Here is a 57671-nt window from a genome sequence, read left to right as displayed (position 1 = left end):
AATGTGGCTAATGACGGCAATGGAGGTGTACTGGCCCCTGCAGAAGTTATTGCAGACAGTGAAACCACAAATGACAACACCCCAAGTGTTGAAATTGCACCTAACATTATTTCTGACGGACAAACGCCGCAGTTGGTAGTGGATGGCGTTGTGGTTGATGCAATCGTCGTGAAAAACCCAAATGGCAGCTATACGTTGACGCCACAAACGGCATTAGAAGATGGAGAATATGCACTAAGTTATAATATAAAAGACTCGCTAAATAATGTCAGTGGTAATGCTCCTGCAATCAATGTAAAAGTGGATACGACGATGCCAGATGCCTTTGATGATCAGGCATCTGCTGGATTAGACATAACACCAGTGGTAATAAGCTCTACAGGCAGCGAGACTGGCACTGTTAGTAGCTTGATCAGCCTTGGCACCGTCGGTGACTTAATTGATGTGAGTTTATTAGGATCGAGTACTGCGTTTTCAGTAGGTGTCGCGACTAATACCACGCAAGACCTGACGATATCTGGTAGTGGAAGTCAAGCATTAGGGCTAGCACTTGGTGACGATAAAGATTTTGATGTTCTTGTGTATCGACAAGAGGTAGGCAGTACTCAAGCTGAACTGGTTCAATCTGTACCAAATTGGCTTGCTTATGATCTAGTTGGTGGTACTTGGAACGGCGCTCCTCTAAATCTTGATACTTTCACAGGTGGTGCAAAATACTATATTGTTGTTGCCAATGGCAGCGGAATATTAAATCTTGGCGTAGGAACATCGGTCACTGTCAAAACTGACTCCATTATAGTCACAGATCTTAATATCAATTTAGTACCAGCCACTGGTAATGTGCTTGATAATGATGTTGATACAGCGTTATCGACAATAGTGACTAATGTCAATGGTGGTATGATCAGCGGACTCACCACCATCGTAGGTAACTATGGTAGTTTGGCTATTGACACTAACGGTGAATATACTTATACGCCAAACGAAAATGTCAATGTGATTGGTCAAACAGATCAGTTTGAATATACGATCGATAACGGTAATGGCAATATTGATACGGCCACGCTGAGCATCACTATCAATGGTGATGGACAAGCTACTACTTCAGTTCCTGATACATCATTGACTGTCTCAAGCGAAGGACTCTATATCCTAAGCTTTGAAGGCTCAGACCAAGTCGTTAGCCTGTCTGATACCATTGATATCATTGATATCATTGATATCAATGGTATTGGTGCCAACACACTGACAGCCCAAGCAGTAGATATTGCCAACTCAGGAATATCTAGCCCTATTTATGTCAAAGGTGGTAGTGATGATACGCTAGATTTAGGGGGTGTTGGCACTGATCTTAGTGACACGGATAACTCTGGTAATCCTTCGATTTGGATCGATACAGGAACCGATGTCACAGATACTGGTGGACAAGTATATAACGTATGGCAATTAGATAGTGATATAGCTACACAGATTTATATTGATACTAATATCAATATTATCTAATCTTGTTTGACTCTTTAAAACGCTTTCGAAATGGAGGCGTTTTTTATACTATCTACCTAATTATTCTAAGATCTAGTTAATAAGCTTTATATAGTCGGTGAAAAGTAATATCGATACAACACGTATTGCTGGTGCAAATTTTTCTTGCTTGCTGTGCCTACGCAGACAGAGGCTGCAAAAAATTTACACCAGCAATACGGTAGCGACTTTAAAGTATTTCAACTATAGGTCTTGTTTTTACCTCGCATTTGGTATTGCACTTCATGTGTTAATCTGTAAACTAATATTTTTATAATGAGATTAATGAGTAATGTTTAGCACACAAAAATCAAGAAATTAATATAACTATATTTATAGGTCTAATTACTGAAGTTTAATATGAAAAAACTATCACACCAAAAAACTCTATCTTATAGCTATATACCATACAGTCACATAACAATCTTAGTTGCGACGATGTGTTTTGCTATAAATACGCAAGCTGCAGTAAAAGATATGCAAATCAATACCTTGATTACATATGCAGTTCAAACTCATCCTTTAGTTGGATCAGCTCGTGCCAGTCAACAGGCAACTACTGAAGGTATCAATGCGGCAAAATTGAATCTGCTACCAACCCCAAGCGTAAGCTCGGGCTATGATAGAGACAATGATTTTGTCTCACAAGTCACCATTCGCCAGCCATTATGGACAGGCGGTAAGCTCACTGCTGATGTCAATCAAGCCATATTTGATGACAAAGCTGCAGTCGAGTATATTTATGAGCAGCAAAATCTTGTCGCAAAGACCGCTATTGATGCTTGGCAGGCTTATATCCAAGCCATTGCCAAACAAAGCGTTCATATCGATGGTTTAAAAGAGCTCAATGAATTTGAAGCCATGATGCAGCGCCGTGTCAATCAAGGTGTCTCTGCTCGTATCGAGCTTGATTTAGTGACCAACCGTATTTTGCAAGAGCAAAATGCCTATCAAGCGGCAGTGGAGCAGCAACGCATCGCGGCTGCGCGCCTTGAGCAAATTGTTGGCGAGCCTCTGTCACGTAATAGTGTGATGAGCTTACCTAATATCAAAGCACTCGTAAATCAAGCCAAACAACAATCTACCAATTTTGAGCGCATGGCATTTGAGCAAGCCGGTTTTTATAATCCCACCGTGGTAAAAGAGCATTTTCAAATTGAGTCGGCAAAACAAGGTGTTGAAGCCCAACAAGCCTCTAAATATCCTACCGTTTATGCTCAATACGAGCACGCTTACTATCACGAAGACAACGAAAATAAAGGCAAGTTCTCATTAGGATTAAGTTACGCGCCTGGCGCAGGGTTTTCTAACCTAGCGTTGGCACGTGCCTCGCAGGCGCAAGTGAGTAGCTTGGTACAGACCCAAGAAGCGGCACGTCGACGCGTCATAGAGAATGTTCAGGTGCAGTATCAGCAGTTTGTTAGTGCTAGAGATCGCGAAACCTCGTTAGTGGCAGCGGTAGCGGGGGCGCAGATTGTCGTCAGCTCTTATCGTCGTCAGTTTATTGCTGGACGTAAATCATGGTTAGAGGTGCTAAATGCCGTTCGTGAGCACAATGAATATCAAGTACAGCTAGTGCAGACGCGAGCAGATATGTTAGGGGCGTTTTATCGTCTCCAAGTAGATTTTGGCAGTATGCCGTGGCAACAGTATGGACACAATCGTGAGCCAGTGACATTATTTAAGCCATTGGATCCAGTAAAAAAGTGGATCAATAATCAAGAAGTAAAAAAATCCGCCAAGAGCATGGGTTATGTACCGGTGGTAGAAGAGGATTATTTGGAAATAAGATTACCTGACAATGTAGAAGACAGTCTTAATAATGGTAATTTTATTATGCTAAACGAAGATTATAGTGTCACGCCCATCGTTGATCAGAATACTATGATAGAACTGAAGAAGTGACTGATATGAGTGAAGAATTTAAGCTGACAACCGCAGATTTAGAGAGTAACCAGATGAGCAATATGGCGGATCAAGTGTTGACGTCATCTGAGTTGATACAGACTTTGGCTGATGCCATTAGGCACTTATTGAGCCAGCAAGGCTATCCGATAGACAATGTGCGTTTGCAGGAAGTGGTCACCCGCTATGATGGCAGGTCAGCCAATGATACAGGTCAAGTCATTAATGAGCTTGGTAGCGTCGTTGCTGTATTAAAAGATATGGGAATAGATAAGACGCCAGAAATACTAGAGCAGCCAGACGCGGCCTTTTTACCTTTATTGGCCTATCGCTCAGATATGGGCTGGGGTGTGATCGACAGTCAAACGCCGCAAAAAAGCTGGAATTTCAGACAAGAGAAAAACCATATTTATACGCGTACTGATGAGCTGACATTGGTTCTAAGGATTCACCTTAGTGATGAACATATTCAAAAACGTAAATCCTCTTTTACGGACTTATTGAGGTCTGATTTAGGCAACTATAAAGGCGTTCTTTTCGAAGCTGTTCTGGCCACCTTCTTGATTAATATGTTGGCATTGGCAGTGTCGTTGTTCTCTATGCAGGTTTATGATCGAGTCATACCTACTCGCAGTGAATATACGCTCATTATTTTGGCCAGTGGTGTCTTTCTCGTTATCCTTTTTGAAGCGTTTATGAAGTTCTCACGGTCGAGAATTATGGACAAAGTCGTTGTGGGATTGGATCAATACTTGTCCCGTGAGGTGTTTCAACGTCTGCTGAAAGTCCGTATAGATCAGATGCCAGGCTCAGTAGGCTCTATGGCTGCGCAATTGCGTGGTTACGAGCAAGTACGTAGCTTTTTTACGGCCAGTACCTTGTTTGGATTGGTCGATTTACCCATGACCATTATTTTTATCTCTTTAGTTGCTTTTATTGGGTCACCATTAGTGGCGGTCGTTCCTGTCATTGCAGCTGTGATTGCTATCGCTATGGGATTGTTCGCTCGTAAGCGTATTGATGCGATTGCTGCTGAAGGTGCTACTGCCTCTTACTATAAGACGGGTCTGTTGGTCGAAGCTGTTGAGGGCGTTGAAACCATCAAAGCGGGAGCAGGAAGTTGGAAATTCTTATCACGTTGGCTGGATGTGATGAAGGTCACTATCAAAAACGATTTAGACATGAAGCACACCAACGATAATTTGACCTATTTTACACAGATGCTGCAACAGATTAGCTATGTTGGGATTGTGATTGTAGGGTCATTTGTGGTGATCAGCGGTGATATGACAATGGGTGGACTGATTGCCTGCTCGATATTGGGTGGTAGGGTGTTAGCCCCCGTTATGATGCTGCCTAATCTGTTGGTCCAATATTCACATGCCAAGGCCGCTAAGCTCAATATTGAAACTTTGTTTTCATTAGAGCAGGACAATCATGGCGTTGCTTACCCACTGTCACCCAGTCGTATTAATGGTTTTTATCAATGTGAAAACTTAGTATTTAATTATCAAGGTAATGATAGAGCTGCTATAGATATTAAAAAATTAACGATTCGTCCAGGGGAGCGTATTGCCATTCTAGGACCTATCGGCTCAGGCAAGTCTACATTACTTAAGATACTCGCTGGATTATATGCACCTACTAAAGGACGGGTCTTGTTAGATGGTCTTGATATTCATCAGATCAGTCGCGAGACATTAAGTGAGCGTTTGGGTTATCTACAACAAGATCATCGTTTATTTCAAGGAACGCTGAGAGAGAACTTACTGATAGGAATGGCAGCGCCTAATGATGATGTGATGCAAGAGGTGCTGATCAAGACTGGACTGATAAATTTGGTCTCTAGCCATTCTAGTGGTCTTGATCTGCCTATTAGCGAAGGTGGACGCGGACTGTCCGGAGGGCAGAAACAACTTGTTGCTTTCACGCGTTTATTATTGACTAAGCCAAATGTATTTTTACTCGATGAGCCCACTGCCTCTATGGACAATAGGCAAGAACAGCGCTGTCTTCAAATACTCAAGCAGGAACTGACAGAAGGTCAAACTTTTATCGTCTCAACTCATAAAACTGCATTATTAGAGTTGGCTGATAGACTTATTATTATGGACAATCAACGCATCATTATCGATGGTCCAAAGCAAGCAGTACTTGATGAATTAATGAAAAATGAGCAAGCTAAAAATCCGCCTGCACAATCGCAAAATTCTAAAAGTATAGCGAAGCCTATCATCACTAAAACGCTCACAGACGCTTAAGGTAAGTAGGTATGTCAGACTATAAATATACGCCCACCACCATTAAAGTGGGTCGCTCAAGATTGAGTATTTGGATCGGATTAATCGGCATCGTGGTCTTGCTCGTATGGGCTTCTTTTGCCAAAATCGATCAGGTTACTCGTGCAAAAGCCACTGTGATTGCCAGTGCTCGAACTCAAGAGATTCAAGCCCCAGAAGGCGGTGTCCTGACAGAGCTTGCAGTTACTGAAGGACAGGAAGTGAAGGCCGGACAGCTGCTTGTGGTCTTAGAAGAAGAGCGAGCCAAAGCAGCTTTAGATAACTCTGCCTCTAACACAGCGGCACTAAAGGCCAAGCTGGCTCGACTAAATGCGGAAATTTTTGAGAAGCCTTTGGTTTTCACTAAAGATGTTAAAAATTATCCTGAATACGTCCAAAACCAAACCGCACTTTATAATCGCCGCCGGCAAGCCATCAATGAGGAAGTGTCTTCTCTTGAAGTCATGCTGGTGCTGGCAGAAAAAGAGTTGAGCATGAATGAGCCGTTATTAGAATATGGCGATGTCAGTCAAGCAGATGTGATTAAATTGCACCGTCAAGTGGCTGATATTGAAGCGCAAATTAATAATAAGCGAAATAAATATTTTGAAGAAGCGCAAGCAGAAATGACCAAGGCGCAAGAAGAGCTAGACACTGAGCTTGAGCAACTTCGAGATCGTGTACACGTCTTAGAAGAAAAACGATTGATGTCGCCGACAGATGGCAAAATTAAAAATATCAACGTGACCACTATCGGCGGTGTCGTTAAGCCTGGCGAAGTTATATTGCAAATACTACCGACGAGTAGCGATTTGATCATTGATGCAAAGGTAAGTCCTGCGGATATTGCTTATGTCAAAGAAGGTCAGAAAGCCACCGTGAAGCTTGATGCTTACGACTATTCAATCTTTGGCGCAATGAATGGCACAGTGAGCTATATCAGCCCAGATACCTTGATGGAGCAAACACCGAAAGGAGAGGAGCCTTATTATCGAGTGTTAATTATTATTACCGGTGCTGAGTTTAAGGGTAGAGAGGATAGCATAGTCATCAAACCTGGTATGACTGCTTCTGTCGACATTAAAGCCATGGAGCGGACAGTATTGTCTTACCTAACCAAGCCTATTACGAAGACTTTATCAGAAGGAATGGGTGAGCGTTAAAAACAAGTATTGATTAATGATGTGGATTTAGTTGGGGGCAAGCGCATTGCTTTTTATCCTTGTATTCCGTCTATTTTTAATGGATCTATAGTTGAAATACTTTACAGTCGCTACCGTATTGCTGGTGTAAATTTTTTGCAGCCTCTGTCTGCGTAGGCACAGCAAGCAAGAAAAATTTGCACCAGTAGTACGTGTTGTATCGATATTACTTTTCACCGACTATAGCTCACATACTTTATGACTATTAGAGATTGTATAGGTAGTTCAAATAGAGATTGTATAGGCAGTTCAAAATAAAATCGATACGTTATTAAAGAGGTGCGACTGGTATAAAATCCTCTTGCTTACTGCTATCACAGAGTTAGAGTTTGACATCTTTATCAGGATTTTCTAAACGTTAGATAGGGGAGGGAGTTATCTAGCCATCATCAGCTCGACACTGACTTGAAAGCAATACTCATCTTTGATAGTAATGCTCACCTTGCCATTATGGGCATTGGTGATAGCTTGCACGATGGATAAGCCTAAGCCTGTTCCCGAATACATCGTATTCGTTCTATCATGACGATAAAAACGCTCAAACAGTTTATCGGCCTCTACTTGAGTCAATGGCTGATCCAAGCGATTAGTGATCACTACCTTAAAAGAGGCAGGCTTTAACACAGATGATCTTATATCTTGCTTACCACTCGTGACCGTATGATTGACAGTGGCTATCTCAATATTAGAGGCTTCAATAGCGATCACACTATCACTAGCGGTATAATAAACGGCATTTGACATGAGATTAGCGAACAGTCTTTGCAACAAGCCTTCATCTCCTAGCACGGCCTGGAAGTTGCCCGTCTTTTCAAAAGATATATTCCGATCTTCTGCTATTAGCTCATAGTAATCAATGAGCTTAGTGAACATTGACTCAGTATCAATCCGATTGAGCTGTGAGGCAGACAGCCCCTTTTGTGTCTTTGCCAGCAGCAACATGTTATTAATCAGAGTAGATAACTGCTCAAGGGTGTCATGCTGATGGTGCAGCTGTTCAACATATTCATTGCTTGCTCTAGGCGTACTTAACATCACTTGGGTTTGAGTGCCAAGCGTCGCTAGCGGAGTACGTAGCTCATGGGCAATATTGTCTGAAAAGCGCGATAACGATTCAAAATTACTTTCCAGCTTCTCCATCATTAAGTTATAAGACTCAGCCAATGGTCGTAGCTCTAAGGGCATATTCCCGACCACCACTCTTTCATGTAGCTGTTCAGGATTAATACTCTTCATTTTTTGGACAATAGTAGCTAGTGGCGCAAACCCCCAATAGACACTTAATGCCGCGATTGACACCAGTAATAGTGTGATCGCAATCAGTATCATACTCAGTTGACGGTTAAACTGCATGAGATACTGATGATGAACATCGATAGGCAGCGCAATAAGTGCCAAAGCCTCGTGGTTTGCAATGACCATCGCTCGATAATGTCTACTATTGATTTTGATCATAAACTGCTGATCGCGATAGTCCTGCCGTAGTTGTAACAAGCTAAAATCGGTCGGTAGATCATCGATGGAATTACTGAGGTCGCTAGACAATAAATTTCCGTTTTTGTCTGATATTAGCGTTTTTAAATCATAATCTAACCAGGAAGAATGCAGGTGATTGGCATCAATTAGTGATTGGGACTTTGAAGCTGTTAGTGGCTCTATTTGTTCGTCCAAGGCAATCATACGTTTGCGCAGATTAAACGCGGCATGAGTGATAATTTCTGAGTCCATTTGCTCAAAGTGGCCATTAACAGAGCGCTGAACCCATATATAAATAATGACTTGAGAGATGACAACAAATATTGTCAGTAAAAAAACAGTGCGCCATAAAAGGGACCAGCGTCGATTCTTGAATTTATATCTCATTTTATATCAGATCGTCTTTGTTAATGCCATCGTCGCCCATGCTACTGTTCTCTAACCTGTAGCCCATCCCGCGTACCGTGTGAATCAGCTTTATATCAAAGCCGTCGTCGATTTTGATCCGTAAACGTCTTATAGCAACGTCAATGATATTCGTATCACTGTCAAAGTTTATATCCCATACTTGCGAGGCAATCACAGTTCGTGGCAGTACCTCACCTTGACGTTCTAAGAAAAGCTGTAATAAAGTAAACTCTTTGGCAGTCAATTTGATGGGGGTTTCACCTCTATAGACGGTGCGTTTGGCAATATCCATTTTTAGATCAGCTATATGTATGACCGTGCTTTTATAGTCCGATTGATTGGCACGGCGTAACAGGTTTTTTATTCTGACAATCAGCTCAGCAAAAGCAAAAGGCTTGGTTAGATAATCATCGCCACCAATTTCAATACCTTTAATCCGATCGCTTAAATCATCTTTAGCTGTTAAAAACAAAACAGGCGTATGCTTCCCAGCGGCACGGTAGCGCTGTACCAGCTCAAAGCCACTGACGTCAGGTAGCATCACATCCATCAGCACCACACTAAATTCTTCAGTCATTAATGCATGATAACCATCTAAACCAGTCATGTGATGATCCACGATAAAGCCGGTCTCAGTTAAGCCTTTTTTTATATATTCTCCAAGTTTTTGTTCGTCTTCTACTAACAGCACCTTCATAGTCACTCCACTTCATATCATTATAGTTGTCGATAGCATATCACTAACGTTGTTAGCTTATCGTCCTTAAGTTTATCAAGAACCTCTGTTATAACGGCGCTCTCTGGATAGAGGTAGATGCTGGTATTTGGTTTTAATGACAAGGAGATGACAATATTATTTTGTTTCTAACAAACATGTCATGTCCATGTCATCTAGCTGTCAGCCACCATTTAGTATTCTGAATCAACGCCACATAGAGGCTTGTCTCTGATACAGACCGCTTCTATGAGTTAAGCGATTGTCTTACTTACATGGTTTATTATTTGTCTTTAAAAGGTCTTATATGAAAAATTATAGTTCATTAAAAAAAGCAGCTTTACTTTCAGTATCGATGTTAGTTGGTATGTCAGCGGCCAATGCTCACACCACAAACTTAGATGCTTCTATTCTTAGTAGTTGTGATGCTGTCACCAGTTTTGCAAAGAGCGCTGATCATAACGATGCACAGATTTCTAGCGCGCAAATGAAAGGTTATGTCGATGCTAGAGTCGCTTGTCTGGTTCAGCACCAGGATCAACATTTGCAATCTGAAAAGTATTTTGTAAAAAAATATGGTAGTGATAAGTAATACTAAATGAATACGTTGCGCATTAAAATCCAAAGATGTGAAGATGACAATATTGTCATCTTGATGTCATCTGCCAGTCAGAATGAATAATGTATTATTAATGAATAATGTATTATTAAAGTTGCTCTAATCACTTTATATTCAATAATCTTTAATCCAATCAAATCTTTAATCCAATCAATAGGAATTAATCATGTCGCAATTTAAATCACTGTCTAAATCAATCGCCATTACTGCCATCGCTCTTGTTGTATCAACCTCAGCTATGGCTCATGACCCAAAAATGCATGCTGAAAAAGATAAAATGAACTGTGAAAAAATGCAAAAGCATATGCAGATGATGGGGGAAATGGATCATAGTAAGATGGACATGAATGACACTGCCATGAAAGCCATGATGGCGAATATGAGTAAAATGAAGCAAATGCACCAAAAACATTGTGTGACTAGTGACAGTAAATCTAGTGATATTAAATCTAGTGACAGTAAATCTTAAAGATTTTAGCTCTGTTAAATCATAGCTCCTCTCTAACAACAGAGAGAAACTAACGGAAATAAGTTTTTAGGAAAATATATGAAATTTTTATTGGGTATGCTCTTTACTGTATTTTTGGCAATCGTTGGCGTATTTGCGGTTGCCAGCAGTGGTGTTGTCAATGTGGGTGCATACCAAGAGCATAGCCCAATGATGTATAGCTTTTTAGAGACCGTGCGCAATCGATCTATAGAAAATGCCAGTAAAGATATTGTGGTACCAGACTTAGAAAAGGTTGACATGATCAGCTCTGGTGGCGCGGACTATAATGATATGTGTGCAGGCTGTCACTTGTCTCCGGGAGTGGACAACACTGATTTTAGCGAAAGCTTATATCCAAAGCCGCCTAACTTTACCAAGGCTGATATCGTCAAACGTTATCAAACTGAGGCTGGTGCAAAGCAAAGCTTTTGGGTGATTAAACACGGGATTATGGCATCGGGAATGCCTGCATGGGGCGCCTCTCATGATGACGATAGAATGTGGGCAATGGTCGCTTTTATCAGATCGTTACCTGAATTAGATGAAGCTCAGTACACGATACTAACCACTAGGATAGATGACGATATGATGGACATGTCATTTGATGGTGATATGAATATGTCGGATGGTGGTATGGGTATGGGTATGGGTATGGGTATGGATATGTCGGATGATGGCTCTGGAATGCAGCATTAACCCTTTTTATGTATAAAAGCACCATAACGCGTATTTCTGTTAACAATGCAGTACTAAACAGTGCTGCATTTAACGTTTATAGTTACATATCATATACCCCACTCTCAACTATCATAATTTTTGGCGTAGGCTGTGGCTTTAGCCCAGCGTTTTTGGCAAATTATTACGATTGACTGGGCTAAAAGCGCCAGCCTACGATAGCCCATATTAAGTTGAGAGTCGCGTATCATATGTCGCGTATCATATATAGTTACATACATAATAATTCAAATATAGAGTCTAGTTTTTAGGGTATCTAGCATAACAATAGGCGTTTAGGAGCGATTTGATGAGACGTTACGCACACGTGTTTTCTAATGGACATCACTGGTTATCCGGTCGTGTCCTTTTATTGATGGTGATATCAGCACTACCCCTTACACTAGCCGCTTGTAGCCAATCTAATACCAGTGTCTCTGATTCACAACCAGTAAAGGCTGAGCTTGCTGCTGTCCAGAATATACAAGTACAAAACGAAAAATCAGCTCCGGACAGTGCCCCTGTAATCAACCAGTCAACATCACTTAAATCAGAGTTACTCAAAAACGTCTCAGCGACGGTCTATAAAGATGCCAACTGTGGCTGCTGCAAAGAGTGGGTAGGCTATGCAGAAGATAATGGATTAAGCGCAACCGCACACGATGTTGCAGATTTATCCTTATTCAAGGAGCGTTACGGCGTACCACAGCAAATGCGCTCTTGTCATACTACCGTGACTACTGACGGTTTTGTTTTTGAAGGACATGTCCCCGCTAAGCACATGGCACAGTTCTTAGCAACGCCTCCTGCACAAGCTATTGGACTTGCCGTACCGAGCATGCCTGTTGGCAGCCCCGGTATGGAGTATCAAGGTAAATTCATGCCTTATAAGGTAATGCAGCTTAACAAAGACGGTACCACAGAAGTTTATGCCGCTATTGATTCCCCTCAGCAGCAACTATAATTTTGATGGTTGTTTTGGCTGGGATGTGAATAGATTCTGTTAAATATTGAAAATATTATAACTATAAGCTTAACTACCATCTCGCAAATTAAATTAGGTCATCATTATGCATAAACAGAACATACTGAACCGCCGACGTTTTTTAACCGGATCCTCTGCTGTTCTTGGCGCCTCCTTGCTGCCGACCATTGCCAGCAGCGCGTTGGGACATTCGAGTCGCTCGGGCAATCAGGGCGCTACTATCAATAGTGATCAAAACACTCATAAAGTGCCTGTATTGACCGGTAAAGAGTTTGATTTATACGTCAGGAAACAGTCCGCTATTGTTAACGGTAAAAAGAGCATGGCGACGCTCATCAATGATTCACTGCCAGCACCGACGCTAAAGATGCGTGAAGGCGATACGGTGGTGATACGTGTTCATAATCAGATGGATGAATCAACCTCCATTCATTGGCATGGATTGCTGGTACCGTTTGAGATGGATGGGGTGCCGGGCATTAGCTTTGATGGTATTCCTGCGAACAGCACCTTTACTTATAAATTTGAGCTCAAACAATCAGGCACCTATTGGTATCACTCACACAGTGGGTTCCAAGAACAAACCGGTATGCTGGGTGCTATTGTGATTGAACCTAAAGGGCGTGAGCGTCATCCTATCGACGAAGACCACGTGATCGTGCTTAGTGATTGGACCAGCCGCAACCCGCATAATCTTTTGAAGCTGCTCAAACAGCGCTCCGACTTTGATAATTATCATCTGCCAGACTTCAAGAAGCTACTGTCTGATATTGCCGAAACAGATATGAAAACCGCGTTTGATAAGCGCAAAATGTGGAATCAGATGCGCATGATGCCCACTGATTTTACTGACTTGTCGGGCGAAAAAACCTTTACCTACCTTATCAATGGCAAAACAACCGCGGCTAATTGGGCACAAATAGTCAAAGCAGGACAGCGCGTTAAGCTACGCTTTATCAATGCCTCAGCGCAAACCATCTTTGATGTGCGCATACCTGGTCTCAAAATGACTGTGGTGGCAACCGATGGCATTGATGTCGCACCAGTTTCGATTGATGATTTTCGCATTGGCGTGGCTGAGATTTATGATGTCATTGTCACCCCGACTAAAGATGCGCATACCATATTCGCCCAAAACATAGACCGTTCAGGTTATGTCGCAGCAACGCTTGCCACCAAAGAAGGCGCTCGTGCGGCAACGCCTGCCATGGACAAGATTGAATGGCTCACAATGGCAGATATGATGGGCGCTATGGGTGCTGATGGTTATAAAGCCAAGCATGCCAAAACAGAGTATGATTTTAAGAGCGATATGCGTGTGGACAGTCCACGTATGAACCTTGATGATCCCGGTATCAACCTGCGCAAGATTAATAGAGAGGTGCTGAATTATAGCCAGCTGCGCTCTGTCGATGAGGCAATATTTGCGGAGCAGCGCCCGCCTACCCGAGAGATCGAGCTACATTTAACCGGTAACATGGAACGCTATATTTGGGCATTTGATGGGGTTAAGTTCAGTGAGGCGACACCGGTCAATATTAAGCCGGGTGAGCGCGTGCGTATTACCTTAGTCAATGACACGATGATGAATCATCCGATGCATTTACATGGCATGTGGAGCGATTTGCGCATGCCTAACGGCGAGTTTCAAGTACGCAAGCATACCATTATGGTGCAACCAGCACAAAAAATCAGCTTTGATGTCACAGGGGAAGCTGGTCGATGGGCATGGCATTGTCATCTGCTCTATCACATGGAAGCCGGTATGTTTAGAGAAGTGGCGGTCATTTAAGCAAGTCTTTGATTGATAGGTGAGAGATGAGATGAAAATACATAAAGTAGGTTTACGGTTCGCTGGGGCATCATCATTGGTATTACTAGCATCATCATTTGCTAACGCTGCTGACCCTGCCACTGCTAAAAAAGACATGATGATGCCAGGTATGGACCATAGCAGTATGGACATGTCGGATATGGATATGTCGGGCATGGACCACAGTAGTATGGATATGTCGGATATGGATATGTCGGATATGGACCACAGTAGTATAGACATGTCGGATATGGATATGTCGGATATGGATATGTCAGGTATGGATATGTCGGGCATGGACATGTCAGGTATGCAAGGTGGTAAAGCTCCAGCTGATGCTCGCAGTCCTGACTATTCAAACGGTGTTCCCTATGGACGTTATGGTAAGCCTATGATGATGGGTGATATGCCATTATGGGGTGTTTCTGTAGACGATTTAGGCTATCAGTTTGATGATGATCAGATTAATTATGAGGTTGGTGCTTGGTATGGCGTAGATGAGCGGCGCCTATCTTTGAGCAGTGAAGGTAGTGTTCAGACCAAAGGTGATAAAGAAATTGATAGTCTGACCTCACTATCTTACTGGAAGCCGCTAAGTATCTTCTGGAATGGTTTGGCAGGGGTAGCCTACGATACCAAGAATGATAAGCCTGCAATTATGGCGGGTATTGAGGGCACGGCACCTTATTTTATTGAAACCGATGCAATGGCTTATCTGTATTCTGATGGACAAGTTCGATTGGACCTTGGCACAGAATACGAGTGGCGTTTGAGTCAGCACTGGGTCGTGATACCGAAAGTAGGACTAACGGCATTTAGTAAAAAGGATATTGACAATCATATCACTAAGGGTTTCAATGAATTAGAGGCGGAAGTTAGGCTAACTTACGAAACTCTAAGTCGCCAACTGGCGCCTTACGTCGGTGTGAGTTATGAGACGGCTCTTGGCAGCGCTCGTGGTCAGCGCCGTCAAGAAAATGAATCGATTGATAGTAGTAGTTTGACTGCGGGAGTTAAATTCTGGTTCTAACATTATCGAAATTATAGGGGATATATATATGAATACTTCAGATAAAAACAACATGAATCATCAATCGGGCATGAACCCTTATATAAAGTTCACCCTGATGATTGTGACGTCTACGATTGTGATGTACATCATGATGTATTTCAATACCTATCAATTGGATCATGTCTATTTTAGTGAAACTCGAGCTTATATGGCACTGTATATGGGTGCCGGTATGGCCGTCATTATGCTCGCCTTTATGGGTAATATGTACAAAAAAACCAAAGTTAATTTGCTGGTTTATGGGCTAAGTGTGGTGATGTTTGCTGTGGGTATTTGGGGTGTGCGCTCTCAAGCAACTGTGAATCAAGTCGATTGGATGCAAGCCATGATACCGCATCACTCGATTGCTATTTTGACCAGCTCAAGAGCAGATATCGAAGATCCACGAGTACAACAGCTCGCTGACGATATTATTAAAGCGCAAAAGCGTGAAATCGCTGAGATGCAAGCGCTCATTGAAGAGCTGGAATAGATAATAATGTTTGTAAGCATCATAAAGCTATGAAGTGTTAATTAGCTAACACCACATCAGATAAGGAATAATTATGATATTTCGTCAATTGTACGAACCCCTTTCTAGCACCTATACCTATCTGCTGGGGGACGAGGACACAGGTCAGGCTATCCTGATTGATCCGGTCATCGCGACCATGGATCGTGACTTGGCTGAAGTACATAGATTGGGGCTGGATTTGGTCTACACAGTTGATACGCATATCCATGCAGACCACATTACTGCAGCATTAGAAATGAAGCGAGCTGTCGGCAGTAAGATTGCAGCGCCTGCCTTTGACCGTCTGCCGTGTGTGGATGTCGGCTTAGAAGAAGGCACACCTTTACAGGTTGCTGGTATTACTTTGCACCCATTGCATACGCCCGGACACACCGATGGTCATTTTGCGTATCTCTTTAATGAGCAGGTGTTCACTGGTGACGCTTTACTTATCGACGGATGTGGCCGGACTGACTTTCAGAACGGTGATGCCGATGCGCTGTATAAATCTGTGCGGCAGAAGCTGTTTTCTTTGCCAGACGACACGCTGGTCTATCCTGCGCACGACTATAAGGAGTGCTTTGTATCTTCAATCGCTCAGGAAAAAAAGCGCAATCCACGGCTTGGCGAGGACATAACACTCGAAGAATTCAAGGTCATCATGAGCAACCTAAACCTACCGTATCCAAAATTCATTGACTATGCTGTCCCTGGCAACCGGCAGTGTGGCGTATGTCCAGATGATTTACCAGACAACTTAGCCTCTTACTGTCGGCAGATGACGCAGAGCCCTCAGGGCTAATGTTACTGATTTTAAGGGATTCGTCGTTTAACTGTTGTTAATTTATCGGCTTTTATCTTGAAGTGTTGTACTGAATCAGTATTTGATATTCCTATGCTTAGCGCGCACACTACTATTAATGCTAATACTATAATCTACGGAGAAATACTATTATGAACGGCATAATGATGAACGGCATAATAAATGGAGAAATGATGCAGGGAACGATGATGCAAGGGATAGGCTGGGGTTGGATGATTCTCTGTCTACTATTTGCGCTACTGTTTTTTGCTGTACTTGTGTTGATATTGATGGCAATTCTCAAATATCTGCGTAAGCCAGATTAAAGCTTGTGATAAAGCGCTGAGTTTGGTCGTCGAAAAATGGCGTTCGGGTACCAATTTCGTAAAGTCTGAATCTATATTTAGATAAAACTATCCAATAGAGAGTTATTGCTCTTTGACGTTCGGTTCAAATATATTATTGGATAGCTGAGACCTTCGCTATTCGCCTTTTAGCCGCCCGCTTTTAAGTACTATCAGTACACATTACCTTTTCTCTAGCATCCGTCTCTAACATCAAAATTAAGATTTTATCAAATAGTAATCATGATAACAGGCATCTCTTAACCACTGAGTTAGAGCGCAATCTTTACTCAATATAAGTGAAGGAGTTATCTGATGAACCCTAATAATAGCGATAAAAAGAATGGCCATAGTGGCCAAGAGTCAATGAATACTAATCAAACCCGTACTACCTTCAAAGAGTATAACCAAGTGCCATCTGATTATAATGGCACAGTTTATACCTGTCCGATGCATCCAGAGGTGAGAGATGTTGAAAAAAGCGATTGCCCAATATGCGGTATGTTTCTCAAACCTGAGGGCGAGGTTGCTGATGAAGACAGTCATTCACACTGTCATGGAAAGGATACTGACCGTACTAAGGTAAAATCTGTCAAAGGCGGCAAGTACGATAAGGTGCCAGTTGGCTACAGCGGAACCGTTTATACCTGTCCTATGCATCCCGAAGTCAGAGATGTTGAGAATAGTGGCTGTCCGATATGCGGAATGGCACTTGAATCAGAGACAGCTACCATTGGTGAAGAAGACACCTCAGAGCTCGACGATATGACACGCCGTTTCTGGATATGCACGGTGCTCACCATACCGCTATTTCTCTATGCAATGAGCGATATGGTAGGTATAAATTTAGACAATCTTGGTCAGGGCAGTATCTCTGGGCAGATTGCGCAGTGGATTCAGTTGGCGCTTGCGACACCAGTAGTGCTATGGGGAGCAGCGCCTTTCTTCGTCCGTGGCTGGCAATCCATAAAAAGTCGCAACCTGAACATGTTTACTCTGATTGCAGTTGGCGTAGGCGCAGCTTTTGGTTTCAGTCTAGTAGCAACCTTCCTTCCGGATATTTTCCCAGACAGCTTCAGGGACGCCACTGGCCAAGTTGGGGTGTACTATGAAGCAGCAGCTGTCATCGTGACCTTGGTGTTATTGGGTCAGGTGTTAGAACTAAAAGCCAGAAGTCAGACCTCAGGAGCAATTCGTGCTCTACTCGAGCTGGCACCACCAACGGCAAGACGTGTGGATGAAAACGATGTCGAGACCGAAGTATCACTTGACGAAGTTATCAGCGGCGACAGATTGCGAGTCAAGCCAGGAGAGAAGCTTCCGGTAGACGGCACGGTACTTGATGGTAGTAGTAGTATCGATGAATCGATGGTGACTGGCGAACCAATTCCGGTCTTAAAGGCACAAGGGGATACGGTCACTGGCGGCACGGTGAACGGTACGGGGACCCTATTGATTGAAGCGGTTGATGTCGGTGAAGATACGGTATTGTCCAAGATCGTCAAGATGGTTGCCGAAGCTCAGCGCAGTCGAGCGCCGATACAGCGACTGGCAGATAAGGTGGCTGGGTGGTTCGTTCCAATCGTTATGCTCTGTTCTGTTGTGACTTTTATTGTCTGGGCTATGTTCGGGCCTGTGCCTGCGATGGCCTATGCACTGGTCAATGCTATCGCTGTATTAATCATAGCTTGCCCGTGTGCGTTAGGATTGGCTACGCCAATGTCGATTATGGTTGGTACCGGAAAGGGTGCACAGCATGGGGTACTCATCAAGAATGCTGAAGCGTTAGAGAGCATGGAAAAAGTTGATACCATCGTTGTAGATAAGACAGGAACGCTGACAGCAGGCAAACCGGAACTCACTGCTATCGAAGCGCTTGGCAGTATAGATGAGGATGAACTCTTTGTGCTTGTCGCAGCGGTAGAGAGTGCCAGCGAGCATCCTTTGGCAGAAGCTATTGTCAAGGCTGCGAAGGAAAAATCTCTCGATATTGCTAAAGCCAGCGATTTCAGTTCAACCACTGGTGAAGGCGCTCAGGCACTGGTTAATGGCAAGCAGGTCGCCGTCGGCAACTCAAAATTCATGCAGCGACTTGACAGTTTTGATAGCTCGCTTTCAGAACGCGCCGACAAACGCAGGAAGGACGGTGAAACCGTCATGTTCGTCGCAGTAGATGGGCGAGCCGCTGGTCTAATCTCAGTTGCTGATCCAATCAAGCCGAGTACAAGTGAAGCCATATCACTACTGCACAAAGCTGGTCTGCGGGTGGTCATGCTGACAGGTGACAACGAAATAACGGCCAGAGCCGTTGCTAGTAAGCTGAATATTGACGAAGTGCATGCAGATGTCTCTCCAGAAGACAAGAACCGTATTATTAAAGAATTACAAAGTAGCGGTCAGATCGTAGCCATGGCGGGTGACGGTATCAACGATGCGCCCGCTCTTGCACAGGCCAATGTCGGCATCGCCATGGGAACTGGCACAGATGTAGCCATGGAGAGTGCTGGCATCACGCTATTGAAGGGTGATTTGATGGGCATTGTCAGAGCCCATAAACTGAGCCGTTCCACGATGCGTAACATCAAGCAGAATCTGTTTTTTGCTTTTATATATAACGCACTCGGCATACCGCTGGCTGCTGGTGTCCTGTATCCAGTTTTTGGGCTTTTACTCAGTCCAATGATAGCGGCAGCTGCGATGAGCTTTTCTTCGGTATCGGTTATTGGTAATGCGCTGAGACTGCGCCGTTTGAAACTGTAATTCTGGTACGGTGAAGAGGGTTCTAAAGCACACTTACAAATACTGCTCTAAACAAGATCTCAAAATATAAGGATACCGTTATGGGCAGTTTTTCTATGACACATTGGCTGATTTTATTGGTGGTCGTCGTCGTATTTGGCACTGCTAAGCTTAAAAATGCTGGCAAAGATTTAGGCGGTGCAGTAAAGGGTTTTAAAGAAGCGGTCAAAGATGAGGAAACCGAGCATGCTCGCAAGAATCATGTGCTTAGCCATGGAAATAGTACGCCAGCTGCAAGTAATGATTTAAATACTCAGGTTGATGATATGGAAATCAGCCTTGTTACCACTGATGATCAGCACAAAGTATGAAGCGCCCCGCTTATAAATAGCAGCACTAAGTAGTCTATTAATATATGTGGCTATTGTTTGAGTTGGGTTTATTCTTAGCAAAGATATTAATTAAAAATGAACGAAATAACGATTTAGCCTCAGGAAATAAAACATCAAACAGTAGCTAGCACTACTTTAAACCTGCCAAGCACTTTTTTTACTGTTTACTAGGGTATGTCAGCGTGAGTACTCTATTTAGCGACTAATGCTAACCGCTATTACTTGGATATCTGCCAACCTAGGAACATCCATTTGACAGCGTAGATTAACATTATCGGAATGACCACCCACTGAGCGAGCGGCAACGCACCTATGCTTAGTAACGGAACATCAGGCATAAGACCACTGTAATTCCACCTTTGGCCAGCTCCAGTTGCCCAGTACTCAAAGATTATTGTCACAATCAGGCCGACGCCAAGGTATACCGATAAAGTCGACAGACGCCACTGCTTTGCAATCCAGAACCAGTCTTTTACAAACACTGCCCCGAGCGCGTAGGCGCCAAAAGCAATATTGGCATCACCGAAGGTTGCGCGCGTACAAAGCCAGACCACCTCCCAGTGGCTCGCTTCGGCCATACCGGAGAAGAAAGGTACCTGTGCCATCTCCCAAAAAAAATGGAGAAAGAAACTCACGCTCCATACCATCAGAGCCAGCACAGCTGACACCGCTGCTCGGCGTGATTGGCTTACAAAAATCATAATTTCTCCAAAAATGGACGTAGTAATAAATACAGTTGCCTGTTTATTCGTTTGTCTTTCAGGTGTGAGGGTATGCCTCTGATGCTATGCTACTCTTAGTACACTTTTTAAATACCCTCTTAATTCGGAAAAAGCGATGATTCAAACCGTTATCCATTATTTTCTACATTTTGGCATGCCTTTGATTATCGCCTATCTATTTTTTCGTGACAATCATAAACGGGTATATTTGATCCTATTAGCAACGATGCTAGTAGATTTAGATCATCTGCTAGCGACGCCTATTTTTTCGCCCAATCGCTGTAGTATTAACTTTCATCCGCTCCATACTTACTATGCAATGGCAGTATATGCGGCTATGCTATTTCTACCAAAGCCCTATAAAATAATTGGTTTGGGATTGTTACTACATATGCTGACTGATTTAAATGACTGCGTGATGACCTATCTTAATTGTCCGCAGTGTTTGAGTCAGGCTCCTGCCCGTGAGTTGTTAGCGTGGCTTGTAAAAACTAATATAGTCGGTGAAAAGTAATATCGATACAACAGGTACTACTGGTGCAAATTTTTCTTGCTTGCTGTGCCTACGCAGACAGAGGCTGCAAAAAATTTACACCAGCAATACGGTAGCGACTTTAAGGTATTTCAACTATATAATAATGCTCCCTAGAGGAAGGATATTGCCATTATGAAAAAACCGCACATACATGCTTCTCATCTGCCGTTATTAAACGCCTTAAAAAAGCGAATGGTCATCTGAGTAGTACGATAGAGATGTTGGTTGCGGGTCGAACTTGCCTTGATATAGCGCAGCAGTTGCAGGCTGTAGAAAATGCTATCCAACAAGCGAAGAAGGTTTTAATTCAAGACCATTTGGATCATTGCCTTGAAGACTTATTAGGATCTGTTGATAAAGATCAGCAAGATTCTATCGAGGAGTTCAAGGAAATAACTCGCTACCTATAAAGTGAATCAATTAACTTAAAGAGACACAGCATGCTCAGTATCTTTGCAAACCGGACCTATCGTCATTTATTTGCCGCGCAAGTGATTGCCTTGATTGGCACCGGTTTAGCTACTGTGGCGCTGGGACTACTTGCTTTTGATTTGGCAGGCAATAATGCTGGGGTCGTCATGGGAACCGCATTGGCCATCAAAATGATTGCCTATGTTGGCGTCGCACCAATTGCAGCTGCCTTCGCCGAACGGCTGCCCAAACGCACGATGCTGGTAACGCTGGATGTGATACGAGCGGGTGTGGCATTACTTTTGCCGTTTGTTTCTCAAATTTGGGAAGTTTACGTACTGATCTTTGTGTTGCAAGCCGCCTCAGCTGCCTTTACGCCTACTTTTCAAGCCACTATTCCTGATGTTCTGCCTGACGAGGCGGATTACACCAAAGCTTTATCGTTCTCACGCCTTGCGTACGATATGGAAAGTCTAGTCAGTCCTATGTTAGCGGCAGCATTGCTGACAGTAATGAGCTTTCACAATCTGTTTACGGGGACGGTGCTGGGATTTTTAGCGTCTGCCATATTGGTCGTATCAGTCACGCTACCAGCGCATGATATGCCAGAGCGCCGTAGCATTTACGATCGAACCACACGCGGCATTCGAATCTATTTGGCCACCCCTCGACTGCGTGGATTACTCGCTGTCAATGTTGCCGTTTCTGCCGCAGCGTCTATGGTTTTTGTGAATACAGTGGTGATCATTCAGGGTGGCATGGGACTGACTCAGAGCGCAGTCGCATTAGCATTGGCTAGTTTTGGCGCAGGATCTATGATTGCTGCATTGGCTTTACCAAGCTTATTGGATAAGCTGACAGACCGTACGGTCATGTTAAGTGGTGTTGGGTTGCTGGTGATAGGTATGTTCGCTGGTACATTGATGATGGGACAAAATTCGCTCATGGCCTTATGGTTCGTACTAGGTTTGGGTTATTCTGCTGCTCAAACACCTTCTGGACGTTTGCTGTGGCGATCCTCACATCAGGAAGATCGTCCTGCATTGTTTGCCGCTCAGTTTGCTTTGTCCCATGTCAGTTGGTTGGTATTTTATCCCTTGGCTGGTTGGTTAGGTGCTCGCTACAGTATGACTCTAGCTTTTGCGGTATTAGGCTGTGCTGCTGCACTAGCGGTGTGGGCGGCTTTTAGAGTCTGGCCGTCTATCGACTTAAAAGAGATTGAACACGAGCATGTCAATTTGCCAGAGGGTCATATCCATGCTACTGGATCTCCTACACCCAACGGGATACGCCATACACACCCTTTTGTAGTCGATGACTATCATCCTCGTTGGCCAAAATCAGGTCGTTGATGTCGATTGTATATAGGAAGAGGTTGCCATTGCGTAAGCATTACTTAAAGATGATGGTGAGGAAACTGAAAGAATGGCGGCTTGGTGTGCCGTCTTTCTAAGTCACCTGAGCGGTGATGAAGTAGGTATAAAAAAAGCCCACACGTTAATGCAAGGCTTGATAATTTTAATAAGGTTATTTGTCAGTCATTCAAACTTAGAACTTAGTAGTTGTCCATTCTCATCAAACTCACACATTCCGGTATGCTTTGATTCAGCATTAAGCTGATTTTTTGCGTAAAACTGAAACCATAACTCATGATTGGATTCTTTTTTATATTTTAGGTTGCTGTGCATGATATCCATTGATCGAGGATTATTTAACTTACCCTGTATATCAAGTTGACAGTCAGTAAGTAGACCAGCTTCGGACTTGCCGCCTAAATGTGGTATTCCGCTACGGGTCTTAACAACTTCCTTTTCTTTTTGCTCAGTGGTATCTACCTCACTTGAGCCACAAGCTGTTAGCAATAAAGCTAATGATAGCACTGTGATAATTTTTTTCATGTTATTACTCGCTTAGTAATCGCTAGTGTAGGTGTCAGCAGTGCGATAGCGTAACGCACTTTCAGTAATAAGAGCTACTTATTAGCCTAGCTGACTCAATCACCATACAACTAAATAATCTGATACTCAATACTAATCGGTTGCATATACCACTTACCGTCACTGTCAGGCATCGCAGGTTCTTTGTGACTGCTCCTTATCAATACATTGTGACCGTCGACCGTGTGAGATTGCTCGGTACCAAATTTAGCACGGATAGCGTCAGCTTTAGCATCGATTACACTTATGTTAGTACCAATCGGAACAAATAGCGTTATCTGTAATATACATGCTTGCTCAATGTCTCTCAGATGGCCTCTGTTTTCTAAGTCACCTGAGCGGTGATGAAGCAACTTGAGCTGGAACAACGGGAGGAACAAAATTTCTAAGTCACTTTTTGCATCACGCGGCAATGAGATAGGTAGTAGATATTGGCACGTTTGGAGTGGAGAATGGTTTTAAGATCGGACGAGGCAAAACTGTTGTCGGTATAGGCATTGGTAGGTTTTGCCATAATAATTCCATTTATCAAAAAGATTGTCATAATTAGGTCATGGGTTTACTGTAACGGAACTATGTTGACAAAACAATGTATATGAAAACTTTCGCGACACCTGTTGTCGTTAGAAGTTTGGAGATAAAAAAACCAGACAACTTAAGTCATCTGGTAATTATTAGTCATCTGGTAATTATTCGAAAATTTTATAAAGTCAGTTATTTACGAGACCATATTTTACGGACAAAAAAAAGCCCCAGTCGTTAAACTGGGGCTTTCTAAATATTTGGTAGGCATAAGCAGACTCGAACTGCTGACCTCTACCATGTCAAGGTAGCGCTCTAACCAACTGAGCTATACGCCTATTTAGGTTGAGTATTCTATCAAGTTTCCACTATTTTGCAAGCATTTTTTCTAATAAAACTGCCTTATTATTACGATCTCACGATTCAACTTCATATTGACGGTCAAATAATAATTTTTATGTAGTTTTAGTTTTTATAATAGAGTTATAATTTAGTTTTTATTATCAATAGTGGGATGTAGCTTGATACTCGGCAATTTAGTAATCCTGTTGCAGATATAAAAAAATGATTCTTATGATAATCGAATAGTATCTAATAAAATTAAGTTAACAGTAAAATGGTTAGGAGAATCAAATGGGCTTATTGGTTGATGGGCAGTGGCAGGATAAATGGTATGACACAGAAGCTAGCGGTGGACGCTTTGAGCGTGAAGATGCAGGCTTTAGAAATTGGGTAACCGTAGATGGTAGTGCTGGTCCATCGGGTCAGGGTGGCTTTCAAGCCGAAGCCAATCGTTATCATTTATATGTCTCTTTGGCGTGTCCATGGGCAAACCGCACGACAATTTTTCGTCAGCTAAAAGGCTTGGAAGATATTATTTCGATGTCTGTGGTTCACCCTTTTATGGGTGATAAAGGTTGGACGTTTGCAGAGGGTACAGGTGTTGTCGCTGACCCTATTATCAATGCAAGTTATCTATATGAGGTTTATACTGCGGCAGAGCCAAACTATACGGGGCGGGTGACAGTACCGATATTATGGGATAAAAAAACCAACACTATCGTCAGCAATGAATCCGCTGAGATTATTCGTATGTTTAACTCAGCTTTTGATGACGTTGGGGCAGTAGTTGGTGATTTTCTACCATCCGATGCGATAGTAGAAATTGATGAGATCAATGCGTTTATTTATGATGCTATCAATAATGGTGTTTATAAAACAGGTTTTGCAACCACGCAAGAAGCTTATGAAGACGCAGTCATCACATTATTTGATGCGTTAGATACGTTAGAGGCACGTTTGGCAGTGCAGCGTTATTTGTTGGGTGATAGGATAACAGAGGCAGACTGGCGTTTATTTACGACATTGGTACGTTTTGATGCTGTTTATGTCGGACACTTTAAATGTAATATTCGCCGCATCGTTGACTATCCCAATCTTTGGGGCTATCTGCGTGATTTGTATCAAGTACCGGGTATTAAAGACACGGTAAATATGGATCATATTAAAGCGCATTATTACACTAGCCACACAACGATTAATCCCACTGGTGTTATACCGGCTGGCCCTGTTATTGAGTTTGATAAGCCGCATTAGCGGGCGCATTTATGGAGTGCTATAGTTGAAATACTTTAAATTCGCTACCGTATTGCTGGTGTAAATTTTTTGCAGCCTCTGTCTGCGTAGGCGCAGCAAGCAAGAAAAATTTGCACCAGCAATACGTGTTGTATCGATATTACTTTTAACCGACTATATTTGATAAAATGCTGTCTGAGTTTTTAGCGTAACGAAATACAAAAAACCGTATCCGCGGCTTTATAGCAGCGGATACGGTTTTTTGTATAATAAGCAAAAATACGCTGAAATTAAGCGTTATTCAGTTGTCTTGCTGCTTCTAATGCAAAATAGGTCAAGATACCATCGGCACCTGCACGGCGAAAGCCAATTAACGACTCTAAAATAACGGCATCAGTGAGCCAACCGTTTTGAATCGCTGCCATATGCATGGCATATTCACCAGAGACTTGGTATGCAAACGTTGGTACGCCAAAGGTGTTTTTAACTTCACGGATTAAATCCAAATACGGCTGACCCGGTTTAATCATGACCATGTCAGCGCCTTCATTGATATCCATCGCCACTTCATGCAAGGCTTCAGCACGATTGCCAAAGTCCATCTGATATTGCTTTTTATGCCCACCTTTTAAATTGCCTGCACTACCGACCGCATCACGGAACGGACCGTAATAAGCGGAGGCATATTTTGCTGAATACGCCATAATAGCAGTATTCACAAAACCTTCAGCTTCAAAGGCATCACGCATGGCTTTGATACGACCATCCATCATGTCACTAGGTGAGATGATATCAGCGCCGGCACGCGCATGGACGAGCGCTTGTTTGACCAATACTTCAACCGTTTCATCATTAATCACATAGCCTGTGTCATCCAGCAAGCCATCTTGACCATGTGAAGTATAAGGGTCCAACGCCACATCGGTCATCACAACCATTTCTGGTACGGCATCTTTGACCGCTTTTACCGCACGCGCAGTGAGAGCATTTTCATCATAAGCAGACCTACCATCTGGTGTTTTTAGTGAATTATCAATCACTGGGAATATATCGATGGTTGTAACGCCTTCACTTAACAAGTCTTTGGCGTGCTTAATGAGCAGGTCAATTGATAAGCGCTCAACGCCTGGCATACTAGCGATTTGTTGACGCTCGTTAGTGCCTTCTAATACAAAAACCGGCGCGATAAAATGCTTAGGATGTAGCTCAACTTCCCGAATCATTGAGCGTATATTGTCGTTATAACGCAAGCGACGTAGGCGAGTTTCAGGGAATTGGCGGTTAAAAGTATAAGTCATGTTGTTTCCTTATTTAAATGGCAATCACGGTCATTTTTTTAATTACTGAGATTTCTACTAGGGTTTCTACTGAGATTTCTACTATAGTCGGTGAAAAGTAATATCGATACAACACCTACTGCTGGTGCAAATTTTTCTTGCTTGCTGTGCCTACGCAGACAGAGGCTGCAAAAAATTTACACCAGCAATACTGTAGCGACTTTAAAGTATTTCAACTATAGGGTTTTTAAAAAGGTATGTCAGATACTGTCGATACTATACCCAATAGTCGCTATCAAAAGCAAAAAGCCCTACTGACTTACTATAATGAGTCGGTAGGGCTGATTGTACTTATCGACTATCAACGCGATAAAAGTACGTCACGCAATTATGGCTTTCTAAAGATTTATGGCTCAATAATCTGTGTTACTGGCACTTGCTCGACACTGACTTCTTTGATGCGTGTCTCTTTTGAGGTGGTTTCTTCAGTAATTACCCCAAGCGCAGCATCAGTCTTGCCATCATTGTTGATATCGACCACAGCAGTTGGCTTAAAAGTCGATTTTTCTATTGGTTCTGCTTGTTTAATCGCAAGGGCTTCTTGGGCAGAGAGCACACGCGCAGAGCTTGCGGCATCGATAGCATCAGTGGCTTTCGCCTTGTTGCTATTGGCAGCTGCATTGACTACTTGTACCAGATTTCTATGTTGCGGTACAGGAATCACGGTTGGTATATCTAGATTGGCACCGCCACCTAGTACTTGATAAAGCTCGATTTGGCTAATGATTTTTTGCAACTCTAAATCCAAAATACCTTGCTGCGTTGAGAATAGCGAGCGCTGAGCATCGAGGACATCTAGATAGTTTGCGATACCAGCCTTAAAGCGCGCATCAGCAATCTGATACGTTTGCTCAAAGTTGTCTTGCAAACGATACTGTGCGTCGAGCTGCTCGCCCAAAGTTGCACGCGTTGCCAAGACATCAGAGACCTCACGGAAAGCGGTTTGAATTGAACGCTCATAGCTTGCAAGCGTCTGCTTACGCTCGATTTGTGCCAAATCATAGTTGGCATCTAAACGACCAGCATCAAAGATAGGCACACTAACGCTTGGACCGAATGACCAACTAACAGCACCACTCTTGAATAAGTCATTTAAACTGCCGCTGCTCAAGCCGACGTTACTGGCTAAGCTGATAGAAGGGTAGTAAGACGCGCGCGCCACTTCGATATTAGCGCCAGCAGCTTTTAGATTATATTCTGCTTGCAAGACATCAGGACGATAGCGTAGTAGCTCACTTGGCAAGCCGGCACTAAAGACTTGCTGGCTTGTGATGTTATTGACGGCAGGCGTTGGAATCAGATTGGTTGGAATCGGTCCACCAACCAAAAACTGCAGTGCATTACGTGATTTTAAAATACTGCTTTGGGCACGTAAAACGGCAAGTCTGGCATTTTCAAGTGAGGCACTAGATTGCAAAGACGGCAGTTTAGGATCAATACCAGCTTCGAAGCGTTTGCTGGCAATAAACAGCGATTTCTCACGGCTTTCTACGGTCGCTTCTGCCAATTGTAGCTGCGCCAAGCTATAGCTTAGATTGGCATAGCTTTGGGCAATGTTACTAATCAGACTGATTTGGGTCGCGTCTTTTGCCGCTGTCGTTGATAAAAAATTCTGCAACGCTTGGTCTTTTAAGCTGGCAATTTTACCCCAAAAGTCGAGCTCATAATTGGCAAGACCAAGGTTAACCTTATAGTTGTCGCCTGTTTGTCCGCGTTGACGCGCGCGCGAGTATCCAGCATTACCATCAATGCGTGGCAAATCATTGATATCAGTAATCTGATATTGCGCGCGGGATTTTTCGATGGCTAAACGAGCACTTTCAAAGTCTTTGTTGTTTTGAAGACCTAAAGCGATCAGACCTTTTAAACGCTCGTCGCTGTAAAAATTCTGCCAGCGTTGACCAGCCAGACTGGCTTGCTGAGCATTACTAACGGTTTCTTTATCAAACGCGTCATAGGTTTGTTCGATAGGAAGGTTAGGCACTGCCAGCACAGGACGCGTATCGGCCTTTGGAATGGTATTACAAGCTGCCATGCTCATCGCTAATGCTGTTAGACCTATTAAACGACTGCCATTTCTGCGCAAGCGTGATAGAGCCGGTTGCGCAAAGGTAGCAGAGACCGCCACCGCTGCTGGGTTATTGGTAAACATTTTTTTAGTACTCATTATGTATTGTCTCCAAGGCTTGCAGGCTGATCATTATCAGAAGGCATTGGGTTGTGCGAGTCAGGCGTACCGTTGCTATCATCTTTATCATTTGGCTTATTGTTCTCGTATTTGTGCGGGAACGCACTACGTACCCAGATGTAAAACATTGGAATAAAGAAGATGCCTAAGAGTGTGGCAGTTATAACACCACCGATAACACTGGTACCGATAGCATTTTGACTGCCTGAACCTGGACCGTTTGCTAAGAATAATGGCACAACACCTAGTCCAAAGGCAAGAGAGGTCATAATAATTGGACGTAAGCGTTGACGCGCTGCTGTCATGACGGCCTCTGTGAGACTATAACCTGCCTCTTGGCGCTCTTTGGCAAACTCAATAATCAAGATGGCATTTTTGGCCGATAGACCAACGACCGTAAGTAGACCAACTTGCAAGTAAATATCATTGGCAAAACCGCGTAGCCAAGTAAATATCACGGCACCCAATACCCCAAGTGGAATGACCAATAGGACAGAGAAGGGTATAGACCAGCTTTCATATAGAGCCGCCAAGCACAAGAACACGACTAGGATTGACAGCGCATAAAGTATAGGCGCTTGTGCACCTGACTTTTGCTCTTCCAATGACATGCCTGTCCACTCGTAACTGATGCCTTCAGGTAACTTATCTATCATGGCTTCCATAGAACTCATTGCCTCACCAGTACTTAAACCCGGTGCTGCGCTACCTTGGATATTCATTGACGGTAAGCTGTTGTAGCGAGTGAGACGTGGTGAGCCTGACTGCCACTCACTGCTAGAGAATGCATCGAACGAAATCATATCGTTCATGTCATTTCGTACATACCATTTACCAATGTCATCAGGGTTGGTGCGGCTGCTTGCCTCACCTTGTACATAGACGCGTTTAATACGACCACGATCGACGAAGTCATTAACGTAACTTGAGCCCCACGCTGTTGAGATGACGCTGTTGATATTACTTAACGACAAGCCATAAGCAGCAGCTTGTTCTTGGTTGATATCAATTTTAAGTTGTGGCGAATCTTCTTGACCGTTAGGACGCACACCAGCAACTTGTTCATTCTGTGCTGCCATACCTAAGAGCATATTACGGGCTTCAAGTAACCCATCGTGTCCAAGGTTGCCACTATCTTGAAGCATTAAATTAAAACCACTGGCATTACCAAGCTCAGTAATAGCTGGGGGTACAATGGCGAATACTTGCGCTTCATTTAACTGAGTAAAGAAATAACCCATTGCTCGACCAGCAACGGCTTGGGCTGTGTTTTCATCACCAGAACGTTCCTCCCAATCTGACAAACGTACAAATGCCAGACCCATATTTTGACCTTGACCAGCAAAACTAAAGCCTGCAATGGTAAAGACAGAAGCAATGTTATCGCTCTCTTGAGTGTCGTAATAGTTTCTAATTTTATCCAGTACGTCTTGTGTCTCATCTAGTGTAGAGCCGGCAGGAAGCTGAACCAAGGTAAACATAATACCTTGATCTTCTTCTGGTAAAAATGAGCCCGGAATACGCAAGAACACCACTGCCATAATACCGATAATGGCGGCATAGACAATCAGATATAACCATTTAAAACGGAAGCTTTTACCAATAAATTTTTCATAAGATTGACTGGTTTTGGTAAAAGAGCGGTTAAACCAACCAAAGAAGCCTTTTTGATTTTCGCTATTGCCTTTTTCATGACTTTTGCCACGTTTTAGCAATGTCACACATAGGGCAGGGGTGAAAACAAGCGCGACCATGGCTGATAACACCATGCTGGTAATCAAAGTAATAGAGAACTGACGGTAAATCACGCCTGTTGAGCCGCCAAAGAAAGCCATCGGTATGAATACAGCGGATAAAATAAGCGCAATACCAATAACGATCTTACTGATTTCACCCATCGATTGAACGGTCGCGTCTTTAATAGAAATGTGAGGATCTTCTTCTAATATACGCTCAACGTTCTCTACGACAACGATTGCATCATCGACCAATAGACCAATGGAGAGCACCATAGCAAACATGGTCAATACGTTGATACTAAAGCCAGCAATATACAGCACCCCAAACGTACCCAATAGAACAACAGGTACGGCAAGCGTTGGAATGATAGTCGCGCGCCAGTTCTGTAAGAAAAGGAACATAACGATAAATACTAATACGATCGCCTCAATGAGGGTCATAACGACTTGTTCGATAGATAGACGAACAAATGGTGTGGTGTCATAAGGAACCACTGATGTCAGACCAGCTGGAAAATTCTTTTCCAGCTCTGCCATACGCACACCAACTGCCTCACGAGTTTCAAGTGCGTTGGCACCAGCAGCAAGCGAAATACCCAAACCAGCCGCTTCTTGTCCATTATATAAAGACACAACGCTATAATTCTCACTGCCGATTTCGACATCCGCCACATCGCCTAAACGTACCTGCGCACCAGCGGTGTCAGTTTTTAACAGAATGTTTTGAAATTCTTCAGGCGTTTGTAAATAGCTTTGCACCGTAACAGTAGCGTTGATAACCTGTTGGTCAGTGTCAGCAGGTGCTTGTCCTAATTGACCAGCAGATACCTGAGTGTTCTGTGCTCGTATCGCATTGACGACATCAGATGGCACCATGTTGTAGCTACGTAGGCGTGAAGGGTCAAGCCAAACACGCATCGCATAGGTAGAGCCAAAGACTTGAACCTCACCCACACCTTCAACACGACTGATCGCATCGAGGACATTGGAGTTAATATAATCGCCAATATCTGATCGATCCATATTGCCATCTTCGGAGATGAACGCCTGCACCATCATAAAGCTGCTAGATGATTTATTAACGTTAACGCCTTGACGCTGTACCGATTCAGGTAACGAGCTCATCGCGGCTTGCAGTTTGTTCTGTACTTGTACCTGAGCAGTATCAGAATCAGTACCGTTCTCAAAGGTAAGCGTCACTGAGGCACTACCATTTGAAGAGCTCGATGATGACATATACATCAGACCATCAAGCCCTTTCATGCGCTGCTCAATAATCTGTATTACTGAATTTTCAACGGTTTGCGCGTTAGCACCAGGGTAGCTTGCACTGACCGAAATCGTCGGTGGTGCAATACGTGGATACTGTTCAATCGGTAGGTTAAGAACCGATATCACCCCGATGAGCATGACCAAAACAGCCAGCACCCAAGCAAAAATAGGGCGATTAATAAAAAAACGTGACATAGTAAATCCCTAAGTCTTCCTAGCTTTGAATGGAATTATTTGGCGGCTGATTGTGCAGCTTGCTGCGGTGTTTTGGCAGCAGCCTTTTTGGCAGCAGGCGCAGGGTTTGGATTTTCTAATGGCTTCGCAATAACCTCTTGTTCAGGCTTCACTTTTGCACCACCGATAATCACTACTTTGTCGCCAGCTTGAAGACCGTCAGTGACCACCCATTGTCCTTGATATGTGCCATTAATCGTGACCGGACGAACTTGGATTTTATTGTTTTCATCAACGATATAAACTTGCGTCTCGCTTTTGGTCGAGCGCATCACGGCGCTTTGTGGGACGAGTGCCGCATTGGTGATCACGCTTTGAGTTAAGCGGGCGCTGACATACATACCGGGTAATAAGATATTGCTATTATTCGGGAAGACTGCACGTAATGTCACTGCACCTGTTGATTCATCAACTTTCGCTTCTGACAATGCTAATTCGCCACGTACAGGATAGGTTGAACCGTCCTCTAACACCAATTCAACTGAGTTCATTCCTGCTTGCGCTTTGCCTGCAGATATCTGCTGACGCAATTTAAGCAGCTCAGAGGATGATTGACTGATATCGACATAGATAGGATCTAGGCGTGAGATGGTCACTAAAGGAGTAGGTTGACCTGAGCTGACCAATGTACCAGCAGTCACGCTAGAGCGATCTGTACGACCTGATATAGGAGCACGCACGATGGTACGATTTAGATCTAAGGTACTCGCTTGCAAGCCAGCTTTTGCTGTCTGAATACCAGCTTTTGCACTCTCAATACCTGCTTGTGATTGACTGATAGCCGCATTGGCGCTTTGGACGGCGGCTTGCGCCGTACGCACGGTGGTTTGTGCTTGGTCGTACTGCTGCTTTGAGATGGCATCAATAGCAACCAAACCTTGCAGACGTTGCAAGTCATTTTGTGCTTGTGATAGAGATGCTTGACGGCTGGCCAAATCCGCTTTTGCATTGGCATTATTAGCCAATGCTGTCTGATAGTTGGCTTCTGCTTGTGCTATCGCCGCCTGACCACTGGTAATAGACGTTGCGTAGTTATCCGTATTGATGCGATATAAAGGTTGACCTTTTTTGACGTTGCTGCCCTCACGGAACAACACTTCGTCGATAATTCCGCTCACCTGTGGGCGGACATCAGCGGTTTGATAAGCCGCTGTGCGTCCAGCAAAAATCTGTACTTGTGGTACGGTATCAAAAGTAACAGTCTGAACGTTGACGACGGAGGGTGGCATTTGTTGCTGTGCCGCCGCCGCGTCGCCAGCGGCATCCTCTTTTTTGTCACAGCCAACCAGTACAGCTCCAGATAGTACAGTTGCTATTACAAGCGCAAGATAAGAGTGCTTCATCAAGGTCCTCGGCAATATAAATATCATATAATAAATAGTGACAGTATAAAAAGTTTATGGATACAGCTTAACGTAGAAAATATAAAAAATTAATAGGCATTTATCGTTATCAAAGTATGTCGAATGCTCAATAACCGGATAAGTAAATTTAATGAGAGATTATAAACTATAGGGTATACCCCACAGTCAAGGCACAAAAAAACCATTTTTGGAGGTTGTAATTGACTTTTATCCTGATAAACGACTAGAACCTATTGAAAACAAAAGCGTTACGCTAAAAGTGAAGGGCAAAATCTACAGTGGATAGTCAGTGATAACATTGTTAAATTTTGTTTGTTTGAAAGGTATAGAAGTGTACCATCGATAAAATGATACACATATAGTTGAAATACTTTACTGTCGCTACCGTATTACTGGTGTAAATTTTTTGCAGCCTCTGTCTGCGTAGGCACAGCAAGCAAGAAAAATTTGCACCAGTAGTACCTGTTGTATCGATATTACTTTTCACCGACTATAAATAGAAATTATTAGGCTGTTCAGAAAAACACTGCCTTAGCAATAATTAAGTAAAAATGTAGCAGTAAAGACATTTAACTGCTTATATCAATATAAGCAGTATCGATTTGACTCTCATTGATATAGTAGAAACATAAACAAGAGCTAAGCGTTCTTGGTAAATAATTATAACAAGCGAGCGCTGGCGAGTTCAGTCAACTGGTATAAGCCTTGACGATAGCGATTGTCAGGTAAGCTACTGAGCGCTTGTTGGGCAAGCTTGGTTTCTTCTAACGCACGCTGTTTACAGTACTCTAGTGAGCCTGAATGACGTACCAAAGCGATTAACTGCTCTGCATTTGGTGTTTTTCCTGTCTGCACCGCAATACGTAGCTGCTCATAGTCTTCTTTGTTACTGTCTTTTAATAGCTCTAGTGCTTTAATCGTTGGTAGGGTAGGTTTTCCTTCCGCTAAATCATCGCCGAGATTTTTACCCATCAATTCGCTGTCACCACTATAATCAAGCACGTCATCGATGATCTGAAAGGCATTGCCAAAGTGCTGTCCAAAATCCGCTAATGCTTGCAGGTGCTGAATTTGACCTTGCAAAATCGCAGCGCCTTGAGTTGCCATCATAAACAACCGTGAAGTCTTACCATCGATGATGTTCAGATAGTCTTGCTCAGTTGCTTCAGGGTTATGCTGATGTTGTAACTGCAATACTTCACCTTCAGCGATATCACAAGTGCCGTCTGAGAATACTTGCAATAAAGGTAGACTCTGAAAGCCCACCAACAAATTAAAAGCGCGAGCAATCAGATAATCACCGACCAGTACCGCTGTGGCATTATCCCAAGTGGCATTGGCGGTAGCCTTACCACGGCGCTGTCCTGATTCATCAATCACATCATCATGTACCAAGGTTGCCGTATGCAGCATCTCAGTAATCGCCGCCAAGTGCATGGCTTGCTGTGATGGCTCATCATTAAACATTCGCGCGCATAACAATGTGATCAGTGGGCGCATACGTTTGCCACCAGCGTTAATCACATGCTGTGACACATTCATCACCAGCTGAACTTTGGAATTGAGACTACCAAAGACTTGTTTGTCCATAATCTCAAAATCATCAGCAACAATGCTTTGGATATTAGCATAGGTTGGTGTTGTTGATAGATTGACTGATGGCGCAGTAGATAATGGGGCGGCGACGTTAGATAAAGAAGTACAAGTCATAATGAATAATCATACCAATGAGAGTTTAAGGATATTTAAACAGCTATAGTCGGTGAAAAGTAATATCGATACAACACGTACTACTGGTGCAAATTTTTCTTGCTTGCTGTGCCTACGCAGACAGAGGCTGCAAAAAATTTACACCAGTAATACGGTAGCGACTTTAAAGTATTTCAACTATATATGCCGTAAAGCCAGTGTTCTAGGCATAATAGCATAGCTGTTTAAATAAATTGATGATTTAAGTATAGCAGATAGCACAGTGCAGCTTAATATATAATACGGCACTGATTATTGTAAAAAATGGCCAATAACTGATTCAATATATGGATATATTAAAAATTATTTCTTCATAATGTATGCCGATTACCTGTCTATTTACAAAAAACTGTAAGTATCTGATTAGATAAGCTATAATAGCCGCTGTTGGATTTTAACCAATATTCCTGTTTGTTTTGTTATTAGGCGGTCTGTATTAATAGCGATATACATTACGCTGGTTAATCAACGACATTGTGCCTGATACGAGCATAGATTTTTGGTATTACCACCATACAAAAACAAGAGGTACGGCTTGCTTTTATGAGCAAAAAGCCGTAAAATCTTGCCTTTAATTTTTCCCTGTCGTGTTCGTCGTCGAAGTGTTGGTATGATATCAGCCACGGCACACGGGTTAAACGGAGTCATACAATGTACGCAGTAATCAAAACTGGTGGTAAACAGCACCGTGTAGTCGTTAATGAATTGCTTAAAGTTGAATTACTTAAAGCAGAAACAGGCGAAACAATCAAATTTGAAGATGTGTTGATGATTGTTGATGGTGAAACTGTCAAGATCGGTCAGCCTATCGTTGAAGGTGCTAGTGTTGAAGTTGAAGTTGTTGAGCATGGTCGCGGCGAAAAAATCCGTATCGTCAAGCACAACCGTCGTAAGCATTACCACAAAGAGCAAGGTCACCGCCAATGGTATACCTTGTTAAAAATCAAAGCTATTAATGCCTAATTCACCACTTAGCAATTACTGCTAAATAGCGCACTACATGCTTAAGAGTTGTCGCATTAGCGATAAGTCACATTAACAAGGAGATTTTCTCATGGCACATAAAAAAGCTGCCGGTTCAAGCCGTAACGGTCGTGATTCAAACCCAAAAATGCTCGGCGTAAAAATCTTTGGTGGTCAAGCCATCGTCGCTGGTAACATCATCGTTCGTCAACGTGGTACAGAATTCCACGCCGGCGAAGGTGTTGGCATGGGTCGTGACCATACTTTATTTGCACTAAATGACGGTGTGGTAAAGTTTGCGACCAAAGGTAAATTTAACCGTCGTTATGTGATGGTTGAAAGCGCATAATTGCCCATCTAGATTGTTTTATCTTTTAGGTAAAATAATTCGATGACTAAGAAAGCCCTTATTACCGGTAGGTAGTAAGGGCTTTTTTATGCCTATAAGCTTATGTTAACCAGCGCTAAAAACTATTAAAACCATCATAACGACCATTTATTACTGTGTAACGGTGCTGGTTACAAGCGTGTATGGCGTCGGTAGTAATGATTGCAAATCATGACTAGGCGCGTAATAAAAAAACTGGCACACTGTCCTCATTGTTTTATCACACCGGTTTTGTACTCGTACGATAAACATTTACCGAAAACAAAAATTTGATAAAACGTTTTATTTTTTATGCGATTTTGCATTTTGAAAGAGGATTTATAATGACTTTATTAACCAATCAATCGAATAAACAGGCAATAACGTTAAAACAAAAACTTATGGGCGGAGCATTGGCAGGTGTTTTAATGACCACGCTTGGCGTTGCAGCTCCTATGATGGCATTAACGCAATCGGCGACAGCAGCACCTGCAGATAAATTAACGGCGTCTAAGCGTCTAAACAAGCTTTTAACCAATACCAAAAGCATGACTGCCAACTTTAGCCAAACGACCAAGGGCGCTAATAGCGGTACGTTCAGTGGTGCTATGAGTGTACAACGTCCAAATAATTTCCGCTGGGAAACTAAATCACCGTCAGAACAGCTGATTGTGGCGAATGGTAGCTCGATGTGGGTTTATGATAAGGATTTGGAGCAAGCAACCAAACAAAAGGTAGACAGCCAGGTGGGTAATACACCGGCGCTATTACTATCGGGTGACCCAAGTAAAATCGATAAGAACTTTAAAATCACCCAGCCGTATGCCAATAAAAACTACTATGTGTTGTATCCAAAGTCAGATAGTGCCAGCTTTAAGAGCTTATCAATGAGCTTTAGCGGTGGTAAGCCTGTGATGATGGTGTTAAATGATAGCTTGGGTCAAACCACCTCTATTAGGTTTAGCCGTATCAAAATGAACTCAAGCATCAGTAGCAGTCAGTTTAAGTTCACACCACCAAAAGGTGTTGATATTATCAATCAATAAGAGCCAATTATCAAAAGCTGATCAAGAAATTTATTGATTAAGCTGACTTACTAGAACAATAAAAAAGGACATACCTAAATGGTGTGTCCTTTTTTATTGAGTAAGAATATTTTATCGGTCTAATTTTAATTTATTTAAGAGGATGCTCTGATGCTGTCTATATAGTCGGTGAAAAGTAATATCGATACAACACGTACTACTGGTGCAAATTTTTCTTGCTTGCTGTGCCTACGCAGACAGAGGCTGCAAAAAATTTACACCAGTAGTACTGTAGCGACTTTAAAGTATTTCAACTATATCTGGCATGGGCGGCAGCTCATCCAAATGGCTCAGTCCAAAGGCATCTAAAAATTTCGGTGTGGTGTGCAGCAATGCCGGACGCCCTAAAGTATCTTTATGACCGTTCTCTTCAATCCAACCTTTATCAAATAGTTGGCGTAATATAGTGCTCGATAGCGTCACACCGCGCACATGTTCTATGTCGCTGCGCGTCACCGGTTGCTTATAAGCAATCACACTCAGTGTCTCAAGTAACGCTTGGCTTAGACGTTCTTGACGTTGTGGAAAGACGCTTTGGATTAAGGCACTATGGCTATCAGCGATTTGCAAGCGATAACCACTGGCAGTATGATGTAAATTTAATACGCCAAGATCCAAACGTTGCTTTAGCAGTGCTAGAGCCTGCTCTAAGGTCTTAGTCGTCAAGGAGAGGTGTTTTTTTAAGTGATTAGCAGTCAAGGGCACTTCTGAAGCATGCAGTAAAACTTCGATCTGTTTGCTGATGTCTTTAATAGACAGTAGGTCTTCTTTAGTATCGTCTGTAGCTGCCATTTCAATGTAATCTTCTTCAGTTTAATGATTTTGTCTTAGACTTATTATAAAGCCCGTTCAGATTATGCTAGCCACTCTAACGTTAATTTTTCGAGTAAATCGCTATGAGTAGACAGACTGCCATCAGCGTTAGTTGCTGTGCTAACGCCACTGTCTACATTATTAGCAACCACACCAATCAGTTGACGCTTGATTAATTCAAGCACTGCAACAAAGCTGACCACCACACCTATTTTACCTTGAGCTTTATCTAACAGCTCATGAAAAGAGCGCGCACCATCCGTGCTCAGCTGCCGACTGATACTAGCGATACGATCAGCAAGTGGCACGGCATCGACCTTGATGCTATGCATCTGATAGTCTGGTTGCAGCTGCATCTTAAACAAGCTATCAATCAACAGGGTAGGTGAGTAGCTTGGCAGCTCCGAATTCATAATGTCTTGATTGGGCATACTGACCATAGCCAAAAATACATCGCGCTCAAGTCGGATTAAGTTGTCTAAACGTTGACTGGCGGCTTTGACTTGGGTGTATTCCTCAAGACGCTCAATCAGTTCAGCTTTTGGATCACGCTCATCCGTAGGCATTTCTGGCATAGGGAGTAGCAGCTCAGTCTTAATCGCAATCAAGGTTGATGCCATTAGTAGATAGTCACCCGCCAACTCAAAATGATTGGTGTCCAATTTACTGATATAAGCCAAATACTGCTCTGTAATCGGTAATATGGGCATTCGCGTCAAATCGACGTTATTTTTCTTGACCAGATATAATAAAAAATCTAGTGGTCCTGCAAACTGCTCGAGCCAAATAGCAAACGCTTGCGGCGGCACATACAGATCTTCTGGTAAATGCTGAACAGGCGTCTGATAAATACGCAGAGACATATCATGAATCTCTGCGCTAGACTCAGTTAATCGATTACTTTGCATGGCGGCAATCTATTATCGTCATAAATATAGTTGAAATACTTTAAAGTCGCACCAGTAGTACGTGTTGTATCGATATGATTTTTCACCGACTATAATTTTATTTAAGTTTAGCAAGTGGACGAATACCAATAGCACGGCGAGTTTTGTCTAATTGCTTACGGCTATGACGACGAGCTTTTTCTGCACCCATCTGTAGGATTTCTTCTAGCTCTTTCGGGTTGGCCATCAGTTCCTCATAACGTGCGCGGAACGGCGCAACTTCATTATTGATTTTGTCAAATAAGGCTTGCTTTGCATCACCCCAGCCAATACCGGCAGCAAACTGTCTACGCATATCGACAATCTCTTCTGGCGTTGCAAAGGCTTTATAAATCTCAAAAATAGCAGAATCATCAGAGTCTTTTGGCTCAGCAGGTAACTGCGAGTTGGTGACGATTTTCATAATGGCTTTATGCATCTGCTTTTCGCCGCTAACTTGTGGATTAATCTCACCAAATAGGGGAATGGTATTACTATAACTTTTACTCATTTTACGCCCATCAAGACCTGTGAGTAGTGGAATATCGTCATCTACCACAGCAGACGGCAGCGTAAACAGCGTCTTATAGCGATGATTAAAGGTGCCTGCGATGTCACGTGCCATCTCAATATGCTGGATTTGGTCACGACCAACAGGCACATGCGTGGCATTGAACATCAAGATATCTGCTGCCATCAGAACCGGATAGCCAAATAGCCCCATGTTGATACCCTGATCAGGATCGACATTTTCCTTTTCCATATTGATATCGACTGACGCTTTATAAGCGTGCGCTCGATTCATCAGACCTTTTGCACATGAGCAGTTTAGAATCCAGGCAAGCTCTAAGATTTCAGGCACATCTGATTGACGGTAAAAAGTGACACGCTCAGGGTCAAGACCACAAGCAATCCAAGTCGCCGCAATGGCTTTGGTAGATTCATGAATAATAGCAGGGTCATAACAGCCGATAATGCCATGATAATCCGCTAGAAAAAAGAATGCTTCATCATCACTGTTTTTAATTGATTCAATCGCTGGACGAATCGCGCCAACGTAATTACCCAAATGTAGGGTGCCAGTAGGTTTGATACCCGTGAGGATGCGTTTGGCTGGTGCTGAGCTATTAATATTCGTTTGGCTGTCAGAAATCTGGTTATTACTCATGGGAAATCCGTTATTGATTTATCAAATTATTATAAATTCACAGTTATTTATATGCTGGTAACAGCAAAAAATCTTAGCTGCAAATTATAGCAAATTATGCCAGTGATTTTCGTGGGAATAAAAGCTTACTTATAGATATCTCTACGACCTTCGGGAGCGTTTTTAAAACGGCGATGGAACCACATCCACTGAGTGGGATCGATACGAATTAAGCCTTCTAGCACTTCATTAACCCGCGTGGCATCAGCAATCTCGTCATTGCTAGGGTAGTTATCTAATTCTGGCGTAATCGTCAGATGATAATGGGGACGTTTACCGCTTGGTAAATTGTCTGGCGTCTGCCGATAAGTATGTAGTGCCATTACTGCTGGTGGATGCTCTTTACTACCTAATGTTGCCAGTCGCCGCGTTGCTGTAAGGGTTGCCGCTGGTACGCCAAAGAATGGCGCCATGACGCCTGGTTTTAAACCGTAATCTTGATCCGGTGAATACCAAATCACATGACCCTTTTTAAGAGAGTCAACGAGGCTACGCATATTGCGATTGGAGATTTGTTTGCTAAGGATACTCGTGCGACCGTTATAAATAAACCAATCAAGCAGCGCATTATTCTGCGGACGATACATACCATCCATTGGGAAGAATTGGGTACAGAGCATACCGCCTAGATCAAGCATCGTATAATGGGCACCCAGTAAGATAACAGCGCGACCATTATTTTGTGCATTAATGACATGCTGTAACCCTGAGATAGATACGGTACGGGTAAAGACATTCGGACGGAACCAAGCACATAAAGTTTCAAACACACCAATGCCCTGATTGACAAAGACTTGTTTTGCCATCAGTTCACGTTCAACTTCTGGCTTTTCTGGAAATGCCAACTTGAGATTAATTGAGGTATCACGTCGACGTGAGCCTACTATAGTATAGATTAAAATACCGAGCTTACGACCGAGCCAAAATTGCCACCGTAACGGTAGATAAACCAGCGGCAAAAAAATAGCAAATAATAGCCAAATGCCCCAATACTTAGGCATTAAAAACTGCCACTCAAAAGGTTTTTTTTCTGCTTGATCGGTTCGCTTATGCGTTTGGGTAATCGTCGGTGTGCCAGCAGGTAAAGTAGGCGACTTTACGGTCGACTGTCTATCTGGTGACGGCAGTCTGCTCTTTGAAGTAGATTTGCTAGGATCGTATTGTTCAGGCGCTTTCATAAGACTGTTACTAGTAATGAAAATTTATGATTATGATGGGGCAGTATGCTTGGCTTTGCAAGGTAATTTGCACCTTGAGATGCAGGATTTATCGGCAAATGAGTGCGATATAGCAGTTGGTTTTTTACAATAGTCCCAGCTTATAAAACTGTCAGGCATAAAAAAACCTTATAAGCTGTGACCAGCTTATAAGGTTTTGCAAATCTATTCTTATACTTAATGCTGCAGCTGTTGCTCTGAGATAAAGACAACAGTCGCAAAAATATAAGAGATAGCTTTGATTAACGTTTTGAGAATTGTGGACGTTTACGTGCTTTACGTAGACCCAATTTCTTACGTTCAACTTGACGTGAATCACGAGTAACAAAGCCGGCTGCTTTTAGAGCAGGTTTGTTAGATGCGTCAAGCTCAATCAATGCACGCGTGATGCCGTGACGGATTGCGCCAGCTTGACCACTAATACCGCCACCTTTTACAGTGATGTAAAGGTCATAAGCAGTAGGTGATTCAAGTAATTCTAAAGGCTGACGAACAACCATGCGCGACGTTTCGCGGCTGAAATACTCATCAAGTGGTTTGCCGTTAACAACAATGCTACCAGTACCTTTCGCTAAAAAGACACGAGCAGTAGAAGTCTTGCGGCGACCAGTTCCGTAATTGCGTTCCATAAGTGTATCCTTAGATGTCTAGTTCTTTAGGTTGCTGAGCTTCATGTGGATGTTCGGTACCCGCATAAAGTTTTAGCTTCTTGATCATCGCGTAGCCAAGAGGACCTTTAGGAAGCATACCCTTAACCGCTTTGTGTAGAACATCTTCAGGCTTATGTGCAATCAGCTTAGTGAAGTTGGTTTCTTTAATACCGCCTGGGTAACCACTGTGACGATAGTATTTTTTATCTTGCGCTTTTTTACCCGTTACCGCGATTTTTTCTGCATTGATGACAACAATAAAGTCACCAGTATCTACGTGTGGAGTAAAACAAGTCTTATGCTTGCCACGTAAGCGTGTAGCGATTTGAGTAGCTAAGCGACCAAGGGTTTTGCCGTCAGCATCTACGACATACCAGTCATGGGTCACTTCAGCTGGTTTTGCACTAAGTGTTTTCATGATAAAACCTTAAAATTAGAATTCGTTGAGAGTTTAGCTGGGAACGGGGCTCTCAAAAAACAGACTGCACATTATAAGCAGTAGCGCCTACGCTTGCAAGCTGCATTGGGGTTTATTTTCGCCTTATATACATTAAACTGCAGCGTTGGCCAGTTTTTTAGCGGTTTTAAACATTTGTAAATTTTATTAATAGCATTCATTAACTAGGCAATTATGACGATAATAGACGATAAAGTCCAGCAACAACTTGTCCAACTTTAGTCTGTTTCAGACAGTCAAAATACAATGTTTGATGATGAGTGCCTTTTTGCGCCGCTAGCGTGGTATTAAAAACCGCCGCCAGTTCGCTCAATTGCTCATTCAACTCCTTATCTGCTTCTAAATAGATAAGCGTGTCTGTATCAATTAGATCTTGGGTAAACAAGGTGGTCAAAATAGGTTGCCACAAATCCTCAGCATAAGGTGGATCAATAAACACGATATCAAAGGGACGTGGCACAAGCTGCTTTTGTTGTAGAACTTGTTCGGCTGTGCCTTGAATAATTTGATGGCTGTCGATATCAAGACGTAACAGCTCGGCACTTTGGCGTAACATTTGACTTTGGGCAGCATTCATTTCGATAAAGGTGCAATGGGCAGCGCCGCGCGATAAGGCTTCGAAACCTAAGACGCCGCTACCAGCACAGCTATCGAGCACTTGGGCATCATGAATATTAGCAATCAGCCAATTAAACAAGGTCTCGCGTAGTCTATCTGGGGTCGGGCGCAAGCCTTCTGCATCCACAAAGCGCACAACACGGCGTTTAAACTGACCACCGATAATACGTACATCACCAGCCGCAGTAAGTTTGGTTTTTTGATTTTTGTTAGAATTATGCGCGCTTGAGGGCTTTTTCATCATCTTACCTTCGATACCTTGTTCATACTCGACATTTTATTCAGTGGTCGCTGTAGCAGTTTGAGCCTGCGCTTTTGTCTTTTCTTTTGCTGCTTTTAATGCTTTGTCTTCTTTATCACGTATGGCATCAAGCGTGGCTTTTTCGAATGCTTTTTGGCGTTTAATGACCTTTAGCTGATCAGTAGTAGGCGGCAAAATAGGATTGGTGTCGCGCTGCAATACCCAATAATCAAATAAGGCTCTGCCAATAGGAGCAGCAACGACACTACCACCACCGCCGTTTTCGACCAATACTGCTAGGGCAATTTGTGGATCCTCCACTGGAGCAAAGCCATTAAACCAAGCATGATCCCACTGGCGCTTATCCAGCGCGGATTTATTATAGCTTTTGCCTTGAGCAATCGATTTCACCTGTGCCGTACCTGTTTTACCAGCAATACGATAGCGCGGTGTATAAATGCCACGTCCTGTTCCCGCTTTGATGGTTTCTTCCATCGCATCGTGCATACGTAGCCAGTCAGAAGGCTTGCCATTGTAATCAATCTTGCCATCAGGCTTAGTGATGACATCGACTGCTGCCGCCCCGTCACTACTTTTTAATAGATGGGGGGTGATGTGGAAGCCTTTGCTCGCCGTCATGGCAGTTGCATTGGCAATCTGTAGTGGCGTCGCTAAGAAATAGCCCTGACCGATACTGACAGAAATCGTTTCACCCGGTAACCAGCCTTTATCGTAAGTGTCTTTTTTCCATTTTGGTGAAGGCATAACCCCAGATTTTTCATTGGGCAAGTCAATGCCAGTCTCTTCACCGAACCCAAAACGTACCATCCAGTCATGTAAGCGCTGAATGCCCATCTCATAAGCCAATTTATAATAATAAGTATCGACTGACATGACGATGGATTGTTTGAGGTCAACCGTACCATGACCACCTTTTTTCCAGTCGCGAAAACGGTGTGAATCACCCGGCAGGCTAAAATAACCTGGATCGTAAATAGTGGTATCCCAGTTACGCAGGCCATAATGAATACCACCTAAGCCTTCAAAGGGCTTAATGGTTGAGCCGGGCGGATAAGTACCTTGCAGGGCACGATTATAAAGTGGCTGATCCAAATCTTCACGTAGATCGTCATAGTCTTTAAAGGAGATGCCGGAGATAAAAGGGTTTGGGTCATAACTTGGATTACTGACAAATGCCAATACGTCGCCATTTTTGGGATCTATCGCCACGATAGCGCCGCGCCGACCATCAAGCTGCTGCTGCGCTACAACCTGCAATCCATAATCTAAGCTTAGGGTAATGTCATTGCCGGCGATTGGTGCTTTGGTATCGAGTTGACGCAGGATATTACCGTGCGCATCGGTTTCTACCGACTGATAGCCCGGTTGCCCAAGTAAAATATTTTCATAAAAATCTTCGATGCCAATCTTACCGATAAGGTCAGTACCGGCATATCGATCTTTATTTATCTGCTTAGATTCTTTGTCATTAATGCGTCCAACATAGCCAATAACATGAGCGAAAAGCTCATCATAAGGGTAGGAGCGTGTGAGCTTACTTTGAATAGTGACACCGCGGAAAAAGGGCTTACGTTCACTAAACTGCGCCAACTGCGCCTCGGTTAAATCAATCTTGATGGTCACCGGATCGTTTTTATTTTTACTCAGACGCGCTAAAATATCGGTGATATTTTCATCCGTCAAATCAAAGATAGGTGCCAGTAATTGTAAGGTGCGTTCTGGGTCTCCCACTTCGTCAGGACTTAACATGGCAGTAAATACAGGCTGATTGTCAGCAAGGATAATGCCATTGCGATCATAAATATAACCACGGCTTGGCGGGGCAGAAATCAATTTGATACGATTGTTGTCCGATTGGGTCGTATATTTATCGTGCGCAAAAATCTGCAGAAACCCATAACGTGCTATTAACCCTAGCAAACCCACAAATATTATTAATCCAAGGATAAGAATTCGACTGGTAAAAATACTATTGACCTGTTCGGTATCAGGAGTGAGCGGTTTGTTCATATAAAGTCAGTACCCAAACGGTCAGTGAGACAATAAATCAAGAAAGTATCAAAGGATGTCGTAATAGAATTGCAGTCGACCATGCCAAATATTATGCCGGCAAAGCAAGGTGAGCATAAGAAATAAGCCAAATTATTTCAAGGACATAGTACGCTATGAGGAAGATTTTATGTTAGTAATTTTGCCATCATATACATACAAATACTTATTAAAATCTAACGGCAAATTATAACAGATCAAAAGCAATGACGCAGTAGGCAGTCATTTATTTTATCGCTGTTATGAAAGATGGCATTATGATGAGTCTTATTATGGTTAGTGACATATTTAATAACGTAGATAATAACTTAATAACGTAGATAATAACCACGTAAAGGATAAAAATACGGTCGTAAAATCAACTGCTGGCAATAACTTTGGTAGATTATTTTAAGGGTTTCGTACATCAAAGTAGCGCGTAAAACGTGTCATCTCTAGTCACAACTTGCCTAGGGTCTAACTGTGCTAATGGATGTCAAGTATGCTAAAATCAGGCGATTTCTTTTGTAGTATAGTCGGTGAAAAGTAATATCGATACAACACGTATTACTGGTGCAAATTTTTCTTGCTTGCTGTGCCTACGCAGACAGAGGCTGCAAAAAATTTACACCAGCCATACTGTAGCGACTTTAAAGTATTTCAACTATAGTTATTGGGGAGAGGGCTTCTTATTGCTAAGCGTTCTTAATGCGCTAAGGGTATTTGGTCAACATCGATTATCACGGCAAGGATACATAAAGTCATGGATGTAACTTCATTGTGGCAAACAATCGCTGAGCACCCTGAATTTTTTGCCATGCTGACCATTCCGCCGGTGACAGCATTTGTGACTTGGATTCATGTGTTGATGGCGCTCAAGATGCTGTTTTATCCAATTAAGTTTCGCGGTATTCGCATCGCTAACTTCCCGTTTTTTGGGCTACCAGGTCTTGGCTGGCAAGGTATTGTTCCAAGAAAAGCGGGTAAGATATCTGGCGTGATTGTTGATCAGACGCTATCGAAGTTGGGCTCACTTGATGAATTTTTTCAGGCGATGGAACCAGACCAGATGGCGATATTCATCACTGAGGCGGTCGATAAAAACCTTGAAAGCTTGATTGATGAGATTATGCTCGATCACTCGCCGGCACTGTGGGGCAATCTTCCTTATGCGCTTAAGCGCCGTGTCTATACCCAAGCGCACCAAGAGCTGCCAAGCATTATGCAATCCTTGGTGACTGACTTGACTTATCATGTCGAAGATTTGGTCGATATGCGCAAGATGATTGTCAACAAGATGGAAAGTGATCGTCGTTTGATGGTCAATATGTTCTTAAAAGTTGGACAAAAAGAAATCAATTTTATTTGGCATATTAGTGCCTTGATTGGGCTAATTTTTGGCATTATCCAAATGTTTATATTTTTGGTAGTGCCGCAACATTGGACAGTACCTTTCTTTGCTGCTATTTGGGGTTTTCTTACTAACTGGATTGCGATTTGGATGGTATTTAATCCTGTAGAGCCACATTTTATCCGTTACGTGAAGTTTTTTGCCTTACAGAGTCGTTTCCCTTTTATCAAACCGCAATTACCGCACATCGCTCGATATCGTTTCCAAGGTGGCTTTATGAAGCGCCAAGAAGAGGTGTCTGAGGTTTTTGCTGAAATTGTGGTCAAGGATTTAGTGACGCTTGAGAACATCATGAATGAGATGATGTATGGTGACCACGCCATCGAAACGCGTGAGTTGATGAAGTCGCATCTGTACAAGGTATTGGAGTCGCCAGTGATTAATACGACTTTACGATTAGGACTGGGTCGCCGCGAATTTGGGCAATTAAAAAATACTATCATTGATAAATCTATCGTTGCAACGATGGTGCCACTACGTGATCCTGAGCTTAATGAAAGCCGTGCCAGTAAGATATTTGGGCTATTTCGTGACCGCATTCGCGCGCTCTCACCCGATGAATTCCAAAACTTATTACGTCCTGCCTTCCGTGAAGATGAAATGACGCTAATTGTGCTGGGCGGCTTAACAGGATTTTTGGCAGGTTGGTTGCATCTGGTCTTGGTGTTTTCCCCTGCCATGCAGTGATAAGTTGTTTTTCATGCTCTTTATACACATCGCATACATAATGGATACAGAAACGTGACAAGTTGACGCTAATGTACCATGCTGTAAGCGCCCTAAGCTGCAATGGCCGATAGGGCTATTTAGATAATAATAGCAGCAAAAAATACCAGCAGTAACGAGTACTGGATACTTTCGACTATCCTGAAACACCAATCCCTAAAATAAACAATGACCGTTAAGGTAAACAAGGTTAGACCGTATGTTAATCACAGAATTGGGTTATTTTGCCGTGCTAGCCGCCTTTATGTTGGCGATTTTGCAGGTAGTATTACCAACAATAGGCGTTATGCGTGACCATGTTGCTTGGCAGCGTTTGGCACCGAGCTTGGCGTGGGCGCAGTTTGCAGCCATGATTACCTCGTTTGGCGCACTAATGGCAGGCTTTTATTTTAATGACTTTAGCCTTGTCTATGTGTCGCAGCACTCGAATACTTTGCTGCCTTGGTATTATAAGCTATCAGCGACGTGGGGCGGGCATGAAGGCTCGCTCCTGCTATGGATGACTATCATGGCAACGTGGTGTGCCTTGGTCTCATACTTTAGTCGTGGTTTACCATTGTCGATGCGCGCGCGCGTATTGGTGATATTAGCCGGTGTACAGATGATGATGCTGGCAATGCTCATCTTTACCTCGTCACCGTTTGACCGCACTTTACCAAACCTGCCAGTGGATGGTGCTGACCTAAATCCTGTCTTACAAGACTTTGGTCTAATTATCCATCCACCGATGCTGTATATGGGCTATGTTGGTATGGTGGTGCCGTTTGCATTTTGTATGGCAGCATTGTGGGAAGGTCGCTTGGATGCGGTATGGACACGCTGGTCACGTCCATGGGCATTGGCTGCTTGGGGGTTTTTAACCATCGGTATTGCACTAGGTTCGTGGTGGGCATATTACGAGCTTGGTTGGGGTGGGTGGTGGTTTTGGGATCCAGTAGAAAACGCTTCATTGCTGCCTTGGCTGGCAGGTTTGGCATTGCTACATTCGCTTGCAGTCACTGAAAAGCGTGGTGTCTTTAAAGCGTGGACGATTATGCTGGCAATTTTTGCCTTTGCATTAAGCTTACTCGGGACATTTTTGGTACGCTCTGGGGTAATTACCTCTGTGCATTCATTTGCCGCAGATCCCACGCGTGGTTTAGTGGTTTTAGCGATTCTTGGGATTATTATTGGTGGTGGTTTATTGATGTTTGCTGTACGTGGCTGGCGTCTTACGATCGAGAGTCAGTATCAGCTGATTTCACGTGAGTCGTTTTTAGTCATTAACAACGTCATTATTTTGATTGCGACCTTAGTGGTATTACTTGGTACGCTATATCCCATCATTGCCGATGCCTTTAATTTAGGTCAGGTATCCGTAGGTCCTCCGTATTTTAATGCGCTGTTTGTACCGTTGACTTGGCTATTGATGGTAGCAATGGGCATGGGCTCTAATATCCGCTGGAAACAAGACAGCCGTCCGTTATTGGGCGTTGGCATGGTCATTGCGGCAAGTAGCCTTGTTTTAGCCGCAGTTATTGCCTATTTTGTTAGCCCATCTGCCATGCTCAATATTGGCGTGACGCTAGCGGTGAGTTTTTGGGTATTGTTATGGATGGTAGTTGATTTTAAAGACAAGACCAAAAATGCCCCAAGCTTCTTTAAAGGCTTAGCTAAGCTGCGTTTAAGCTACTGGGGTCAGCAGACAGCTCACATTGGCGTTATTATAGCGGTCATTGGTATTGCCTTTACCAGTACCTTAAGTATTGAGCGCGATGTGGCATTGGGTGAAACGGATACTGTTCATGTGCAAGGGTACGACTTTGAAATAAAAGACTTCCATGAAGTCAGAGGCAGTAACTTTGATGGTATGCAAGCAGAAGTTGAAGTGACCAAAGACGGTCGCCCAGTCGTTACTTTATATCCAGAAAAACGTACCTATGTTATCAGTGGTATGCCACTGACTGAGGCAGCGATTGATGCCAGCCTTATGCGTGATGTGTACGTAGCACTCGGTGAGCCTATCGCTGAAGACGGCAACCAATGGGCGATACGTATTTACGTGAAGCCATTGATTCGCTGGATATGGCTTGGCGCTATTATTATGGCATTGGGTGGTCTGCTGAGTATGCTTGATAGGCGCTATCGTCTCAAAACAACTAAGACGCCCGCTCAAATCGCAGCGAGTAAGTCAGGTTTTGCGACCGTTGCTGACTTAGATATTAACAATGCGACAGATGCCACGGCACCAATGGGGGAGAAGTAAGATGACTCAGTCAAATAAGTCTCCTCAAAAAAGTCCTGAGAAAAAAGGCAAGCAAACGATGAAGAAAAGCCAAATCAGAATATGGTTTTTGATTCCGCTGATCATCTTTGCTGCTTTTATAGTCATGCTATATTTTCGTTTAGGTCAGCCTACCGATATCGTCACCAATACGGCTCTTGAGCGCCCAGTGCCCGCTTTTGAGCTGCCGTTATTGTCAGATACCAGTCGTATCATGACCAATGACAACCTGCCAGATCAGCCGTTTTTGATGAATATTTGGGGCTCTTGGTGCCCAACTTGTATCATTGAGCATCCTTTTTTAATGCAGTTAGAGGAACGCGGTGTCAATCTGGTGGGCGTCAATTATAAAGATGATATTGGTGACGCGCTCGGTTATTTAAATCGAGGCGGTGACCCTTTTTCGATGTCTATCCAAGATTTATCCGGTCAATTTGCCTTAGATTTGGGTTTGACCGGTGCGCCAGAAACCTTTGTGGTTGATGGTGAAGGCGTTATTCGTCAGCACATTGTCGGTGAGATTAATGAAAGCAATTGGCAAAGCCGTATCAGGCCTTGTTTGATGGTACTCAATGAGGCGGATAAGAGCAATGTCAGCCCTGATCCTGACCAAGTTAAGGAAGCGTGCAAATGATGATAATGCCATTCAAATCCATCACGAAAAATTTGGCAAGTTTAATTATCGCTTGCTTGTTTGGTGTGCTTAGCATCCATGCCTATGCCGCCATTGACGTCTACGACTTTGACTCAGTACAGCAAGAGGCTCAGTATCGCGGTCTCATCGAAGAGCTGCGCTGCCCAAAATGTCAAAACCAAAATTTGGCAGGTTCTGATGCGCCTATTGCCCAAGATTTAAAGCAAAAAACCTATGACATGATTAAAGAAGGTCGTAGTGATGGTGAGATTCGTGCCTATATGCAGGAGCGTTATGGCGACTTTATCACTTATAAGCCGCCAGTACGTCCTTCCACTTGGATATTATGGTTCTTCCCGCCACTATTATTAATTACATTGATCGTTGGCTGGTTTTGGCAAAGTAAGCGCAGTCAGCGTATTGCCCGTGGTCAAAGCGGCACCATAGTAGACAGCGTGGCAGCATTATCAGCAGCAGAAAAATCGGAACTTGAGCGTCTGTTATCACGAGCCAATCGCAATGATAGCGTCAAAAACAGCGATCAAGACATCACAAGCATAGAGGATAAAAAATGACCCTATTTTCTACTTTTGGCTTATTTATTGCCCTAAGCTTACTGGTTGCACTCGTACTGGCAGTTATCGTTATCATGCCTTGGCTACGAGCGTCACGTTTACGAGAAAATCCCGTTGACAATCAGCTGCTAGATATCAATATTAGTGTATTTCGTGAACGTTTGACAGAATTACAATCGGACAAAGACAATGGCACTATTGATGATGCCCATTATCAAAATCAGAAAATTGAGCTTGAGCGCCAGCTATTGGATGCTCAGCGTGAAGTCACTCCAATGGTTGCGCCTGGTATCAAGAGTCGTTTGATTATCATAGTATGGGTGCCTGTGCTGGCAGCATTGGCTTACTTTTTGGTGGGTGACCGTACACCGGTGTTCGATTTGTGGGCGGCGGAGGATAAAGTTGCTCAAGTGGCAGATGACTTATTGACCGGCAAGATTGATCAGCCGCCAGCTTGGGCAATTGAAGATGGTACTCAGTTGATCAGTGCGATGCAGACCAACGTCTATCGTCATGCTGATGATCCTGATCGCTGGATGCGTTTATCAGAGCTGTTCTTATCTTTGGAAGCCACCGACTCAGCCATTGAAGCCTTGTCTCGTGCTTATCGTCTGTCACCAGACAACGAAGAGATCGCCACCACCTATGCGCAGATTAGTTTTTTTGCCAATAAAGGTCAGTTGGATGCCAATAGCCGCCGTGTTCTGCAAGATGTCCTTGCCAAAAATCCGCAGCACGAAGGTGCGCAGATGCTGATGGCAATGGGTGAGGCGCGTGGTAATAATTTTGAGCAAGCACAAGGTTGGATTAAGCGTTTACGTAAGAATATTGCTGCCAAACCAGGTGATCATACTCAAGCACTGAGCAGTCTTGATGAGCTAAGCGCCAATGTCAAGGCGCAAAAGCAGCAAGCATCTGAAGGCATTGAGGTGACTGTATCTATTGATGATAAGTTGTTGCCACTAGTGAAAGCTGAAGATGTGTTGTTTGTCGCGATACGTGACGTTAAAGGTGGTCCGCCATTTGCCGCCAAGCGTTTACCGATTAGCATTATTAAGCAAGGCAAAGCAACTATTAGCCTGAGTGATTTAGATGCTATGATGCCAGAGCGTACACTAAAATCTGCTCGTGATGAAAAAGTTCAGTTGGCAGTGATTGCTCGCATCAGTCATAGCGGCACTGCCATTGCAGAGTCGGGCGATTTATCAGGTAATCCGGTGGTGATAAGCGTCGAGCAAAATCAGGTCAATGTTGATATTAACCAACAAGTTCCTTAATGCGCTAATTCCAAAATAACATCCTACATTCAGTGTGCGCCATCGTCTCATCTATGGCGCGCAACCGTGTCCCATGAACAGATAAGTCATGGTATCTTGCCGCATTAAGACTAAAAATACTTGAGCTTTTGAAAGCCACAAGGTAAGGTAAGCTCTGCAAACCACCAATCCCTAAGTTTTACTAGTCCCAAAATCCTATTTATTAAGGAGAATCGTGTAATGATGCGTATTATTTTGCTAGGTCCACCAGGCGCCGGTAAAGGTACCCAGGCTCAGTTTATTTCTAAAGAATATGATATGCCGCAGATTTCAACTGGTGATATGCTGCGTGCAGCAATCAAAGAAGGCAGTGAGCTTGGCAAACAAGCCAAAGACGTGATGAACGCTGGTGGTTTGGTTTCTGATGATCTTATCATTAACCTAGTGCAAGAACGCATCGCTAAGCCTGATTGTGTCAATGGCTGTATTTTAGATGGTTTTCCGCGTACTATTCCACAAGCGCAAGCGCTTGCAGATGCCAATGTTACGATTGACCATGTGATCGAAATCAGCGTACCTGATGATGAAATCGTCAAGCGTTTATCAGGTCGTCGCCAACATGCCGGCTCAGGTCGTGTGTATCACATTGATCACAATCCACCCCAGCAAGAAGGCATTGATGATGTCACGGGCGAAGCGCTTATCCAGCGTGAAGACGATAAAGAGTCAACCATTCGCGACCGTTTAGCCATTTATCATGAGCAGACTTCTACCTTAGTTGGCTTTTATCAAGACAAGGCTAAAGAAGGCGGCGATGCCCCTAAGTATGACAAATTCGATGGCACGCAAGGTATTGATGATGTAAAACAACAAATATTCTCTGCCCTAAAAAGCTAATATTTGTGCTGAAGCTGTTGATTTAGCTGATTAATCGATTATTGTTATTGAGGACCCTGCCGCTATTAATAGCCATTCGCAGGGTTTTTTTAATATAGTCGGTGAAAAGTAATATCGATACAACACGTACTACTGGTGCAAATTTTTCTTGCTTGCTGTGCCTACGCAGACAGAGGCTGCAAAAAATTTACACCAGTAGTACTGTAGCGACTTTAAAGTATTTCAACTATATTTCTAAGTAAACACTAAAGATAATCTACAAAAAAGCCGCTTACTCATGATGAGTAAACGGCTTTTTTATCAAAACAGACCACCTTTAACAGTAGCACATTTTTAATCTAACCCTTACGCGTTACCTTCAGCATCAACTTGCTGTTGGCTTTGGGCATAAGCTTGATCAAAGTTCACTGGCGCAAGCAATAACTGCGGGAAGCTACCACGCGTTACGATGTCGCTAATGACTTCACGAGCATACGGGAACAAAACGTTCGGGCAGTAAGCACCTAAGATTTGACCGATTTGGTCTTCTGGGATGTCTTTTAATAAGAAGATACCTGCTTGATGAACTTCCGCAATGAATGCGGCTTCTTCTGCATTTTTCGCAGTGACGCTAACAGTCAGTACGACCTGATAGTGATCATCATCCAGTTTTTCGGCATTGCTAGATAGGTTGATATCAAGCTCAGGGTTCCACTCTTTGGTAAATACGCCAGCGCCTGGGACTTCAAGTGACATATCTTTGACATAAATACGCTCTAATGCCAATTGTGGTTGTGCTTGTTCTTCAGCCATGATAATTCCTCTAAAAGTTAATCAAATGATTGGACAAACTGTTATTTTAATAAAATAGCATTGTAATATAAATCAAGACAAAAGCTCGATATTTTTTAGCAAAGCCCTTTATAGCGGTCCTTATTCTTACTTATATAAATTACTCACCTAGATTAGTAAGATAGATAAAGACAGCTGGAACAGCAAGATAGCAAATTAACCCGCTAATAGCTCGTCAAGTTTGCCTTGTTGGTTCATTTGATTCAGCTCATCAAAACCACCGACAAAGGTCTCACCAACGAAAATTTGTGGCACGGTGCGATAGTTATTGGTTTTTTGCATCAAAGCACGACGATCATCGCTACTCATGTCGTGCATACCAATCTCTTCATAATCAACACCTTTTGATTTAAGCAATTGCTTGGCGTTTGAGCAGTATGGGCAGATAGGGGTGGTGTAAACTTTAACAGATACAGTCATGAAAATTCCTTGTTTATAAATTTATAAGGTAAGAGTTTTATGATAAACATTCATTGAATAAAAATTATTATAATCTACTATCGATAAGTCATAGGCAAATATATTGTTTGATGCTCACTATAAAGTGGGGATAGGCAATATAAATTCAAGCCAAATAAATGCAAAAGCGTTGTCAGTATAATAAATGCCACATAAAAAAAGACACCCTATGAAGAGGTGTCTTTTTTATTCACTATTGATAGATAGTAAGTTAATGCTCTAGCAAACTATTTATGCAAGCTTGGTTTTGCTTTCATTTTACTTTTTGGCTTAGCATCTTTTATCCCAACGAGCGGCATTCCAGCGCCTTGCCAACCACCAATACCACCTTCTAAACGATAAACGTTTTCTTTACCAATCATTTGAATCGCCGCACCTGCTTGTACACCCATGTCGCAGATGATAATCACTGGTTGCTCAATCGCACGAATTTCCTCAATGCGGTCTTTGAGCTCAGTAAACGGGATGTTGCGACTGCCTTGGATGTAACCGGTGACAAACTTCTTTTTGGCGCGGATATCGATAAGCTGCGCATTTTGCGAATTCACCATCATACCAAGGGTATTGGGTGAAATCTTTTTACCGCTACGTTTGTTTTCAATAGCAAAAAATAGCACGGCTAGTACGGCTAATATACCAAATAAAAACGGGTGGTTTCCCACAAATTCCAGCGCACGATCCAAACCATACCTCCAAAAAAAATAAGTGTTCTATTACGCTGAGAAGACAGCCTAATGGATTGAACAAGGCACTATTATACCGATTAGCCCAACCATAGTAAACGTGTGATGGCCAACATCGTGATTAACGCTTGATAAGGCTCAGTAGGGCTTAATAAGGTTTAGTATCTGCCTCTTCTCTTAACGTCACAAGGTTTTCGACGCGGCGTTGCAATACCTCGCCATCAGCAACCGCCGCCCACAACGCGCAGCCTTTACTATTGTGAGTGTGGCGGCAGTCGCGGAACTGACAGTCGCCCGCTAATGCTACCAACTCGACAAAGCCTGAGATAATGTCATCAGGCGTCAAGTGCCAAATACCATACTCGCGAATACCGGGGGTATCGACAATGCCACCTTGGGTCAAATCATCGGGATTAAAGGGCAATAAGCGACTGGTCGTGGTGGTATGTTGACCGAGTTTTGAGTTATCAGAGATGATATTCACGCTTTGTGCTGATTCAGGTAACAAGGCATTGATTAAGCTGCTTTTACCGACACCAGATTGACCGGCAAAAATAACCAGTTTTTTATCTATGTAACGTTTTAGCTCATCAAGTCCTTCTTGCTCATCGCTATCAGTGACGTTTTCAGGACAATCGACTGAGGTCAATACGCTCTCATAACCGAGCGAAGCATATTGCGCCAATAATTCATTGGTATCGACGCCGTTTTCTTGCGCCAATAAATCGGCTTTGTTGAGCACTAATAAAGGCTTTACTCCAGCATGATGGCATACGACTAAATAGCGATCAATAAGTGTCGGGGCGGCAGCAGGTAAGGGCGCAAACACGATAGCAAGAATATCAACATTGGCGGCGACAGGCTTGAGCTTATGATAACGGTCGGGGCGAGAGACAAGTGAGGTGCGAGGCTTGACCGATTCGATACGCCCAAAGCCTGTGTTTGAATCAGCGCTCCAGCGTACTTGATCGCCTGCCGCTAGCATCGGTAAGTTCGTACGTACGTGGCAGCGCCAAATATCACCCAATGCCATCGTTTGCCAAAATGGCTCAGGATCATCAGGCGCAATATCAGGCTGCATCGGTATCACTGCTGGCAAGCTGGTCACTTGTACCTCCAACTGCTTGCCATAATGCGCCATGACCACGCCATCCATCAAACTGTCATCAATACTGTCTTGACTAAACAGCTGCTGCTTGTCGATGCGACGAATCTGCTGTTTAGTCAGTTTGCGTTGCCGGATTAATGCCATGGGTTTGTGACCTATTATAAAAAATATTGCTCAGTGTAGCGTGAAAGTTTGCTAACATACAGCCTAAAGCGCCTGCACTGAGCAGAGATTTTGTAATGTTTTGGTGTTTATAAATCAATAGGTGCCAGTGATTGTTGTCTAAGTACAAACATTTATAGGCGATTTATTTTACTAACAGTGCTGTTAAATTGTCTCAAACTTTATTGACCATAGGATATTTTATGACCACCGGCGACCATCCCAATAAAATTAAAATCAAAAACCAAGGCAAAAAAGGGTTGGTATGGATTGACCTAGAAATGACCGGACTTGATACCTTAAACGATGAGATTATCGAGATAGCCACCGTTGTCACCGATGAAGATTTGAACGTCCTTGCCGAAGGACCTGTCTTTGCGATTAAAGTCTCTGATCGTAAACTAAATGGTATGGATGACTGGAATACCAAGCAGCATGGGCAGTCGGGACTGGTTGACCGTGTGCGTCGTAGTACAGTGACTTTAGCAGAGGCAGAAGCTGAAACCCTTAAGTTTTTGA

The 57671-nt window shown here is 43.2% G+C and carries 51 protein-coding genes, 1 tRNA gene and 1 pseudogene (2 of these 53 running past the window's edge); 29 read left to right on the top strand and 24 right to left on the bottom strand.

What is annotated here, in order from left to right; genetic code table 11:
- The 4 genes from PSYC_RS08295 to PSYC_RS08280 form a co-directional block, all read left to right on the top strand.
- On the top strand, nt 1–1503 hold the final stretch of the coding sequence (locus PSYC_RS08295) for an Ig-like domain repeat protein (protein ID WP_011280865.1). Its footprint begins 18645 nt before the window's first position; only the last 1503 of its 20148 coding nucleotides appear in the window; the start codon falls outside the window, past its left edge; the stop codon is at nt 1501–1503.
- A 495-nt stretch (nt 1504–1998) separates the two neighbouring features.
- Complete coding sequence (locus PSYC_RS08290) at nt 1999–3426, top strand: TolC family protein (protein ID WP_227500322.1); 1428 nt, start codon at nt 1999–2001, stop codon at nt 3424–3426.
- A gap of 5 nt (nt 3427–3431) precedes the next feature.
- Nucleotides 3432–5687, top strand: a complete 2256-nt coding sequence (locus PSYC_RS08285; protein WP_011280863.1) for a type I secretion system permease/ATPase — start codon at nt 3432–3434, stop codon at nt 5685–5687.
- An 11-nt stretch (nt 5688–5698) separates the two neighbouring features.
- Nucleotides 5699–6868, top strand: coding sequence for an HlyD family efflux transporter periplasmic adaptor subunit (locus PSYC_RS08280; protein ID WP_011280862.1), 1170 nt, complete (start codon nt 5699–5701; stop codon nt 6866–6868).
- A gap of 414 nt (nt 6869–7282) precedes the next feature.
- Here the strand turns inward: PSYC_RS08280 and PSYC_RS08275 are convergent, their stop codons facing one another.
- Entirely contained in the window at nt 7283–8770 is a 1488-nt protein-coding gene (locus tag PSYC_RS08275) for an ATP-binding protein (protein ID WP_011280861.1), read from the bottom strand.
- Nucleotide 8771: 1 nt separating this feature from the next.
- The gene (locus tag PSYC_RS08270; RefSeq protein ID WP_011280860.1) at nt 8772–9488 is read right to left on the bottom strand and encodes a heavy metal response regulator transcription factor; all 717 of its coding nucleotides are present in this window, start codon (nt 9486–9488) and stop codon (nt 8772–8774) included.
- 325 nt (nt 9489–9813) lie between these two features.
- Here PSYC_RS08270 and PSYC_RS08265 point away from each other — a divergent pair, with 325 nt between their 5' ends.
- From PSYC_RS08265 to tatA, 11 genes are all read left to right on the top strand, one after another.
- On the top strand, nt 9814–10098 hold the full coding sequence (locus PSYC_RS08265; RefSeq protein ID WP_041757739.1) for a hypothetical protein: 285 nt from the start codon (nt 9814–9816) through the stop codon (nt 10096–10098).
- A gap of 193 nt (nt 10099–10291) precedes the next feature.
- Entirely contained in the window at nt 10292–10594 is a 303-nt protein-coding gene (locus PSYC_RS08260) for a hypothetical protein (protein ID WP_011280858.1), read from the top strand.
- A 78-nt stretch (nt 10595–10672) separates the two neighbouring features.
- A complete protein-coding gene (locus PSYC_RS08255) occupies nt 10673–11311 on the top strand; it encodes a c-type cytochrome (protein ID WP_011280857.1) in 639 nt (212 codons plus the stop codon).
- A 328-nt stretch (nt 11312–11639) separates the two neighbouring features.
- Nucleotides 11640–12293, top strand: a complete 654-nt coding sequence (locus tag PSYC_RS08250; RefSeq protein WP_011280856.1) for a DUF411 domain-containing protein — start codon at nt 11640–11642, stop codon at nt 12291–12293.
- A gap of 106 nt (nt 12294–12399) precedes the next feature.
- On the top strand, nt 12400–14106 hold the full coding sequence (locus tag PSYC_RS08245) for a copper resistance system multicopper oxidase (protein ID WP_011280855.1): 1707 nt from the start codon (nt 12400–12402) through the stop codon (nt 14104–14106).
- Nucleotides 14107–14137: 31 nt separating this feature from the next.
- Nucleotides 14138–15157 (top strand): copper resistance protein B, encoded by a 1020-nt coding sequence (locus tag PSYC_RS08240; protein ID WP_011280854.1) that lies wholly within the window; start codon nt 14138–14140, stop codon nt 15155–15157.
- Between the two features lie 28 nt (nt 15158–15185).
- A complete protein-coding gene (locus tag PSYC_RS08235) occupies nt 15186–15671 on the top strand; it encodes a DUF305 domain-containing protein (protein ID WP_011280853.1) in 486 nt (161 codons plus the stop codon).
- 73 nt (nt 15672–15744) lie between these two features.
- On the top strand, nt 15745–16494 hold the full coding sequence (locus PSYC_RS08230; RefSeq protein WP_011280852.1) for an MBL fold metallo-hydrolase: 750 nt from the start codon (nt 15745–15747) through the stop codon (nt 16492–16494).
- 152 nt (nt 16495–16646) lie between these two features.
- The gene (locus PSYC_RS11695) at nt 16647–16820 is read left to right on the top strand and encodes a hypothetical protein (RefSeq protein WP_187147096.1); all 174 of its coding nucleotides are present in this window, start codon (nt 16647–16649) and stop codon (nt 16818–16820) included.
- A 333-nt stretch (nt 16821–17153) separates the two neighbouring features.
- On the top strand, nt 17154–19598 hold the full coding sequence (locus PSYC_RS08225) for a copper-transporting P-type ATPase (RefSeq protein ID WP_011280851.1): 2445 nt from the start codon (nt 17154–17156) through the stop codon (nt 19596–19598).
- 80 nt (nt 19599–19678) lie between these two features.
- Complete coding sequence (gene tatA / locus PSYC_RS08220) at nt 19679–19948, top strand: Sec-independent protein translocase subunit TatA (RefSeq protein WP_011280850.1); 270 nt, start codon at nt 19679–19681, stop codon at nt 19946–19948.
- A 239-nt stretch (nt 19949–20187) separates the two neighbouring features.
- Here the strand turns inward: tatA and PSYC_RS08215 are convergent, their stop codons facing one another.
- A complete protein-coding gene (locus PSYC_RS08215; RefSeq protein ID WP_011280849.1) occupies nt 20188–20670 on the bottom strand; it encodes a hypothetical protein in 483 nt (160 codons plus the stop codon).
- Between the two features lie 136 nt (nt 20671–20806).
- On the opposite strand from PSYC_RS08215, the gene PSYC_RS08210 reads away from it, so the two are divergent.
- The 3 genes from PSYC_RS08210 (at nt 20807) to PSYC_RS08200 (ending at nt 22989) form a co-directional block, all read left to right on the top strand.
- Nucleotides 20807–21205: a DUF6122 family protein gene (locus tag PSYC_RS08210; protein WP_011280848.1), complete on the top strand. Its 399-nt coding sequence runs from the start codon at nt 20807–20809 to the stop codon at nt 21203–21205.
- Nucleotides 21206–21444: 239 nt separating this feature from the next.
- On the top strand, nt 21445–21636 hold the full coding sequence (locus PSYC_RS08205) for a metal-sensing transcriptional repressor (RefSeq protein ID WP_011280847.1): 192 nt from the start codon (nt 21445–21447) through the stop codon (nt 21634–21636).
- A gap of 30 nt (nt 21637–21666) precedes the next feature.
- Nucleotides 21667–22989, top strand: coding sequence for an MFS transporter (locus PSYC_RS08200; RefSeq protein WP_011280846.1), 1323 nt, complete (start codon nt 21667–21669; stop codon nt 22987–22989).
- Between the two features lie 186 nt (nt 22990–23175).
- Here the strand turns inward: PSYC_RS08200 and PSYC_RS08195 are convergent, their stop codons facing one another.
- The 4 genes and pseudogenes from PSYC_RS08195 to PSYC_RS08185 all read right to left on the bottom strand — a co-directional run bounded on the left by PSYC_RS08195 (nt 23176) and on the right by PSYC_RS08185 (nt 24434).
- A complete protein-coding gene (locus PSYC_RS08195; RefSeq protein ID WP_011280845.1) occupies nt 23176–23535 on the bottom strand; it encodes a hypothetical protein in 360 nt (119 codons plus the stop codon).
- A 110-nt stretch (nt 23536–23645) separates the two neighbouring features.
- Complete coding sequence (locus PSYC_RS12045; RefSeq protein ID WP_227500377.1) at nt 23646–23927, bottom strand: phage tail terminator-like protein; 282 nt, start codon at nt 23925–23927, stop codon at nt 23646–23648.
- Between the two features lie 41 nt (nt 23928–23968).
- Nucleotides 23969–24088: pseudogene (locus tag PSYC_RS11585) on the bottom strand (subtype I-F CRISPR-associated endonuclease Cas1); the annotation flags it as partial.
- 269 nt (nt 24089–24357) lie between these two features.
- Nucleotides 24358–24434: transfer RNA gene (locus tag PSYC_RS08185), tRNA-Val, on the bottom strand.
- A gap of 295 nt (nt 24435–24729) precedes the next feature.
- Here PSYC_RS08185 and PSYC_RS08180 point away from each other — a divergent pair.
- Nucleotides 24730–25692, top strand: a complete 963-nt coding sequence (locus tag PSYC_RS08180) for a glutathione S-transferase family protein (protein ID WP_011280843.1) — start codon at nt 24730–24732, stop codon at nt 25690–25692.
- Between the two features lie 269 nt (nt 25693–25961).
- Here the strand turns inward: PSYC_RS08180 and hemB are convergent, their stop codons facing one another.
- The 5 genes from hemB to PSYC_RS08155 all read right to left on the bottom strand — a co-directional run bounded on the left by hemB (nt 25962) and on the right by PSYC_RS08155 (nt 35395).
- Complete coding sequence (gene hemB / locus PSYC_RS08175; protein WP_011280842.1) at nt 25962–26969, bottom strand: porphobilinogen synthase; 1008 nt, start codon at nt 26967–26969, stop codon at nt 25962–25964.
- A gap of 385 nt (nt 26970–27354) precedes the next feature.
- Nucleotides 27355–29175: an efflux transporter outer membrane subunit gene (locus tag PSYC_RS08170; RefSeq protein ID WP_011280841.1), complete on the bottom strand. Its 1821-nt coding sequence runs from the start codon at nt 29173–29175 to the stop codon at nt 27355–27357.
- Nucleotides 29175–32402, bottom strand: a complete 3228-nt coding sequence (locus PSYC_RS08165) for an efflux RND transporter permease subunit (protein ID WP_011280840.1) — start codon at nt 32400–32402, stop codon at nt 29175–29177. Before PSYC_RS08165 ends, PSYC_RS08170 begins: the two co-directional genes overlap by 1 nt.
- A gap of 35 nt (nt 32403–32437) precedes the next feature.
- The gene (locus PSYC_RS08160) at nt 32438–33784 is read right to left on the bottom strand and encodes an efflux RND transporter periplasmic adaptor subunit (protein WP_011280839.1); all 1347 of its coding nucleotides are present in this window, start codon (nt 33782–33784) and stop codon (nt 32438–32440) included.
- Between the two features lie 681 nt (nt 33785–34465).
- Entirely contained in the window at nt 34466–35395 is a 930-nt protein-coding gene (locus tag PSYC_RS08155) for a polyprenyl synthetase family protein (protein ID WP_201500664.1), read from the bottom strand.
- A gap of 810 nt (nt 35396–36205) precedes the next feature.
- On the opposite strand from PSYC_RS08155, the gene rplU reads away from it, so the two are divergent.
- The 3 genes from rplU to lolA all read left to right on the top strand — a co-directional run bounded on the left by rplU (nt 36206) and on the right by lolA (nt 37930).
- Entirely contained in the window at nt 36206–36517 is a 312-nt protein-coding gene (gene rplU / locus PSYC_RS08150; protein WP_011280837.1) for a 50S ribosomal protein L21, read from the top strand.
- Between the two features lie 91 nt (nt 36518–36608).
- Nucleotides 36609–36866, top strand: a complete 258-nt coding sequence (gene rpmA / locus PSYC_RS08145; protein ID WP_010199200.1) for a 50S ribosomal protein L27 — start codon at nt 36609–36611, stop codon at nt 36864–36866.
- Between the two features lie 362 nt (nt 36867–37228).
- Complete coding sequence (gene lolA / locus PSYC_RS08140; RefSeq protein WP_011280836.1) at nt 37229–37930, top strand: outer membrane lipoprotein chaperone LolA; 702 nt, start codon at nt 37229–37231, stop codon at nt 37928–37930.
- Between the two features lie 279 nt (nt 37931–38209).
- On the opposite strand, the gene scpB is transcribed toward lolA, so the two are convergent.
- From scpB to mrdA, 8 genes are all read right to left on the bottom strand, one after another.
- Nucleotides 38210–38761, bottom strand: coding sequence for an SMC-Scp complex subunit ScpB (gene scpB, locus PSYC_RS08135; protein ID WP_011280835.1), 552 nt, complete (start codon nt 38759–38761; stop codon nt 38210–38212).
- Nucleotides 38762–38823: 62 nt separating this feature from the next.
- A complete protein-coding gene (locus PSYC_RS08130) occupies nt 38824–39690 on the bottom strand; it encodes a segregation and condensation protein A (RefSeq protein ID WP_011280834.1) in 867 nt (288 codons plus the stop codon).
- Nucleotides 39691–39787: 97 nt separating this feature from the next.
- Nucleotides 39788–40876 (bottom strand): tryptophan--tRNA ligase, encoded by a 1089-nt coding sequence (locus PSYC_RS08125; protein WP_011280833.1) that lies wholly within the window; start codon nt 40874–40876, stop codon nt 39788–39790.
- A gap of 125 nt (nt 40877–41001) precedes the next feature.
- Entirely contained in the window at nt 41002–42093 is a 1092-nt protein-coding gene (locus tag PSYC_RS08120; RefSeq protein ID WP_011280832.1) for a lipid A biosynthesis acyltransferase, read from the bottom strand.
- A gap of 281 nt (nt 42094–42374) precedes the next feature.
- The gene (gene rpsI, locus PSYC_RS08115) at nt 42375–42761 is read right to left on the bottom strand and encodes a 30S ribosomal protein S9 (protein ID WP_011280831.1); all 387 of its coding nucleotides are present in this window, start codon (nt 42759–42761) and stop codon (nt 42375–42377) included.
- A gap of 10 nt (nt 42762–42771) precedes the next feature.
- Complete coding sequence (gene rplM, locus PSYC_RS08110; RefSeq protein ID WP_011280830.1) at nt 42772–43200, bottom strand: 50S ribosomal protein L13; 429 nt, start codon at nt 43198–43200, stop codon at nt 42772–42774.
- A 211-nt stretch (nt 43201–43411) separates the two neighbouring features.
- Nucleotides 43412–44098 carry a 16S rRNA (guanine(966)-N(2))-methyltransferase RsmD gene (gene rsmD / locus PSYC_RS08105; RefSeq protein ID WP_041757735.1) on the bottom strand — a complete coding sequence of 229 codons (687 nt, stop codon included), beginning with the start codon at nt 44096–44098 and terminating at the stop codon, nt 43412–43414.
- 36 nt (nt 44099–44134) lie between these two features.
- Nucleotides 44135–46129, bottom strand: a complete 1995-nt coding sequence (mrdA, locus tag PSYC_RS08100) for a penicillin-binding protein 2 (protein WP_011280828.1) — start codon at nt 46127–46129, stop codon at nt 44135–44137.
- A gap of 781 nt (nt 46130–46910) precedes the next feature.
- On the opposite strand from mrdA, the gene PSYC_RS08095 reads away from it, so the two are divergent.
- The 6 genes from PSYC_RS08095 (at nt 46911) to adk (ending at nt 53909) form a co-directional block, all read left to right on the top strand.
- Nucleotides 46911–48245 (top strand): membrane protein, encoded by a 1335-nt coding sequence (locus PSYC_RS08095; protein ID WP_011280827.1) that lies wholly within the window; start codon nt 46911–46913, stop codon nt 48243–48245.
- 238 nt (nt 48246–48483) lie between these two features.
- Nucleotides 48484–50529 (top strand): heme lyase CcmF/NrfE family subunit, encoded by a 2046-nt coding sequence (locus tag PSYC_RS08090; protein WP_011280826.1) that lies wholly within the window; start codon nt 48484–48486, stop codon nt 50527–50529.
- 1 nt (nt 50530) lies between these two features.
- Nucleotides 50531–51181, top strand: coding sequence for a DsbE family thiol:disulfide interchange protein (locus PSYC_RS08085; RefSeq protein ID WP_011280825.1), 651 nt, complete (start codon nt 50531–50533; stop codon nt 51179–51181).
- Nucleotides 51178–51756 (top strand): cytochrome c-type biogenesis protein, encoded by a 579-nt coding sequence (locus tag PSYC_RS08080; protein WP_011280824.1) that lies wholly within the window; start codon nt 51178–51180, stop codon nt 51754–51756. The genes PSYC_RS08085 and PSYC_RS08080 overlap by 4 nt, the downstream gene beginning before the upstream one ends.
- Nucleotides 51753–53033, top strand: coding sequence for a c-type cytochrome biogenesis protein CcmI (ccmI, locus tag PSYC_RS08075; protein WP_011280823.1), 1281 nt, complete (start codon nt 51753–51755; stop codon nt 53031–53033). The genes PSYC_RS08080 and ccmI overlap by 4 nt, the downstream gene beginning before the upstream one ends.
- A gap of 219 nt (nt 53034–53252) precedes the next feature.
- Nucleotides 53253–53909 carry an adenylate kinase gene (gene adk, locus PSYC_RS08070; RefSeq protein ID WP_011280822.1) on the top strand — a complete coding sequence of 219 codons (657 nt, stop codon included), beginning with the start codon at nt 53253–53255 and terminating at the stop codon, nt 53907–53909.
- Nucleotides 53910–54254: 345 nt separating this feature from the next.
- On the opposite strand, the gene secB is transcribed toward adk, so the two are convergent.
- The 4 genes from secB to rsgA all read right to left on the bottom strand — a co-directional run bounded on the left by secB (nt 54255) and on the right by rsgA (nt 57134).
- On the bottom strand, nt 54255–54704 hold the full coding sequence (secB, locus tag PSYC_RS08065) for a protein-export chaperone SecB (RefSeq protein ID WP_187147134.1): 450 nt from the start codon (nt 54702–54704) through the stop codon (nt 54255–54257).
- Between the two features lie 192 nt (nt 54705–54896).
- Nucleotides 54897–55160 carry a glutaredoxin 3 gene (gene grxC / locus PSYC_RS08060; RefSeq protein ID WP_011280820.1) on the bottom strand — a complete coding sequence of 88 codons (264 nt, stop codon included), beginning with the start codon at nt 55158–55160 and terminating at the stop codon, nt 54897–54899.
- A gap of 266 nt (nt 55161–55426) precedes the next feature.
- Nucleotides 55427–55882, bottom strand: a complete 456-nt coding sequence (locus PSYC_RS08055; protein ID WP_011280819.1) for a rhodanese-like domain-containing protein — start codon at nt 55880–55882, stop codon at nt 55427–55429.
- Between the two features lie 148 nt (nt 55883–56030).
- Nucleotides 56031–57134: a ribosome small subunit-dependent GTPase A gene (gene rsgA / locus PSYC_RS08050; protein WP_011280818.1), complete on the bottom strand. Its 1104-nt coding sequence runs from the start codon at nt 57132–57134 to the stop codon at nt 56031–56033.
- Nucleotides 57135–57355: 221 nt separating this feature from the next.
- Here rsgA and orn point away from each other — a divergent pair, with 221 nt between their 5' ends.
- A protein-coding gene (gene orn / locus PSYC_RS08045; RefSeq protein WP_011280817.1) for an oligoribonuclease crosses the window boundary here: on the top strand, nt 57356–57671 show its 5' portion. Its footprint extends 272 nt past the window's final position; 316 of the gene's 588 nt are visible here — the first part of the coding sequence; it begins with the start codon at nt 57356–57358; its stop codon lies off the right edge, out of view.

It is taken from the genome of Psychrobacter arcticus 273-4, assembly GCF_000012305.1.
GTDB lineage: Bacteria > Pseudomonadota > Gammaproteobacteria > Pseudomonadales > Moraxellaceae > Psychrobacter > Psychrobacter arcticus.
This window is presented reverse-complemented; position numbering and strand designations above follow the sequence as displayed.

Coding starts and splice junctions, on each gene's coding strand:
- rpsI (WP_011280831.1), bottom strand. CDS start 42,761: ATGGAACGCAATTACGGAACTGGTCGCCGCAAGACTTCTACTGCTCGT.
- tatA (WP_011280850.1), top strand. CDS start 19,679: ATGGGCAGTTTTTCTATGACACATTGGCTGATTTTATTGGTGGTCGTC.
- PSYC_RS08285 (WP_011280863.1), top strand. CDS start 3,432: ATGAGTGAAGAATTTAAGCTGACAACCGCAGATTTAGAGAGTAACCAG.
- hemB (WP_011280842.1), bottom strand. CDS start 26,969: ATGACTTATACTTTTAACCGCCAATTCCCTGAAACTCGCCTACGTCGC.
- PSYC_RS08210 (WP_011280848.1), top strand. CDS start 20,807: ATGATTCAAACCGTTATCCATTATTTTCTACATTTTGGCATGCCTTTG.
- PSYC_RS08205 (WP_011280847.1), top strand. CDS start 21,445: ATGTTGGTTGCGGGTCGAACTTGCCTTGATATAGCGCAGCAGTTGCAG.
- PSYC_RS08165 (WP_011280840.1), bottom strand. CDS start 32,402: ATGTCACGTTTTTTTATTAATCGCCCTATTTTTGCTTGGGTGCTGGCT.
- adk (WP_011280822.1), top strand. CDS start 53,253: ATGATGCGTATTATTTTGCTAGGTCCACCAGGCGCCGGTAAAGGTACC.
- PSYC_RS08155 (WP_201500664.1), bottom strand. CDS start 35,395: ATGGACAAACAAGTCTTTGGTAGTCTCAATTCCAAAGTTCAGCTGGTG.
- PSYC_RS08290 (WP_227500322.1), top strand. CDS start 1,999: ATGCAAATCAATACCTTGATTACATATGCAGTTCAAACTCATCCTTTA.
- grxC (WP_011280820.1), bottom strand. CDS start 55,160: ATGACTGTATCTGTTAAAGTTTACACCACCCCTATCTGCCCATACTGC.
- PSYC_RS08130 (WP_011280834.1), bottom strand. CDS start 39,690: ATGCAAAGTAATCGATTAACTGAGTCTAGCGCAGAGATTCATGATATG.
- PSYC_RS08080 (WP_011280824.1), top strand. CDS start 51,178: ATGATGATAATGCCATTCAAATCCATCACGAAAAATTTGGCAAGTTTA.
- PSYC_RS08085 (WP_011280825.1), top strand. CDS start 50,531: ATGACTCAGTCAAATAAGTCTCCTCAAAAAAGTCCTGAGAAAAAAGGC.
- PSYC_RS08200 (WP_011280846.1), top strand. CDS start 21,667: ATGCTCAGTATCTTTGCAAACCGGACCTATCGTCATTTATTTGCCGCG.
- PSYC_RS08270 (WP_011280860.1), bottom strand. CDS start 9,488: ATGAAGGTGCTGTTAGTAGAAGACGAACAAAAACTTGGAGAATATATA.
- PSYC_RS08180 (WP_011280843.1), top strand. CDS start 24,730: ATGGGCTTATTGGTTGATGGGCAGTGGCAGGATAAATGGTATGACACA.
- PSYC_RS08275 (WP_011280861.1), bottom strand. CDS start 8,770: ATGAGATATAAATTCAAGAATCGACGCTGGTCCCTTTTATGGCGCACT.
- PSYC_RS08160 (WP_011280839.1), bottom strand. CDS start 33,784: ATGAAGCACTCTTATCTTGCGCTTGTAATAGCAACTGTACTATCTGGA.
- rplU (WP_011280837.1), top strand. CDS start 36,206: ATGTACGCAGTAATCAAAACTGGTGGTAAACAGCACCGTGTAGTCGTT.
- PSYC_RS08125 (WP_011280833.1), bottom strand. CDS start 40,876: ATGAGTAATAACCAGATTTCTGACAGCCAAACGAATATTAATAGCTCA.
- PSYC_RS08260 (WP_011280858.1), top strand. CDS start 10,292: ATGTCGCAATTTAAATCACTGTCTAAATCAATCGCCATTACTGCCATC.
- mrdA (WP_011280828.1), bottom strand. CDS start 46,129: ATGAACAAACCGCTCACTCCTGATACCGAACAGGTCAATAGTATTTTT.
- PSYC_RS08250 (WP_011280856.1), top strand. CDS start 11,640: ATGAGACGTTACGCACACGTGTTTTCTAATGGACATCACTGGTTATCC.
- PSYC_RS11695 (WP_187147096.1), top strand. CDS start 16,647: ATGAACGGCATAATGATGAACGGCATAATAAATGGAGAAATGATGCAG.
- PSYC_RS08265 (WP_041757739.1), top strand. CDS start 9,814: ATGAAAAATTATAGTTCATTAAAAAAAGCAGCTTTACTTTCAGTATCG.
- PSYC_RS08095 (WP_011280827.1), top strand. CDS start 46,911: ATGGATGTAACTTCATTGTGGCAAACAATCGCTGAGCACCCTGAATTT.
- PSYC_RS08235 (WP_011280853.1), top strand. CDS start 15,186: ATGAATACTTCAGATAAAAACAACATGAATCATCAATCGGGCATGAAC.
- rpmA (WP_010199200.1), top strand. CDS start 36,609: ATGGCACATAAAAAAGCTGCCGGTTCAAGCCGTAACGGTCGTGATTCA.
- PSYC_RS08240 (WP_011280854.1), top strand. CDS start 14,138: ATGAAAATACATAAAGTAGGTTTACGGTTCGCTGGGGCATCATCATTG.
- PSYC_RS08230 (WP_011280852.1), top strand. CDS start 15,745: ATGATATTTCGTCAATTGTACGAACCCCTTTCTAGCACCTATACCTAT.
- PSYC_RS08225 (WP_011280851.1), top strand. CDS start 17,154: ATGAACCCTAATAATAGCGATAAAAAGAATGGCCATAGTGGCCAAGAG.
- scpB (WP_011280835.1), bottom strand. CDS start 38,761: ATGGCAGCTACAGACGATACTAAAGAAGACCTACTGTCTATTAAAGAC.
- PSYC_RS08195 (WP_011280845.1), bottom strand. CDS start 23,535: ATGAAAAAAATTATCACAGTGCTATCATTAGCTTTATTGCTAACAGCT.
- rsgA (WP_011280818.1), bottom strand. CDS start 57,134: ATGGCATTAATCCGGCAACGCAAACTGACTAAACAGCAGATTCGTCGC.
- PSYC_RS08090 (WP_011280826.1), top strand. CDS start 48,484: ATGTTAATCACAGAATTGGGTTATTTTGCCGTGCTAGCCGCCTTTATG.
- ccmI (WP_011280823.1), top strand. CDS start 51,753: ATGACCCTATTTTCTACTTTTGGCTTATTTATTGCCCTAAGCTTACTG.
- PSYC_RS08255 (WP_011280857.1), top strand. CDS start 10,673: ATGAAATTTTTATTGGGTATGCTCTTTACTGTATTTTTGGCAATCGTT.
- PSYC_RS08215 (WP_011280849.1), bottom strand. CDS start 20,670: ATGATTTTTGTAAGCCAATCACGCCGAGCAGCGGTGTCAGCTGTGCTG.
- PSYC_RS08170 (WP_011280841.1), bottom strand. CDS start 29,175: ATGAGTACTAAAAAAATGTTTACCAATAACCCAGCAGCGGTGGCGGTC.
- rsmD (WP_041757735.1), bottom strand. CDS start 44,098: ATGAAAAAGCCCTCAAGCGCGCATAATTCTAACAAAAATCAAAAAACC.
- rplM (WP_011280830.1), bottom strand. CDS start 43,200: ATGAAAACACTTAGTGCAAAACCAGCTGAAGTGACCCATGACTGGTAT.
- PSYC_RS08245 (WP_011280855.1), top strand. CDS start 12,400: ATGCATAAACAGAACATACTGAACCGCCGACGTTTTTTAACCGGATCC.
- PSYC_RS08120 (WP_011280832.1), bottom strand. CDS start 42,093: ATGAAAGCGCCTGAACAATACGATCCTAGCAAATCTACTTCAAAGAGC.
- PSYC_RS08280 (WP_011280862.1), top strand. CDS start 5,699: ATGTCAGACTATAAATATACGCCCACCACCATTAAAGTGGGTCGCTCA.
- lolA (WP_011280836.1), top strand. CDS start 37,229: ATGACTTTATTAACCAATCAATCGAATAAACAGGCAATAACGTTAAAA.